The 55769-nt window shown below is 71.5% G+C and carries 53 protein-coding genes, 4 tRNA genes and 2 riboswitches (2 of these 59 only partly in view); of the genes, 35 read left to right on the top strand and 22 right to left on the bottom strand.

Annotation, left to right across the window (positions count from 1 at the left end; genetic code table 11):
- The 6 genes from SANBI_RS16695 to SANBI_RS16670 all read left to right on the top strand — a co-directional run.
- A protein-coding gene (locus tag SANBI_RS16695) for a LysR family transcriptional regulator (RefSeq protein ID WP_319157055.1) crosses the window boundary here: on the top strand, positions 1-828 show its 3' portion. The gene continues 99 nt to the left of window position 1, outside the view; the window shows 828 of its 927 coding nt (coding positions 100-927); its start codon lies off the left edge, out of view; the stop codon is at positions 826-828.
- A 217-nt stretch (positions 829-1045) separates the two neighbouring features.
- Positions 1046-1158, top strand: a riboswitch (SAM riboswitch).
- Positions 1159-1302: 144 nt separating this feature from the next.
- Positions 1303-2253, top strand: coding sequence for an ABC transporter permease (locus SANBI_RS16690; protein WP_319157053.1), 951 nt, complete (start codon positions 1303-1305; stop codon positions 2251-2253).
- A gap of 11 nt (positions 2254-2264) precedes the next feature.
- Positions 2265-3257 (top strand): ABC transporter permease, encoded by a 993-nt coding sequence (locus tag SANBI_RS16685; protein ID WP_319157050.1) that lies wholly within the window; start codon positions 2265-2267, stop codon positions 3255-3257.
- Positions 3254-5065, top strand: a complete 1812-nt coding sequence (locus tag SANBI_RS16680; RefSeq protein WP_319157048.1) for an ABC transporter ATP-binding protein — start codon at positions 3254-3256, stop codon at positions 5063-5065. The genes SANBI_RS16685 and SANBI_RS16680 overlap by 4 nt, the downstream gene beginning before the upstream one ends.
- Positions 5066-5113: 48 nt before the next feature.
- Positions 5114-5668, top strand: coding sequence for a rhodanese-like domain-containing protein (locus tag SANBI_RS16675; protein WP_319157046.1), 555 nt, complete (start codon positions 5114-5116; stop codon positions 5666-5668).
- A gap of 456 nt (positions 5669-6124) precedes the next feature.
- A complete protein-coding gene (locus tag SANBI_RS16670; protein ID WP_319161346.1) occupies positions 6125-7822 on the top strand; it encodes an HNH endonuclease signature motif containing protein in 1698 nt (565 codons plus the stop codon).
- 259 nt (positions 7823-8081) lie between these two features.
- On the opposite strand, the gene SANBI_RS16665 is transcribed toward SANBI_RS16670, so the two are convergent.
- Together SANBI_RS16665 and SANBI_RS16660 are read right to left on the bottom strand one after the other, a co-directional pair.
- Positions 8082-8606, bottom strand: a complete 525-nt coding sequence (locus SANBI_RS16665; protein ID WP_319157044.1) for a flavin reductase family protein — start codon at positions 8604-8606, stop codon at positions 8082-8084.
- 20 nt (positions 8607-8626) lie between these two features.
- Positions 8627-8738: riboswitch (SAM riboswitch) on the bottom strand.
- Positions 8739-8805: 67 nt separating this feature from the next.
- Complete coding sequence (locus tag SANBI_RS16660) at positions 8806-10134, bottom strand: hypothetical protein (protein ID WP_319157042.1); 1329 nt, start codon at positions 10132-10134, stop codon at positions 8806-8808.
- Positions 10135-10296: 162 nt separating this feature from the next.
- On the opposite strand from SANBI_RS16660, the gene SANBI_RS16655 reads away from it, so the two are divergent.
- Positions 10297-11148 (top strand): DUF1684 domain-containing protein, encoded by an 852-nt coding sequence (locus SANBI_RS16655; protein ID WP_319157039.1) that lies wholly within the window; start codon positions 10297-10299, stop codon positions 11146-11148.
- Positions 11145-11759: a GNAT family N-acetyltransferase gene (locus SANBI_RS16650; RefSeq protein WP_319157036.1), complete on the top strand. Its 615-nt coding sequence runs from the start codon at positions 11145-11147 to the stop codon at positions 11757-11759. The genes SANBI_RS16655 and SANBI_RS16650 overlap by 4 nt, the downstream gene beginning before the upstream one ends.
- A 151-nt stretch (positions 11760-11910) precedes the next feature.
- On the opposite strand, the gene SANBI_RS16645 is transcribed toward SANBI_RS16650, so the two are convergent.
- Positions 11911-12450 (bottom strand): GNAT family N-acetyltransferase, encoded by a 540-nt coding sequence (locus SANBI_RS16645; protein ID WP_056127565.1) that lies wholly within the window; start codon positions 12448-12450, stop codon positions 11911-11913.
- Between the two features lie 231 nt (positions 12451-12681).
- On the opposite strand from SANBI_RS16645, the gene gdhA reads away from it, so the two are divergent.
- The 7 genes from gdhA to purM all read left to right on the top strand — a co-directional run bounded on the left by gdhA (position 12682) and on the right by purM (position 20991).
- The gene (gene gdhA, locus SANBI_RS16640; protein ID WP_319157033.1) at positions 12682-14019 is read left to right on the top strand and encodes an NADP-specific glutamate dehydrogenase; all 1338 of its coding nucleotides are present in this window, start codon (positions 12682-12684) and stop codon (positions 14017-14019) included.
- A 140-nt stretch (positions 14020-14159) separates the two neighbouring features.
- On the top strand, positions 14160-15629 hold the full coding sequence (locus SANBI_RS16635; protein ID WP_319157030.1) for an RNB domain-containing ribonuclease: 1470 nt from the start codon (positions 14160-14162) through the stop codon (positions 15627-15629).
- A 3-nt stretch (positions 15630-15632) separates the two neighbouring features.
- Positions 15633-16007 carry a sterol carrier family protein gene (locus SANBI_RS16630; protein WP_319157028.1) on the top strand — a complete coding sequence of 125 codons (375 nt, stop codon included), beginning with the start codon at positions 15633-15635 and terminating at the stop codon, positions 16005-16007.
- Between the two features lie 172 nt (positions 16008-16179).
- Complete coding sequence (locus SANBI_RS16625) at positions 16180-17604, top strand: VWA domain-containing protein (RefSeq protein ID WP_319157026.1); 1425 nt, start codon at positions 16180-16182, stop codon at positions 17602-17604.
- A 27-nt stretch (positions 17605-17631) separates the two neighbouring features.
- Positions 17632-18054: a hypothetical protein gene (locus SANBI_RS16620; RefSeq protein ID WP_319157024.1), complete on the top strand. Its 423-nt coding sequence runs from the start codon at positions 17632-17634 to the stop codon at positions 18052-18054.
- An 89-nt stretch (positions 18055-18143) separates the two neighbouring features.
- Entirely contained in the window at positions 18144-19691 is a 1548-nt protein-coding gene (gene purF / locus SANBI_RS16615) for an amidophosphoribosyltransferase (protein WP_319157022.1), read from the top strand.
- 196 nt (positions 19692-19887) lie between these two features.
- Positions 19888-20991: a phosphoribosylformylglycinamidine cyclo-ligase gene (purM, locus tag SANBI_RS16610; RefSeq protein WP_319157020.1), complete on the top strand. Its 1104-nt coding sequence runs from the start codon at positions 19888-19890 to the stop codon at positions 20989-20991.
- A 251-nt stretch (positions 20992-21242) separates the two neighbouring features.
- Here the strand turns inward: purM and SANBI_RS16605 are convergent, their stop codons facing one another.
- The gene (locus SANBI_RS16605) at positions 21243-21449 is read right to left on the bottom strand and encodes a DUF3073 domain-containing protein (protein WP_056127585.1); all 207 of its coding nucleotides are present in this window, start codon (positions 21447-21449) and stop codon (positions 21243-21245) included.
- 334 nt (positions 21450-21783) lie between these two features.
- Between SANBI_RS16605 and SANBI_RS16600 the strand changes: the two genes are divergently transcribed.
- The gene (locus SANBI_RS16600) at positions 21784-21993 is read left to right on the top strand and encodes a BldC family transcriptional regulator (protein WP_056127588.1); all 210 of its coding nucleotides are present in this window, start codon (positions 21784-21786) and stop codon (positions 21991-21993) included.
- A gap of 84 nt (positions 21994-22077) precedes the next feature.
- Here SANBI_RS16600 and SANBI_RS16595 read toward each other — a convergent pair whose 3' ends face one another.
- From SANBI_RS16595 to SANBI_RS16575, 5 genes are all read right to left on the bottom strand, one after another.
- Positions 22078-22392, bottom strand: a complete 315-nt coding sequence (locus SANBI_RS16595; RefSeq protein WP_319157015.1) for a DUF3618 domain-containing protein — start codon at positions 22390-22392, stop codon at positions 22078-22080.
- Positions 22389-22811 carry a phage holin family protein gene (locus tag SANBI_RS16590; RefSeq protein WP_179914475.1) on the bottom strand — a complete coding sequence of 141 codons (423 nt, stop codon included), beginning with the start codon at positions 22809-22811 and terminating at the stop codon, positions 22389-22391. The genes SANBI_RS16595 and SANBI_RS16590 overlap by 4 nt, the downstream gene beginning before the upstream one ends.
- A 214-nt stretch (positions 22812-23025) precedes the next feature.
- Positions 23026-23101: transfer RNA gene (locus SANBI_RS16585), tRNA-Phe, on the bottom strand.
- Between the two features lie 51 nt (positions 23102-23152).
- Positions 23153-23226: transfer RNA gene (locus SANBI_RS16580), tRNA-Asp, on the bottom strand.
- Positions 23227-23348: 122 nt separating this feature from the next.
- A tRNA-Glu gene (locus tag SANBI_RS16575) sits at positions 23349-23421 on the bottom strand.
- 151 nt (positions 23422-23572) lie between these two features.
- Here SANBI_RS16575 and SANBI_RS16570 point away from each other — a divergent pair.
- From SANBI_RS16570 to SANBI_RS16560, 3 genes are read left to right on the top strand one after another with little or no spacing between them, the layout of a single operon-like run.
- A complete protein-coding gene (locus SANBI_RS16570; protein WP_408669716.1) occupies positions 23573-23935 on the top strand; it encodes a metallopeptidase family protein in 363 nt (120 codons plus the stop codon).
- A gap of 58 nt (positions 23936-23993) precedes the next feature.
- On the top strand, positions 23994-24977 hold the full coding sequence (gene galE / locus SANBI_RS16565; protein WP_319157009.1) for a UDP-glucose 4-epimerase GalE: 984 nt from the start codon (positions 23994-23996) through the stop codon (positions 24975-24977).
- 16 nt (positions 24978-24993) lie between these two features.
- Positions 24994-26325, top strand: a complete 1332-nt coding sequence (locus SANBI_RS16560; RefSeq protein ID WP_319157007.1) for a hypothetical protein — start codon at positions 24994-24996, stop codon at positions 26323-26325.
- A gap of 55 nt (positions 26326-26380) precedes the next feature.
- On the opposite strand, the gene SANBI_RS16555 is transcribed toward SANBI_RS16560, so the two are convergent.
- Positions 26381-26560 (bottom strand): hypothetical protein, encoded by a 180-nt coding sequence (locus tag SANBI_RS16555; protein ID WP_056127603.1) that lies wholly within the window; start codon positions 26558-26560, stop codon positions 26381-26383.
- Between the two features lie 186 nt (positions 26561-26746).
- Here SANBI_RS16555 and SANBI_RS16550 point away from each other — a divergent pair, with 186 nt between their 5' ends.
- The 3 genes from SANBI_RS16550 to SANBI_RS16540 all read left to right on the top strand — a co-directional run bounded on the left by SANBI_RS16550 (position 26747) and on the right by SANBI_RS16540 (position 29177).
- Positions 26747-27322: a TerD family protein gene (locus SANBI_RS16550; RefSeq protein WP_319157005.1), complete on the top strand. Its 576-nt coding sequence runs from the start codon at positions 26747-26749 to the stop codon at positions 27320-27322.
- Between the two features lie 76 nt (positions 27323-27398).
- Positions 27399-28550 carry a DUF475 domain-containing protein gene (locus tag SANBI_RS16545; protein ID WP_319157003.1) on the top strand — a complete coding sequence of 384 codons (1152 nt, stop codon included), beginning with the start codon at positions 27399-27401 and terminating at the stop codon, positions 28548-28550.
- Positions 28551-28601: 51 nt separating this feature from the next.
- On the top strand, positions 28602-29177 hold the full coding sequence (locus SANBI_RS16540; RefSeq protein ID WP_319157001.1) for a TerD family protein: 576 nt from the start codon (positions 28602-28604) through the stop codon (positions 29175-29177).
- Positions 29178-29312: 135 nt separating this feature from the next.
- Here SANBI_RS16540 and SANBI_RS16535 read toward each other — a convergent pair whose 3' ends face one another.
- Entirely contained in the window at positions 29313-31103 is a 1791-nt protein-coding gene (locus SANBI_RS16535) for a TerD family protein (RefSeq protein ID WP_319156998.1), read from the bottom strand.
- Positions 31104-31287: 184 nt separating this feature from the next.
- Here SANBI_RS16535 and SANBI_RS16530 point away from each other — a divergent pair, with 184 nt between their 5' ends.
- The 6 genes from SANBI_RS16530 (at position 31288) to SANBI_RS16505 (ending at position 39971) form a co-directional block, all read left to right on the top strand.
- Positions 31288-32445, top strand: coding sequence for an HpcH/HpaI aldolase/citrate lyase family protein (locus SANBI_RS16530; protein ID WP_319156995.1), 1158 nt, complete (start codon positions 31288-31290; stop codon positions 32443-32445).
- The gene (locus SANBI_RS16525; protein WP_319156991.1) at positions 32442-34001 is read left to right on the top strand and encodes a phosphoribosyltransferase family protein; all 1560 of its coding nucleotides are present in this window, start codon (positions 32442-32444) and stop codon (positions 33999-34001) included. The genes SANBI_RS16530 and SANBI_RS16525 overlap by 4 nt, the downstream gene beginning before the upstream one ends.
- Complete coding sequence (locus SANBI_RS16520; protein WP_319156989.1) at positions 33998-35170, top strand: cysteine protease StiP family protein; 1173 nt, start codon at positions 33998-34000, stop codon at positions 35168-35170. Before SANBI_RS16525 ends, SANBI_RS16520 begins: the two co-directional genes overlap by 4 nt.
- On the top strand, positions 35167-36156 hold the full coding sequence (locus tag SANBI_RS16515) for an HAD family hydrolase (RefSeq protein WP_319156987.1): 990 nt from the start codon (positions 35167-35169) through the stop codon (positions 36154-36156). The genes SANBI_RS16520 and SANBI_RS16515 overlap by 4 nt, the downstream gene beginning before the upstream one ends.
- Before the next feature lie 136 nt (positions 36157-36292).
- Positions 36293-38632 carry a mechanosensitive ion channel domain-containing protein gene (locus SANBI_RS16510; RefSeq protein WP_319156984.1) on the top strand — a complete coding sequence of 780 codons (2340 nt, stop codon included), beginning with the start codon at positions 36293-36295 and terminating at the stop codon, positions 38630-38632.
- Positions 38633-38783: 151 nt separating this feature from the next.
- Positions 38784-39971 carry a VanZ family protein gene (locus SANBI_RS16505; protein WP_319156982.1) on the top strand — a complete coding sequence of 396 codons (1188 nt, stop codon included), beginning with the start codon at positions 38784-38786 and terminating at the stop codon, positions 39969-39971.
- Positions 39972-40003: 32 nt separating this feature from the next.
- On the opposite strand, the gene SANBI_RS16500 is transcribed toward SANBI_RS16505, so the two are convergent.
- On the bottom strand, positions 40004-40690 hold the full coding sequence (locus SANBI_RS16500; protein ID WP_319156980.1) for a DUF4166 domain-containing protein: 687 nt from the start codon (positions 40688-40690) through the stop codon (positions 40004-40006).
- A complete protein-coding gene (locus SANBI_RS16495; RefSeq protein WP_319156978.1) occupies positions 40687-41490 on the bottom strand; it encodes a hypothetical protein in 804 nt (267 codons plus the stop codon). The genes SANBI_RS16500 and SANBI_RS16495 overlap by 4 nt, the downstream gene beginning before the upstream one ends.
- Before the next feature lie 116 nt (positions 41491-41606).
- Here SANBI_RS16495 and SANBI_RS16490 point away from each other — a divergent pair, with 116 nt between their 5' ends.
- The gene (locus tag SANBI_RS16490; RefSeq protein WP_319156976.1) at positions 41607-42971 is read left to right on the top strand and encodes an MFS transporter; all 1365 of its coding nucleotides are present in this window, start codon (positions 41607-41609) and stop codon (positions 42969-42971) included.
- A gap of 108 nt (positions 42972-43079) precedes the next feature.
- On the opposite strand, the gene SANBI_RS16485 is transcribed toward SANBI_RS16490, so the two are convergent.
- From SANBI_RS16485 to SANBI_RS16470, 5 genes are all read right to left on the bottom strand, one after another.
- Complete coding sequence (locus tag SANBI_RS16485) at positions 43080-43352, bottom strand: DUF7882 family protein (protein WP_056127638.1); 273 nt, start codon at positions 43350-43352, stop codon at positions 43080-43082.
- 130 nt (positions 43353-43482) lie between these two features.
- Positions 43483-43854 carry a hypothetical protein gene (locus tag SANBI_RS16480; protein WP_319156973.1) on the bottom strand — a complete coding sequence of 124 codons (372 nt, stop codon included), beginning with the start codon at positions 43852-43854 and terminating at the stop codon, positions 43483-43485.
- Positions 43851-44018 carry a type II toxin-antitoxin system HicA family toxin gene (locus tag SANBI_RS18830; RefSeq protein WP_408669766.1) on the bottom strand — a complete coding sequence of 56 codons (168 nt, stop codon included), beginning with the start codon at positions 44016-44018 and terminating at the stop codon, positions 43851-43853. Before SANBI_RS18830 ends, SANBI_RS16480 begins: the two co-directional genes overlap by 4 nt.
- A gap of 172 nt (positions 44019-44190) precedes the next feature.
- A complete protein-coding gene (locus SANBI_RS16475) occupies positions 44191-44901 on the bottom strand; it encodes an HAAS signaling domain-containing protein (protein WP_319156971.1) in 711 nt (236 codons plus the stop codon).
- Positions 44898-45275 carry a PadR family transcriptional regulator gene (locus tag SANBI_RS16470; RefSeq protein WP_319156969.1) on the bottom strand — a complete coding sequence of 126 codons (378 nt, stop codon included), beginning with the start codon at positions 45273-45275 and terminating at the stop codon, positions 44898-44900. The genes SANBI_RS16475 and SANBI_RS16470 overlap by 4 nt, the downstream gene beginning before the upstream one ends.
- 270 nt (positions 45276-45545) lie before the next feature.
- Between SANBI_RS16470 and SANBI_RS16465 the strand changes: the two genes are divergently transcribed.
- Complete coding sequence (locus SANBI_RS16465) at positions 45546-46322, top strand: Ltp family lipoprotein (RefSeq protein ID WP_319156966.1); 777 nt, start codon at positions 45546-45548, stop codon at positions 46320-46322.
- 89 nt (positions 46323-46411) lie between these two features.
- Here the strand turns inward: SANBI_RS16465 and SANBI_RS16460 are convergent.
- Positions 46412-46484, bottom strand: a tRNA-Lys gene (locus SANBI_RS16460).
- A 371-nt stretch (positions 46485-46855) separates the two neighbouring features.
- Between SANBI_RS16460 and SANBI_RS16455 the strand changes: the two genes are divergently transcribed.
- Entirely contained in the window at positions 46856-47140 is a 285-nt protein-coding gene (locus tag SANBI_RS16455; RefSeq protein ID WP_056127647.1) for a hypothetical protein, read from the top strand.
- A gap of 224 nt (positions 47141-47364) precedes the next feature.
- On the opposite strand, the gene SANBI_RS16450 is transcribed toward SANBI_RS16455, so the two are convergent.
- On the bottom strand, positions 47365-48096 hold the full coding sequence (locus tag SANBI_RS16450; RefSeq protein WP_056127650.1) for a M50 family metallopeptidase: 732 nt from the start codon (positions 48094-48096) through the stop codon (positions 47365-47367).
- Between the two features lie 334 nt (positions 48097-48430).
- Between SANBI_RS16450 and SANBI_RS16445 the strand changes: the two genes are divergently transcribed.
- The 3 genes from SANBI_RS16445 (at position 48431) to msrB (ending at position 52056) form a co-directional block, all read left to right on the top strand.
- Positions 48431-49924: a DEAD/DEAH box helicase gene (locus SANBI_RS16445; protein ID WP_319161345.1), complete on the top strand. Its 1494-nt coding sequence runs from the start codon at positions 48431-48433 to the stop codon at positions 49922-49924.
- Positions 49925-50253: 329 nt separating this feature from the next.
- Complete coding sequence (locus SANBI_RS16440; protein ID WP_319156962.1) at positions 50254-51528, top strand: hypothetical protein; 1275 nt, start codon at positions 50254-50256, stop codon at positions 51526-51528.
- 120 nt (positions 51529-51648) lie between these two features.
- Complete coding sequence (msrB, locus tag SANBI_RS16435; protein ID WP_179912526.1) at positions 51649-52056, top strand: peptide-methionine (R)-S-oxide reductase MsrB; 408 nt, start codon at positions 51649-51651, stop codon at positions 52054-52056.
- Between the two features lie 220 nt (positions 52057-52276).
- On the opposite strand, the gene SANBI_RS16430 is transcribed toward msrB, so the two are convergent.
- Positions 52277-54022: an MDR family MFS transporter gene (locus SANBI_RS16430; RefSeq protein ID WP_319156957.1), complete on the bottom strand. Its 1746-nt coding sequence runs from the start codon at positions 54020-54022 to the stop codon at positions 52277-52279.
- On the bottom strand, positions 54019-54516 hold the full coding sequence (locus SANBI_RS16425; RefSeq protein WP_319156955.1) for a MarR family winged helix-turn-helix transcriptional regulator: 498 nt from the start codon (positions 54514-54516) through the stop codon (positions 54019-54021). The genes SANBI_RS16430 and SANBI_RS16425 overlap by 4 nt, the downstream gene beginning before the upstream one ends.
- A gap of 332 nt (positions 54517-54848) precedes the next feature.
- Here SANBI_RS16425 and SANBI_RS16420 point away from each other — a divergent pair, with 332 nt between their 5' ends.
- A protein-coding gene (locus SANBI_RS16420; protein WP_319156953.1) for a hypothetical protein crosses the window boundary here: on the top strand, positions 54849-55769 show its 5' portion. The gene runs 360 nt beyond the window's last position; the window shows 921 of its 1281 coding nt (coding positions 1-921); the start codon lies at positions 54849-54851; the stop codon falls past the right edge of the window.

Raw genomic sequence — 55769 nt, 5'->3', positions numbered from 1 at the left:
TCCCAGCAGCTCAAGACCCTCGAGGACGAGGCCGGCGTCGACCTGCTCGTGCGGGACGGCAGACGCGTCCGTCTCACAGCCGCGGGAGACCTCCTCGTCGAGCACGCCGCCGAGGTGCTCGCCGCCCTCGAACGGGCCCGCGGGGCTGTCGCGGCGCTCCAGGACGAGGTCGCCGGTGAGGTCACGGTGGCCGCGTACCCCAGCATCCTCGCGCCTGTCGGCAGCCGCCTGGCCGTCGCTGTGCGCGAGCGGCACCCCGGCGTCACCGTCCGTCTCGCCGAGACCGACGCGACCCGCGCGATGCCTGCGGTGATCCGCCGCGAGATCGACGCGGCCCTCGTCCTGCGCTACCCGGACGACGGCGACGAGGTCGTCCCCGGGGCCCGCACCCGTCGCCTCTTCGACGAGCGCTTCGTCGCGGTCGTGCCCGAGGCTCTCGGCGGTGTCGTCCTGCACGGCGGGCTCGGCGTGCTCGGGCGCGACAGGTGGATCGTCGGGGCGCCGACGCTGCCCTGCACCCGGTCGATCGTGTCCGCATGCCGGACGGCCGGCTTCACCCCGGACGTCCAGCACGAGGGGATCGGCTACCTCGCGGCCATCCAGCTCGTCGGGGCCGGGCTCGGCGTGACGGTCGTCCCCGAGCTCTCTGCACAGGTGCTGCCCGAGGGCGTGGTCGCGGTCCCGTGCGCCGTCCCGCAGCGTCAGGTCGCCCTCGCCTACCGCGACGGCGCTCAGGGGCACCCGGTCACGCACGCGCTGCTCGACGTCGCCGCCGAGGTCGGCCGCACGCTCAAGACCCGCCCGCTCTTCGGGGCGCACACGGCGTGAGGCCCCGGCCCCGGCACCGCGGAGCCAGCGGGCTCGGGGCCGCAGGCTCGCCGGGCCACCGGGCCACCGAGGTTCCGAGGTTCCGGGGTTCCGAGTGATGGTGCTGCGGGGGTTCACAGGGGTTCACAGGGCGTAACACGCCGCGTCCGGAGAGTCGCCCCACCAGGGCTGGACACTGCTTGACCACCTCGTCGGAGCATGCCTAGGGTGTCGCCCAGGTCACGAGATCTCGCCCATGGCCCGGCAGGCGAGGCAGCAACCCCCAGATGGCAGCGGGGTGCTCCCGGGTATCGACCAGGCCGTCAGGACCCCTGACGGCAAGTGCCCCGACCACCCGACCGCGCGCAGCGCCGGTCGTGCACGCACCCGCATCTCCAACCCCTCACGCACCGCTGGTTCGGCCTCGCAGCCGACCGGCCAGGGTGGCGACAGGGCGTGGAGCCCTGCGCGGTGCGTCCGAGAGGAGTCCCCCTCGTGCGTGCCTATCTGCTGCGCCGCGCGCTCCAGGCCGTCTTCGTGCTCTGGGCCGCGTTCACCGCGACCTTCGCGATCTTGTACATGCTGCCGAGCAACCCCGTCGCGATCATGCTCGACGCCGGCGGCGAGGGGACGCAGGTCGAACCCGAGAAGGTCGCCGAGCTCACCGCGCGCTACGGCTTCGACAAGCCCGTGTGGGAGCAGTACCTCACGCGGCTGTGGGCGGCCGTCCGCGGTGACTTCGGCTCGTCGATCCAGACCGGCCAGCCCGTCACGGGCTCGATCCTCGACGCCCTGCCCGAGACCCTCAAGCTCGCCTCGATCGGCCTCGTGCTGGCCGTCGTCATCGGCGCCTCCCTCGCGCTCGTCGCCACCTGGACGCAGGCGCGCTGGCTCCGCCAGGCGCTCCTCGCGCTGCCGCCGCTCGGCGTCTCCGTCCCGACCTTCTGGGTCGGTCTCGTGCTGCTCCAGGTCGTCTCCTTCCAGTGGGCCCTGCTCCCGGCCATGGGCAACATCGGCTGGCAGACCCTCGTCCTGCCGAGCCTCACCCTCGCGATCCCGACCTCCGCTGTGATCGCGCAGGTCCTGGCCAAGAGCCTGTCGACGACGTGGGACCAGCCCTTCGTCGAGACGGCCCGCGCCAAGGGCACCCCCAGGCTGCACATCCACCTGCGGGACGTGCTGCGCAACGCGGCCATCCCCACGCTCACGCTCGTCGGCATCACCGTCGGCAACCTGCTCGCCGGGTCTGTGGTCGTCGAGACGGTGTTCTCGCGCAACGGCATCGGGCGCCTCACCCAGCAGGCCGTGACCTTCCAGGACATCCCTGTCGTGCAGGGCCTCGTGGTCCTCTCGGCCGTCATCTTCGTCGTGGTCAACCTCGTGGTCGACCTCGTCTACCCAGCCCTCGACCCCCGCATCAGCCAGCGCACCCGCGCGGCCGTCTGAGAGGACGCACCATGTCAGACCTGACGATCACCGTCCGGGGTGCCTCGACGGGCCCAGCCGCCGGCCCCACTGCAGGGCCCTCGTCCGCCGACGGGCTCGACCACGCGCTCGCCGAGGCCGCCGGTGGGCTCCACGACGCCGACGCCGACGCCTGGGCCGTGCCCTCGCGCACCGAGCGCCTGCGCCGACGTGCCCTGTGGCTCGTGCGGCGCCCGGGCCTCGTGCTCGCAGTCCTCGCCATCGCGCTCGCGCTCGCCTGGGCCTTCTGGCCGGCGGCCTTCGCGCCCTACAGCCCGACCGTGGGCGTCCCGGCCGACAAGCTGCAGGGCCCGAGCGCGCAGTACTGGTTCGGGACCGACTACCTCGGCCGTGACCTCTTCTCCCGCGTCGTGCACGGTTCGGCCCTGTCGCTCAAGGCGACCGCGATCGCTGTGGCCATCGCGCTCGTCGCGGGCTCGGGTATCGGGCTGGTGGCCGGGTTCGTCGGCGGGGTCGTCGACGACGTCCTCATGCGCGTGGTCGACGTCCTGCTGGCCGTCCCCGGTCTGCTGCTCTCCCTCGCCGTGGTCACGGTGCTCGGCTTCGGCACCACCAACGTCGCGATCGCTGTCGGCGTCGCCGCGGTCGCCTCGTTCGCGCGCGTCATGCGCGCCGAGGTGCTGCGGGTCCGCGAGTCGGTGTTCGTCGAGGCGGCCGCGGCCTCGGGCGTCGGACGCCTGACCATCTTGCGACGGCACGTGCTGCCCAACTCTTCAGGGCCCGTGCTCGTGCTGTCCGCTCTCGAGTTCGGCTCCGCGATCCTCGCGGTCTCGGCCCTGAGCTTCCTCGGCTTCGGTGCCGCGCCGCCGGCCCCTGAGTGGGGGTCCCTCGTCTCTGAGGGACGCAGCTACCTCGCCACCTCCTGGTGGCTCACCACGCTGCCCGGCCTCGTGGTCGTGGCCGTGGTGCTCTCGGCCAACCGTGTCAGCCGGGCCCTCGACGGAGAATGGAGCGACCTGCGATGACCAGCACGAAGACCACCAGCACGAAGACCACCAGCACGAACACCACCAGCACGACGTCTACCCGCACCGAGACCACCACGACGGTCGACGAGCCCGCGCGCTCGGGCCCGCTCCTCGTCGTCGAAGGTCTCGAGGTCGCGTACAGGACCCGCAGGGGGACCGTCCCGGCCGTGCGCGGCGTCGACCTGCACGTCGACGCGGGCGAGGTCGTAGCCGTCGTCGGCGAGTCCGGCTCGGGCAAGACGACCACGGCGCAGGCGATCATCGGGCTGCTGCCGCGCGGCGGCGTCCGCACCGCTGGGCGCATCGTGCTCGACGGCACCGACATCAGCGCCTGGAGCGACAAAGAGCTCGAGCGGGTCCGCGGTGCGCGCCTGGGCCTCGTGCCGCAAGACCCGACAGTCTCGCTCAACCCCGTCCGACGCATCGGCGACCAGGTGGCCGACGTGCTCGTCGTCCACTCCGGCCTCGCCCGCAGGGCGACCGGGCAGCGCGTGGTGGAGATCCTCGAGCAGGCCGGGCTGCGCGACCCCGAGGCCGTCGCCCGCCAGTACCCGCACCAGCTCTCGGGCGGCATGCGCCAGCGGGTGCTCATCGGCATCGCGCTCGCCTGCAGGCCTGCGCTCGTGATCGCCGACGAGCCGACCTCGGCCCTCGACGTCACAGTCCAGCGCGCTGTCCTCGACCACCTCGGGTCGCTCACCGCGGAGCTCGGGACGGCCGTCCTGCTCGTCACCCACGACCTCGGCGTCGCGGCCGAGCGCGCCCAGCGCGTCATCGTGATGAACCGCGGGCGGGTGGTGGAGGAGGGCAGTGCCCGGCAGATCCTCGAAGACCCGCAGGACCCGTACACGAAGGCTCTCGTCGCAGCGGCGCCCTCGCTCTCGCCGACCCGGCTGCGGCCGTCGGTGCGGGCCGCACCGCCGGCGAGGACGACGCAGGAGCCGGAGCCAGCCGTCGTCGAGGTGCGCGACCTCGTCAAGGAGTTCACCGTGCCCCAGCAGGGCGGCGGCAAGAAGACCCTCCGGGCCGTCGACGGTGTCTCCTTCTCGGTCCCGCGCGGCGAGACCTTCGCGATCGTGGGGGAGTCTGGGTCGGGGAAGTCGACCACGGCGCGCCTCGTCCTGCGGCTCGCTGACCCGACCTCAGGGTCTGTGCACGTCGACGGGCAGGACATCACCCGGCTGCGCGGGCGCCGCCTGCGCCGCCTGCGCGAGCACCTCCAGCTCGTCTACCAGAACCCCTACGCCTCCCTCGACCCACGCTTCACCATCGGGCAGGTGCTCACCGAGCCGCTCGAGGCCTTCCGCGTCGGGGACAGGGCGTCCAGGGCGCGCCGGGCCGCGGAGCTGCTCGACCAGGTCGCGCTGCCGACCTCCGCGCTGCACAGGCACCCTGCCGAGCTCTCCGGCGGTCAGCGCCAGCGGGTGGCGATCGCCCGGGCGCTCGCCCTGCACCCGCAGGTCGTCGTGCTCGACGAGCCCGTCTCCGCCCTCGACGTCTCCGTCCAGGCGCAGATCCTCCAGCTGCTCGTCGACCTCCAGGCCGAGCTCGGCCTGAGCTATCTGTTCATCTCGCACGACCTCGCGGTCGTGCGGCAGATCTCCGACAGGGTCGGCGTCATGTCCCGCGGCGAGCTCGTCGAGAGCGGGACGACCGAGCAGATCTTCGCCGACCCCCAGCACGACTACACGAGGGCGCTGCTCGCGGCGATCCCCGGTCGCGCCGAGCCTGTGGCTGGACGCGCCAAGGCTGTCGCCGGTGGCGCCGGGGCGACGTCTGGTCGCACGTCCGTGCAGGGAACCTGACGCCCTACGACCCACCTCAGCCAGCCATCACCATCGAGAGGACTCATCATGACCAGCACGACAGGCTCGTCCAGCACGATTACCGACCCGGCGGGTATCGCACAGACCGCGGCTGACCAGGGTGCACCTACCCAGACGGCGCCCACTCAGTCGCCTCTCGTCCAGACGGCTCCCGCCGCTGCCGCGCCGGCAGGCTCCGACGAGGAGGCGCTCGCCGCAGCGCGTTCCCTGGCGCCGCTCGTGAGCCCGGAGGACGCCGCCGCTCACCTGGCCGCGGGTGGGTTGCTGCTCGACGTCCGCAGCGCCGCCGGGCGCGCGACCACCGGCGCGATCGACGGAGCCCGGGTCACCGACCGTGCCGACCTGGGTCCTGAGCTCGACCCGACCGCCGACCCGAGCGTCCTCGCCGCAGCGGGCGCTGCGGCAGGTGACGGCGCGCGCCTCCCGGTCTCGCTCGACACCCCGATCGTCGTGGTGTGCGGGTCCGAACGAGGGTCTGGTCCGGTGGCGGCGGAGCTCATCGCCCGCGGCTACACCGATGTCCGTCAGGTCGACGGTGGGGCGCCGGGCTGGGCTGCGGCAGGGCTGCCGCTGACGCGATGAGACGTCGGGCGAGTCTGGCGCGTCGGGTGCACCGAGGGGGCGCGCAGCGCCGCGGGCGGTGAGGGGACGCTCGGCGTCGTGCGCAGCAGCGGGTGTCAGAGGGGGCGCTCAGCGCCACGGGCGGTGAGGGGACGCTCGGCGTCGTGCGCAGCGGTCGACGTCAGTGGCAATCCGTAGAATTGCGACATGTCGACGGAATCCCGGGAACCTCGCGAAGAGCATGGCGACGCCTGTGCGACGCCGTCCCCTTCTGATGGGTCGGGTCCTGTGGTTCCGGGCTCGGATCTCGCTGTGCCATCGGATGCGGCTGTGCCGTTGGATGCCCCTGTGCCATCAGCTGCCGCTGTGCCATCGGGTGATGCGTCGTCCCCCGGGCCGTCTCCGTCTCCGTCTGTGCTCTCGCGCGTCGTGCTGCCGCCGTCGTCCTGGTCGGCGTGGCCCGACCAGCTCGACTCGATGTCGGTCGCGCAGATGAACGACCGTCAGGGTGAGCTGGTCGACGCGGTCGCGGCGGAGTTCGCCGAGGTCGCAGCCGCGCAGGCGCGGTGCGCGCAGCGCGTGGACGACCTGCGCCGATGGTCTGAGGCCGCTACCGACGCCGTGGCACGTCACCAGGGCAAGGAGAAGGCGTCGGTCGCCGATCACCGGCTGGCCGAGCGATGGTTGGCCTCCGAGATCGCGTGCGCGCTGCGGTTGCCCGAGGGGTCGGCGTCGGCGCTGCTCGTGGAGTCGCAGTCCTTGGTCCACGAGCACCCCGCCACGCTGAGCGCGCTGCGCCAGGGCGAGGTGTCCTACCGTCACGCGGTGACGGTCGTGGACGCCACGGTCGGCCTCGACGACACGTCTCGCCTCGAGCTGGACGTGCTGCTGTCCGAGAGGGCGCGCACCACGACTGTCGCCGCGCTCAAGCGGGTGGCGCGCCGCGAGCGGGAACGCCGTGATCGGCGCCCTCTGGTAGATCGTCACCAGCTCGCTGCCGTCGACCGCCGGGTCGAGCTGCAACCCTGTCAGGACGGGATGGCGTGGCTGCACCAGTACCTGCCCGCGGTCCAGGCCACCGCGATCTTCCACAGGCTCACCGACATCGCCGTCGCAGTCCGAGGCCCCGACGAACCCCGCACCCTGGCCCAGCTGCGCGCGGACGCCAGCGTGGACCTGCTCCTCGACGACGACGCCCGCGAGGTCGTGGCGACCGCCACCTCCGCCAGCGCCACCGACACCGGCACCACCTCCGCCATCGGTACCGATACCGCCGCTGGCACCGACACCGCCGCCGGCCCGGCTGCCGCCACGACTGCGAGCATGGACACGCGCTCGGCCGGGACCACCGGTTCGGGCACCGGCACAGTCACCGGTGCAGCCACGGGCAGCAGCACCGACCGACGCGCACTGACAGCCGGCGCCGACACGCACGTCACCACCGCCAACCCCAGCCGATCCGTCGCCGGCGTCGCCGACCGGATCTCCTTGGGCGACATCAAGCCCCAGGTCGCGGTCACGGTCCCGGTCATGACGCTCCTGGGTCTCTCGGACGAGCCCGGTGACCTCGCCGGCCACGGTCCCATCGATGCCCGCACCGCCCGACGCCTGGCAGCACAAGCCCCGAGCTTCCTGCGGATCCTCACCCACCCCGAGACCGGGGCGGTCCTGTCCGTCGGGCGCGACCGCTACGCGGTGCCCGCAGACCTCAGGTCCTGGCTGCGCCTGCGCGACGAGACCTGCCGTTTCCCCGGATGCTCACGTCGCGCACAACGGTGCGACATCGACCACGTGAAGGACTGGGCCCACGGCGGCACCACCGACCACGACAACCTCATCCACCTGTGCCGCAAGCACCATCGTCTGAAGCACACCACGGCCTGGACTGTCAGCACCGGGCCGCCCGGAAGGTCGTCGAGCGGTCCGTCGACGAGGCAGGCGTCCAGCCAACCCGACGTGCCCCCATCGCGACAGGAGTCACTGCGCCGCGCCCCCGCGCGCGACCGCGGGGTCTTCGCTGCCGACGTCGTGCACTGGACCACGCCCTCGGGACGCAGCTTTGTCGACCACGCCGCACGACGACTGGGTAGTGGTCATGGCTGGGAGCTGAGTCTGGTCGCCACGGCTCCTGGCGATGGAGACCTGACTCGGCTCCCCGACGAGCCGCCGTTCTGACATGCTCCCGCGGCTGTGCGGCTGTGCGGCTGTGCGGCTGTGCGGCTGTGCGGCTGTGCGGCTGTGCGGCTGTGCGGCTGTGCGGCTGTGCGGCCATCGGGTCTCGGCCTCGAGCGAGGATGCCGGGCGGGAGGCCCGAGCGGTGCTCCGTGCCCCGGCGAGGATGCCGGAGCAAGAACGGGAGACCCGAGCGGCTCTCCCGGACCCCGGTGCGAGATCTGGTGCTTGAGCGAGCCACCCGAGCGGCCCTCCCGCGCCCTCAGATCGCCGTCTGGTCCCCGATGCGGTGGTACGTCCTGTCGTGGAACACCAGCGGGGTGGCGTCGGTGCGGGTCTGGGACTCGATGGCCCGGACGGAGACGAGGAAGCTCTCGCCGACGGGAGTGCGCTCGAGGATCCGCCCGCGCAGCCAGGTGACGGCCCCGTCGATCACGGCCTCGCCGCTCGGGAGCTCGGTCCAGCCGCCTGCGGCGAAGCGGTCGATGCCGCTCGTCGCGAAGCGTGCCGACACGTCGTCCTGGTCCTGGGAGAGGAAGCTGACGGCCAGGGTGTCGGCCTCGGCGAGCGCGGCCCACGACGACGACGTCCCGGCGATCGAGAAGGCGAGCAGCGGCGGTGCCGCGGACACGGAGATGACCGAGGTCGCTGTGAACCCCACGTGCCCGTGGGGTCCACGCAGGGTCACGACGGCGACGCCAGCGGGGTGCTGGCGGAAGACGGTCTTGAACTCGTCGGGGGACAGGTGGGTGTCGAGGTCGGAGAGACGCTCGTCCTGGATGGTCATGTGCAGTCCTTCGGTGGTCCGTCGTCGGCTTGCCGGTCCCGGGGGACCAGCCAGGTCATCTCCCGGAGCACCCCGCCATGACGTGGGGGTTGCTGTCCGACCAGCCGGGGCTTCGCGTCGGTTCTCGTGACCTTGGGGGACCGGTATAGCAACGGCTCGCGTCCTGTCATCGCCTTTCCCAGAACGTCTCACCATCTGGTCAGGAGGTGGTGCTCGGGGTGGACGCCGGGGTGTCGACCGGTCGCTCGGGCTGTGCCTCGGCCGGAGCTCCACCTGGTACCTCCCCAGGAGCAGTCTCGAGCGTCCCCTCCGGTGCGCCTCCGGCCTCGGCGACGCTCACCGTCCACGTGCGGCTCGGACCGAAGCCGGTGACGGCTGTGCCACCCTCACCCACGTCGACGTACCGCAGGCTCAGCGTGTGCGACCCGGCAGACGGGCTGCGCCAGACGAGGTCCTCCCCGCCCGCCACCCTGTGGAGCTCGCCCGTCGGCGTCCCGTCGACGCTCAGCTGCACGAGCTCACCGGCGGTCCCCTCGACCCGCAGGGGGACGTCGCCCCCGGCCGGGGCCTCGATCACCTCGCCGTCGGTCGGCGCTGCCAGGACGGGACGGTCGAAGGTCCACGAGAGCGCCGTGGACGCCTCGGACTCGGAGCCCGTCGTCTCGTCGCGGGCGTGCGCGGCGACGGTCAGGGCGTCGGTCGAGGCGAGGCACGCGGGCGGGGCTCCGGTCGGCTCCCCGCACACCTGCGCAGACCAGGCGCCCGAGGTGTCTGCGACGGCTGTCGCGAGCGAGTCGCCCGAGGTGCTCGTCACGACGACAGTTGCGCCCGGCTCGGCCGCCCCTGAGACCGTGGGGAAGGTGATCAGCACAGTGCCTGCCGCCGGTCCGGTGAGTGTCGGCACCCTGGGCCCGGCGGGCTCAGAGGGGCCTGAGGGCGGTGTACCCGGCGCGACGACGTCAGGCACAGGTGCCAGGGGCGGGAGGGTGGGCAGGGGAGGCAAGGTCGCGACGGGCTCGGGTGCCGGGTCAGGCTGAGCCGGCTCGGGCAGGTCGTCCCACTCGATCACCGGTGGCTCTGCGGACGGGGGCAGGTCGACCGTCGGTGCGTCCTCGGGGTCACCCACGGGCGAGTCACCGTCGGGTGCGTCCGCCGGCGCCGTCGTCGACGCGACGCCCGGGAGCGCGGACGTCGGTGCGGCAGTCACGCCCCCCGCAGGGCTCCCTGCCGTGGGGGGAGGTGAACCCGCCCCGATCGCGATCCCCGTCGAGACCACGGCGAGCCCGGCGACCGCTGCGACGACGAGGCCGACAGGGCGGGCGACGACGCCCGTCCTCGGTGCCCCGGCACCCCAGAGCCCGCGTCGGGCGGTGCGCGGGCTCGCGTCGTCGACCGACGTGCCGTTGCGCAGTGCCTGCGCGGATCTCTCCGCCGGTCCCGGCGTCGACTCGGGCGTCGGTCTCTGTGCCGCTGTGTGCGTCGAGCTGTCCGTCGATCTGTGCGTCGAACCCTGAGGGTCGGTGCTCACGTCGTCTCTTCTCTGCGTCTGATGCCGCCTCTTGCCTACCACAGGGCGGGTGAGAGGCACAGGGCCTCGCCTGTGAACAGGGCGTGGAGGAGCCCTCCTGCTGTGCTGAGTCCCACACTCTGGACGCCCTCGCGGCGCGGTCCGGAGCGGCAGAATGGTGGGATGACGACGAGCACCAGCCCCGCGCCGGGCGACGCGGGCAGCACCGCGACGCCGAGCCCCCGCGATCTCTGGGTCGCGTGGCGCGCCGAGCGCGACGCAGGCCTGGCCGAGCACCACGGCTGGCTGACGCTCACCGCGCTCCACCAGCTCACCGACGTCCCGACGTCCTACGACCAGCTCCCGGGTCGCTGGTGGGCCGACCGCCACGGCATCCACGTCGAGGTCACCGTCGCCGACGGTCTGCGCGCGGGCGACACGAGCGCCGGGCGCGCTGTCGAGGACGAGCCCTTCGAGGGTGTCCACTCCGTCGACGTGTCCACGGCCGGCTCGACCATCGCCGCGATCGTCCCCGGTGACGTCGCCGTCGAGGCGGGCATCCGCAGCGGTCGACCGATCCTGCGGGTCCGCGACCCCCGTGCTCCCATGGCCACAGGCTTCACAGGCGTGCCGACCTTCGACTACGACCCGTCCTGGGTGCTCGAGGCCCCGGTCCGCTGGTACGCGCAGCCCGAGCCCGCCGTCGTCGGCGCGGCCCAGCCCGGCTTCAGCCACGAGGTCACCGTCACCGGCGAGGTCGACCTCGTCCGCGACGGCCAGAGCGTCACCCTGCGCCTCGTCGGCGACGCACCCGGCAGCGCCTCGCTGCTGTTCACCGACACGTCGGAGGAGACCCCCGCCTGGCGCTCGCTGACCGTCGACACCGCGGGCGAGACCGAGGGCACCGTCGTGCTCGACCTCAACCGTGCCTACGACATGCCGTGCGCCTTCAGCGACTTCGGTACCTGCCCGCAGCCCGTCGAGGGCAACGACGTGCCCTTCGCCGTCAACGCAGGGGAGTGTCGCGTCCGATGAGCACCGACAGCGTGATTGCCGGCGGCCGCCTGGACGGCCCGCGCCACGGGTTCGAGGTCCGCTCGGTCCACATGAGCGACGCCCTGGTCCAGCCCCTCCTCGACGACCTCGAGCGCACCTATCTGCGCCTCTACGCGTCGCTCCTCGGCGAAGAGGTCCTGCGCGAGGAGATGGCCCACTACAGCCCCGAAGAGTTCGTGGCCCCCGACGGCGACTTCGTCCTGGTCCTCGACGAGGGTGTCCCCGTCGCGGGCGGTGCGTTCCGCCTCTCGGTCGAGCCCGAGCTCGGTGACCCGGGGTTCTCCCGGTACCCGGAGGCCGAGCGTGGCACCGACGGGCGCACTGTCGCACCGACGGCCGAGCTCAAGCGCATCTGGACCCACGACGAGCACCGTCGCCGCGGCCTGGCCCGCATCGTGCTCACCGAGCTCGAGGACCGTGCCGCCGCCGCGGGGTACAGCCGCATCTACCTCACGACAGGGTCACGCCAGCCCGAGGCCGTCGGGCTCTACCTGCGGACCGGGTACACCGCGCTCTTCGACACCGACGTGGTGCGCACAGACGCAGACGGCCCGCTCGCCTTCGAGAAGTGGATGCTCCCACCGGTCTGACCCGGCTCGGCGCAGGTCGTGGACCGAGACGCCCGCGGACGAGGCGTGTGCCGACCGGCTCCGGCCCCCACGGGCTGCCTGCCTGCTCCAAGGGCCGTCGGTCTGCCCGCGGAGCACCGGTCCCGACACGGGCGCGCCCGTGCGGTGGATCTCAGCCGACGGTCTTGCGGAGGATCTCCATGCGCAGGTCGTCGCGCTGCGGCAGCCCGAAGCGCTCGTCGCCGTAGGGGAAGGCCTTGTGCTCGCCGGTGCGGGTGTAGCCGCGGCGCTCGTAGAAGGCGAGCAGCTCCGTACGCGCGTCGAGCACAGTCATCTCGACCGTCGTGACTCCCCACTCGGCGGCCATGAACCTCTCCGCCTCCGCGATGATCTCCTTGCCGAGGCCCTGACCCTGGCCACTCGGGCGCACGCAGAACATCCCGAGGTACCCGGTCGTCGGACCGGTGCGGCGCACGTGCACGCACCCGTCGACAGCGTGGTCCGAGCCGTCGAGGTGAGCTGCCAGCACGACGCTGTCGGGCGCGCGCAGGTCGGCGAGCAGCAGCACGGCGTCGATCCGCTGCCCCTCGAGGAGGTCGGCCTCGGTCGTCCAGCCCTGTCGGCTCGAGTCGCCTCGGTAGGCGGAGGTGACGAGGTCTACGAGGTCCGCGACGTCGTCTTCGGTCGCGCGGCGGAAGGTCAGCGTGGGCACCCGACCGACCTTACCCGCGGGGTCGGGCGGTGGGCAGACGCGTCGGCAGATGCGTGGCCGGCGCGTGGGCAGGGCCGTCCGTCCGTGCTCCAGCGGGCCTCTCCGGGGTGTCTGTCCACCGGCCGAAAGGCCCCCCTGAGCACTCCCGCGCCGGGGGTACTCTGGCGACGCCAACTGGCACCCGCGTCCCAGATCCGCCGTCCGCGGCGCTCGACGAAGGAGAACCACCTGATGGAAGGCCAGCTCGCGCCCGTGTTCGGCGAGGTCCTGCGACGCAACCCCGGCGAGGTCGAGTTCCACCAGGCGGTCCGTGAGGTCTTCGACTCTCTCGCCCCGGTCCTCGCGAAGAACCCGCAGTACGCCGACGCCGCCGTGCTCGAGCGGATCTGCGAGCCCGAGCGCCAGATCATCTTCCGGGTGCCGTGGGTCGACGACTCGAACCGTGTGCAGATCAACCGCGGCTTCCGCGTCGAGTTCAACTCGGCCCTCGGCCCGTTCAAGGGCGGTCTGCGCTTCCACCCGTCGGTCTACCTGGGCATCGTGAAGTTCCTCGGCTTCGAGCAGGTGTTCAAGAACTCCCTCACCGGCATGCCGATCGGCGGCGGCAAGGGCGGTTCCGACTTCGACCCGCGCGGGCGTTCCGACGGTGAGGTCATGAGGTTCTGCCAGTCCTTCATGACCGAGCTGTACAGGCACATCGGGGAGTACACCGACGTGCCGGCCGGTGACATCGGTGTCGGCGGTCGCGAGATCGGCTACCTCTTCGGCCAGTACAAGCGGATCACCAACCGCTACGAGTCCGGTGTCCTCACCGGCAAGGGCATCAGCTGGGGCGGGTCGCTCGTGCGCACCGAGGCCACGGGCTACGGCACCGTGATGTTCGCCCGCGAGATGCTCAAGACCAGGGGCCTCGAGCTCGAGGGCCAGCGCGTCGTCGTCTCGGGCTCGGGCAACGTCGCGATCTACGCGATCCAGAAGGCCCAGCAGCTCGGGGCCAAGGTCGTCGCCTTCTCGGACTCGACCGGCTACGTGCTCGACGAGGCCGGGGTCGACCTCGACCTGCTCCGCCAGATCAAGGAGGTCGAGCGCGGACGCGTCGACCTCTACGTCGAGCGCCGCGGCTCCGCGAAGCTCGTGACCGGCGGCAGCATCTGGGACGTCCCGGCGACCGTCGCCCTCCCGTGCGCCACGCAGAACGAGCTCGACGGCGACGCCGCGCGCACCCTGCTGGCCAACGGTGTCCTCGCCGTGGCCGAGGGCGCCAACATGCCCACGACCCCTGACGCGGTCGCGGCCTTCCAGGAGGCAGGCGTGCTCTTCGCGCCCGGCAAGGCCGCCAACGCCGGCGGCGTGGCGACCTCGGCCCTCGAGATGCAGCAGAACGCCAGCCGTGACTCCTGGACCTTCGAGCACACGGAAGACCGCCTCGAGGCCATCATGACCGGCATCCACGACCGCTGCGCCGCGACGGCCGACACCTACGACCGTCCGGGCAACTACGTCGCCGGCGCGAACATCGCCGGCTTCACCAAGGTCGCCGACGCGATGATCGCCCTCGGCGTGGTCTGAGCGGTCGCGGACGCAGCACCGCGGTGCCGGGCCTGGCGGCCTGACCTCGGTGCTGCCCGCGCGGCCTGCCGGAGACGGGTGCGTGACGTGCCGAGGCCGTCTCCGGGTGCAGCTTCTGCAGGTCGTCGTACAGTCGGTGGGTGCCGTCACGTCATCTCCGGCTGGACCTCCCGGCGTCGACCGTCCCCGAGCGGGTGCGGGTCGCCTTCGCGCGGCTGCGCTCTGAGCTCTCGATCCCCGAGGGCTTCCCGCCCGAGGTGCTCGACGAGGCGCGGGCCAGCGCCCTCCGCGACGACTACGCGGCCGAGCGCCTCGACCTGCGGGACCTCCCCTTCGTGACGATCGACCCGCCAGGCTCCAAGGACCTCGACCAGGCCGTGCACCTGAGCCGCTCCGGAGCGGGCGGGTACGTGGTCGACTACGCGATCGCCGACGTCGGCCGCATCGTCCAGGCCGGAGGGGCGGTCGACACCGAGGCCCAGCTGCGGGGCGTCACCTTCTACGCCCCCGACGGGCGCACCCCGCTGCACCCGCCCGTCCTCTCCGAAGACTCCGCGAGCCTGCTGCCCGGCGTCGACAGGGCAGCCGCGGCCTGGAGGATCGAGCTCGACGAGCGCGGAGAGATCCTCGACGTCACCGTCCGGCGGGCGCTGGTCCGGTCCCGCGCACAGCTGACCTACACCGAGGTGCAGGACGCCCTCGACGCCGGGACCGCCGATGAGGTACTCGTCCTGCTGCGCGAGGTCGGCGCGCTCCGTGAGGCTCGCGAGCGTGACCGCGGCGGTGTGTCGATCGACGTGCCCGAGCAGAACGTGACGCTCCACGACGACGGCTCCTACAGCATCGAGCTGCGCTCGGTCCTGCCCGCGGAAGGCTGGAACGCCCAGATCTCGCTCCTCACCGGGATCGCGGCGGCCTCGCTCATGCGCACGGGTGAGATCGGCATCTTGCGCACCCTCCCGGCGAGCGACCCGCGCGACGTCGAGAGGCTGCGCCGCACGGCTCTGGCGATCGGCATCGACTGGCCCGCCGAGGTCCCCTACGCGGAGCTCCTCGGCACCCTCGACTCCCGCATCCCGCAGGACGCGGCCTTCCTCAACGAGGCGACGTCGCTGTTCCGGGGCGCCGGCTATCTCGCCTTCCAGGGCCCGGTCCCCGAAGGCTCCGAGCACGCCGCGATCGCGGCCGAGTACAGTCACGTCACGGCCCCGCTGCGCCGGCTCGTCGACAGGTACACGACCGAGATCTGCCTCGCGCTGTCCTCGGGCGGCGGGGCGGCTGCAGTGCCGTCGTGGGTCGTCGACGCCTTCGTCGACCTCCCCAAGACCATGTCCCGCTCGGGCCAGCGCGCCTCGTCCTTCGAGCGGGCGAGCATCGACATCGTCGAGGCCGCGCTGCTGACGGGGGCGGTGGGACAGACCTTCCGCGGGGTCGTGGTCGACGTCGACGCGAAGGACCCGCGCAAGGGGCTCGTCGTCGTCGACGACCCGGCGGTCCGGGGTACTGTCACGAGCGGCTCGCGCGACCTCCCCCTCGGGGAGTCTGTCGAGGTCGAGCTGACCGAGGTCTCGATCGAGGACCGCAAGATCAGGTTCTCCTACGAAGGGTGACGCATGGCTGTCCGACGCCGCACCGACCCCGCGGTGGGCCGCACCGCCGTGGTGTCGTGGCGATCTGGTGACGCAGCACGAGCGACGGTGACCACCGCTGTGAGGTTCACCCTCGAGGAGATCGCTGACGTGGCCCCCGGGCACGCCGTCGAGGTGCGGGTGCCGCCGTGGGGCGCCGTCCAGTGCGTCGAAGGGCCGCGCCATACCCGCGGCACACCGCCGAACGTCGTCGAGACCGATCCTGAGACGTGGCTCGGCCTCGCGTGCGGTCTCGTCTCGTGGCACGACGCCGTGACCGACGGCCGCGTGAGCGCATCCGGCGACCGCGCCGACATCTCGCACCTGCTCCCGCTCCAGGCCGTGCGCGACAGGTCGTAGTCCCCAGCTGCCCGGGGTAGCGAGGACGTCGACGCGACGAACGTCTGCAGCGAGCAGGTCCGTCCCGGATCACCGCTGCCGTGCCCGGCTCCCAGGTGCTCCGTCCCACAGCGTGCGGCTCGAGCGGCGGTCAGGGCATCATGGCCTGGTCACCACACCGGACGGGGAGAACATGAGACTGGCACGCGGCGCGAACACCACCCTGGGCTCGACAGACCTCAGCATCGCGGTCTCGGGTGCCCAGACCGGGACCGTCGACCTCATGGCCTTCCAGCTGACCGACGCCGGGCGGGTCCGCGGCGACCACGACCTCGTGTTCTTCAACCAGCCTGCCTCGGTCGAGGGTGCCCTGCGTCTGGTCGCGGGGGACCGGCTGACCCTGTCGCTCGCAGGTGTCCCGCAGGACGTCGCGACGGTCGCCGTCGCCGTGGCGCTCGACGAGGGGACCTCAGGGTCGCTCGCCGCGATCGTCGGCCTCGGTGTCAGCGTCCGGGCCGGCTCCGAGACACTCGAGTGCCCGGTCGAGGGGCTGACGACCGAGCGCGCCGTCGTGCTGCTCGAGGTCTACAGGCGCCAGGGTGCGTGGAAGCTGCGCAACGTGAGTGCCGGGTGGGACGGCGGGCTGGCCGACCTCGTCCGTGAGCACGGGGTGAGCGTGGACGACGAGGTGCCGGAGGCTGTCGCCCCGCAGGTGCCGCTGGCTGCCGCCCCGCAGGCACCCGCGACGTCGAGCGCCGCCGCAGCCACAGCGCCCTCGCAGCCCGTCGCACCGCCACCCGCCCAGGTCCACCCGCCCGTGACGGCGGCACCCGCGACGCCCCCGCCCGCACCACCCACGCCTGCAGCGCCCGCGACGCCCGACGGCGTCCGCAGCGTGCCGGGGGAGCAGCGCCTCTCCTTCGAGAAGCGTCAGCGCCTCGACCTGCGCAAGCGCGAGGTGGCCAAGGTCTTGCTCACCAAGGGTGCCCCGACAGCCCGCGCCAGGGTCGTGATGGTCATCGACAAGACCGGCTCGATGCGTCGGCAGTACTCGACCCGTGTGGTGCACCGCGTGGTCGAGCGCATGATCCCGGTAGCCATCCAGCTCGACGACGACGGCAGCCTCGAGGCCTACCTCTACGGCAGCTCCTTCGCCAGGCTCCCCGACGTCACCGTCGAGCAGGCCGACGAGTGGTCCGACACCTTCCTGCACCTCGACGGCACCCACGGCGGCATCAGCTACCGCCGTATCGGCGGGTACAACGACGAGATCCCGATCATGTCCGAGGTGCTCTCGACCCTCCGGCAGCGCGACCCGATGCCGACCCTCGTGCTCTTCTTCACCGACGGCGGGTTCTCCCAGCGCGGTCCCATCACCGAGCTCGTCCGGCAGGCGTCGGGCCTGCCGGCCTTCTGGCAGTTCGTCGGGATCGGCCGGGCCAACTACGGGCTGCTCACGGCGCTCGACGAGCTCGAGGGCCGGGTGGTCGACAACGTCGGCTTCTTCGAGCTCGACGACATCGACGCCGTGGCGGACTCCGAGCTCTACTCCCGCCTGCTGGGCGAGTTCCCCGACTGGCTGCGCGCAGCCCGCGCGGCCGGGATCGTCGGTGGCTGAGCACGGCCGACGACGTACCCTGGGACTGTGAGCTCCACTCCCTCCCAGCCCGAGCCGTCCACCCCCGACGAGGTCTCTGCGACGCCGCAGGGCGCAGCGCCCCCGGCCGACGCCCCGCTCGACGCCCCCGTGGCGATCCCGGCCGAGGGACCGCTCACCGACGAGCAGATCGCCGCGATCGCGGCGACGGCCCAGCCGGCGACCATCCGACGTGCGCCGCGCTACCGGGCCTTCTTCTGGACGGGTGCGCTGCTCGGCATCGTGCTGGGGGTCGCGCTCGGTCTCTGGGTGTCCTCGGAGAACCTCGTGAACCGGTGGATCTACGTCCTCGTCACGACCCTGGGCACCACGCTGGTCACCGTCCTGCTCGCCGGTGCCTGCGCGGTCTGGGTCGACCGCCGCGGGGCTGCGAAGGTCGCGAAGCAGCGCAGGGGATCTGCCGGAGCCTGACGTGCTGCGTCACCTGCGCGGTCGCCCAGCCGTCTCATCCGTCGGCGACCGACCTGTGTCGACCCCCGTCTCTGTGGGACACTAGAGCCGTGGCCCCCCGCGGAGATGGACTTCTGAACCACGACCTCATGCCTGGCGAGAAAGGCCCCCAGGACGCTTGCGGCGTCTTCGGTGTCTGGGCTCCCGGCGAAGAGGTCGCCAAGCTTGCCTACTTCGGTCTGTACTCGTTGCAGCACCGAGGGCAAGAATCGGCCGGCATCGCGACCAGCAACGGTCAGCAGATCCTGGTCTACAAGGACATGGGACTCGTCTCCCAGGTGTTCGACGAGACTGCGCTCAACGCGCTGACCGGTCACATCGCGGTCGGGCACTGCCGGTACTCGACCACCGGCGGCGTGACGTGGGAGAACGCCCAGCCCACTCTCGGTGCGACGGCCGCCGGAACTGTCGCCCTCGGGCACAACGGCAACCTCGTCAACAGCGCCGAGCTCGTCGACCTCGTGGCCGAGCGCTACGGCGCGCAGCGCCGCGGCGAGCTCGCCCGCGGCAACACGACCGACACCGCCCTGGTCACAGCGCTCCTGGCCGGCGACGCCGACCACACGCTCGAGCAGACGGCGATGGAGGTCCTCCCGCGGCTGCGCGGTGCCTTCAGCCTCGTGTTCATGGACGAGAAGACCCTCTACGCGGCGCGCGACCCCCAGGGTGTCCGCCCGCTCGTCCTCGGCCGCCTCGACCGCGGCTGGGTCGTCGCGAGCGAGACCCCCGCCCTCGACATCGTCGGGGCGAGCTTCGTCCGTGAGGTCGAGCCCGGCGAGCTCATCGCGATCGACGCCGACGGCCTCCGCTCGCAGAAGTTCGCCACGCCCGAGCGTGCCGGCTGCGTCTTCGAGTACGTGTACCTGGCTCGCCCGGACACGAGCATCAAGGGACGCTCCGTGCACGCAGCGCGGGTCGAGATGGGCCGTGAGCTCGCCCGCGAGCACCCCGTCGAGGCCGACCTCGTCATCCCCGTACCGGAGTCTGGCACCCCGGCCGCGGTCGGGTACGCGCAGGAGTCCGGCATCCCCTTCGGCCAGGGCCTCATGAAGAACGCCTACGTCGGGCGCACCTTCATCCAGCCTTCCGACACGCTGCGCCAGCTGGGCATCCGGCTCAAGCTCAACCCGCTGCGCGACGTCATCAAGGGCAAGCGCCTCGTGGTCGTCGACGACTCGATCGTCCGCGGCAACACCCAGCGTGCGCTCATCCGGATGCTCCGCGAGGCCGGGGCAGCCGAGATCCACGTGCGCATCAGCTCCCCGCCCGTGAAGTGGCCGTGCTTCTACGGCATCGACTTCGCCTCGCGTGCCGAGCTCATCGCGAACGGCCTGAGCCCGGCCGAGGTCGGTCAGTCCCTCGGGGCGGACACCCTCGGCTACATCTCGGAAGAGGGCATGATCGCCGCGACCGAGCAGCCGAAGTCCCAGCTGTGCACAGCCTGCTTCTCGGGGACCTACCCGATCGAGCTCCCCGACGCCGCGCGTCTGGGCAAGAACCTCCTCGAGCAGGCCGAGCTGCCGCTCGGCGCGCCTGAGGACGGGCTGTCGAACCTCACGGTGTCGGCTGGAGGCGCCGGGGCGCTCCAGCACCCCTGACGCTGCAGCACTCCTGACCGGGGCTCCCGCAAGCAGCAGCTCGTGGGACCACGCAACCCGCACGCACGACGCACCATCCCGTACCAGCACCGCCAGACCCCCGCACCACGTAGCCGCCTGCTCGACCAGCACCAGGTCCGCCCAGCACCGCAGGGACCGTCAGCAGCGACCCGCGCCAACCACAGGAGTCATCGAAGTGTCTGAAGGCATCACCTACGCAGCCGCCGGCGTCGACACGGCGGCAGGTGACCGTGCCGTCGAGCTGATGAAGTCGGCCGTGGCCCGCACGCACGGCCCGCAGGTCCTCGGCGGGGTCGGCGGCTTCGCCGGGCTCTTCGACGTCTCGATGCTCAAGGCCTACGACCGCCCGCTGCTCGCCTCCTCGACCGACGGCGTCGGCACCAAGGTCGCGATCGCCCAGGCCCTCGACATCCACGACACCATCGGCTTCGACCTCGTCGGCATGGTCGTCGACGACATCGTCGTCTGCGGCGCCGAGCCGCTCGTCATGACCGACTACATCGCGACGGGCAAGGTCGTCCCCGAGCGGATCGCGGACATCGTGCGCGGCATCGCCGCAGCCTGCGAGGTCGCGGGGACCGCGCTCGTCGGCGGTGAGACCGCCGAGCACCCCGGGCTCCTCGGGCCGCACGAGTACGACGTCGCCGGCGCAGCCGTCGGTGTCGTCGAGGCTGCCGACCTGCTCGGCCCGGAGAAGGTGCAGACCGGTGACGTCGTCATCGCGCTGGCCTCGTCAGGCCTGCACTCCAACGGCTACTCCCTCGTGCGGGCCGTCATCAACCACGCGGGCTGGACGCTCGACCGCCACGTCGAAGAGTTCGGCCGCACCCTCGGTGAAGAGCTCCTCGAGCCGACCCGCGTCTACGCGAGCGACTGCCTCGCCCTGGCCCGCGACGCCGGCGCGCAGGTGCACGCGTACTCCCACGTCACCGGCGGTGGCCTCGCTGCGAACCTGGCGCGTGTCCTCCCGAAGGGCCTGTCCGCCTCGGTCGACCGTGCCAGCTGGACCGTCCCGGCGGTCTTCGACGTCGTGCGCGGCCTCGGTCAGGTGCCGTGGGGCGACCTCGAGAACACGCTCAACCTCGGTGTCGGCATGGTCGCCGTCGTCGGGGCCGACGGTGCCGACGCCGCACTGGCCCGCCTCTCAGCGCTCGGCGTCCCGGCGTGGACGCTCGGCGTCGTGACGGAGGACGACGGCGCGACGGGCGAGGGCATCGTCCGCGGTGCCAAGGGCGTCGACGGGGGAGCGGTCAGGCTCCACGGCGAGTACAGGGCCTGAGCAGGACGTCGCAACGCTCGAAGAGCTCAGAGCGCCGCACGACCACCGTCGTGCGGCGCTCTCTGCGTGAGTGCCTCTGCGTGAGTGCCTCTGCACCGGGACAGACGACGAGCAGCGCACCCCGGTGCTGGACCAGGCTGCGCTGCTCGGGAGACGACGAGAGACGGCACCGACGAGACGACGCTCAGAGAGCGTCGAGCTGTACGCGGCGTCTGCTCAGACGAGGGGTGAGGCGACAGATGACGCCGAGGTCACCTGTCGTCGGACCAGTCCGCGTACGGTTCACGGTCCTCGAGATCGTCGGACCTGCTCGCGCTGTGGCGAGAGTCCGTAGCGAGATCGGTTCCGCCATGACCAGTGAGCTCTTGTTCGAGAGCCTTGTAGTTCGTGTCGGGAGAGTAGTACTTCAGCTCCCGAGCGACCTTGGTCTGCTTTGCCTTCTGACGGCCGCGGCCCATGGCTCCGACCCCCTCAACGTAGAAGCGGGGCGGCTGGCGTCAGAAGACGTGCGGCCCCGGGGTGTGTTTCGTCTGTTCGTGGGTTAACGGTACATGCTCGCGGGGCGGTTGGACCACTCAGGGCGCGGGCGGGCGCCGCCACGACGGGCATCTGTGGCTACCGTCACCCTCTGTGCAGACGGGCCCAGTCTGAGCAACTCGGTCATCCGCTCCTTTTTCACCCCGGCTGGCGGCTGGCACGAATCGCCCGTAGGGTGATAATAGATGAAACGGCTAGGGCTGATCGATGAGTTCCCTCCCCCCGGGACCAGCCTTCGCCACAGAGAGGTGCATCATGTTGAGCAACCGTGGAGAGCAGGAAGTCCTCCTCACGCCGGCTGAGGTCGCGAGCCTGTTCCGTGTGGACCCCAAGACGGTCACCCGTTGGGCCAAGGCCGGAAAGCTCTCGTCGATCCGGACCCTCGGCGGTCACCGCCGCTACCGTGAGGCCGAGGTCAAGGGCCTGCTTGCGGACTCCGGCGTCAACATCGGCGAAGAGTCCTGACGCCCCGGCGAGCCGCCTGACACCAGATGTGCCGAGAGGCCCCGTCCGATCATCGGACGGGGCCTCTCGTGCGTCGTGGACGGGTCAGCGGCGGGCGCGCCGGACCACGGCCAGGGCGACCAGCGCGACGACCCCTGCGGCGACGCCCAGGGCGATCTTCGCGTTGCGGGCGCGGGACCCCGGCTGCGCAGGCAGGCCGGCCCCGGTGACGAAGGCGCCGGCGTCGGTCGCGGCCAGCCTTGCCGTCGTGGCGGCGTCGGCGGCGAGGTTCTTCGGGCTGAGCCGGGTCGACAGCTCGTCGACAGTCGCGGCCAGCTCGGCGCGGGCCCGCAGCACCTCGGCGCTGAGCTCGGCGGCCGACATGCTTGAGGTGTCGGGGGTGCTCGGCTGCTCGCTCATGACTTCAGACCTTCCTTCACGGCGGCGACGTCGTCCTTGATGCTCTTGACGGTGATCTCGGGGGACGGCGGGCTGCCCTTCTTGAGCAGCTTGAGCCCGACGAGCGCGAGGAGGGCCGTGAGGAGGAGCAGCACGACACCGACGATCAGCGCGGCGAGCCACACCGGGACGACGTTCGACAGCCCGGCGACACCCGCGTAGAGCAGGAAGCCGAGGGCGTAGAGCGCGAGGACTGCTCCGACCACCACGAGCGCGATCCCGATCCCGAGGCTCTTGGCCTTGGCCGACAGCTCGGCCTTGGCCGACGCGATCTCGGCCCGGACCAGTCGGCTGAGCTGTTCGCTCAACCGTCCGACGAGGGTCCCGATCGACGTCTGCTCGCTCGAGCTGCCTGGCAGCCCGGAGTCTTTCTGGCTCATCGCCGTCACACCTTCCTGTTGGTCCGCGCGTCGCCTGCCGCGCGTCGCCGCTGCTGCGCCCCCGTGACCAGGGGCCCTGCGCGGCTGATCTCCACCGATCGTACGGCGTGAGCACGTGCGCCGCAGGGCAACAGGCCCTGTCCGCTGGTGCGCGAGGAGGTGGGGGGACGACAGAAGAACGCCGCAGACGATGTCTGCGGCGTTCTCGGTGTACTGGTGGCTCCGACCGGCGTCGATCCGGTGACCTTTCGATTTTCAGTCGAACGCTCTACCAACTGAGCTACAGAGCCTTGACACGGAAGCCCGGCCATATCTCTATGACCGGGCGACCATCATCAAAGCGACCCCGACGGGACTTGAACCCGCGACCTCCGCCGTGACAGGGCGGCGCGCTAACCAACTGCGCTACGGGGCCTTGGATCACGCTGTGACACAAGGTCCTTGCTGCTTCACTACAGTTCGTTGTCCGAACCGTTGAGAATCCTACAGTACTTCTGAGCCCTTCGTGACCACCTCTCGGTGACCCTGTCCTGCTCGTACCCCCAACGGGATTCGAACCCGTGCTACCGCCGTGAAAGGGCAGCGTCCTAGGCCGCTAGACGATGGGGGCCTAGTCGTTGACGCTGCTGATGGCAGAACCACAGACGAACCGTCTAGGACCGTACGAAGCATAGATCGAGATCGGGCCCGGATGCAAAACACGAGGTCGAGAGGCGGATCTCCGCGGTTGTCTGGGCTTCTCGACGGGTGGGTGGGGGAGGATGGTCCGCATGGTCGACATGTCGCGAGAAGAGTTCGAAGAGGCCGTCTCGGACGCCCTCGACCAGGTGCCGCCCGAGCTCACGGCCCAGATGGACAACGTGGTGATCTTCGTCGAGGACGACGCCCCGCCCGACCAGCCCGACCTGCTCGGGGTCTACGACGGGGTCCCGCTGACCGAGCGCGACCTCGGGTGGGCCGCCGGGGCGCTGCCGGACCGCATCACGATCTTCCGCAACCCGACCCTGGCGATCTGCGACACGGTCGAGGAGGTCGTCGAGGAGGTCACCGTCACGGTGGTCCACGAGATCGCCCACCACTTCGGGATCGACGACGAGCGTCTGCACGAGCTCGGCTGGGCCTAGCCGGGGAGAGCGCCGGACGTCCCTGCCGCGCGCAGCCCCGGAACGGTAGCCTGCGGGTATGACGATTCTGGTGACTGGCGGGGCTGGGTACATCGGCGCACACGTGGTGCGTCTTCTGCAGGAGCGCGGGGACGAGGTCGTCGTCGTCGACGACCTGAGCACCGGAGCCCGCAGCCGTGTCGGTGACGCCACGGTCATCGAGCTCGACGTCGCCTCGGCCGGCGCGCAGGAGGTCCTCGTGGCCGCGCTGCGCGAGCACGAGGTCGACGCGGTCATCCACTTCGCGGCGCGCAAGCAGGTCGGCGAGTCTGTCGCCCGCCCGACGTACTACTACCAGCAGAACGTGGGCGGCCTCACGAACGTCCTCGCGGCGATGGAGGAGGCCGGCGTGCACAAGCTCGTCTTCTCGTCCTCTGCGGCGACCTACGGCATGCCCTCGGTCTCGGTCGTCGAGGAGAAGCTCCATGCCGAGCCCATCAACCCCTACGGCGAGACGAAGCTCGTGGGCGAGTGGATGGGGCGCGCGGCCTCGCGTGCCTGGGGTCTGAAGTTCGTCGCGCTGCGCTACTTCAACGTCGCCGGCTCCGGGTGGGACGACCTGGGTGACCCCGCAGTCCTCAACCTCGTGCCGATGGTCCTCGACCGCATCGAGCGTGGCGAGCAGCCGCGCCTCTTCGGCGACGACTACCCGACGCCCGACGGCACGTGCATCCGTGACTACATCCACGTCCTCGACCTCGCGAAGGCGCACATCGCCGCGCTCCAGTACCTCACGCACGACTCCCAGCCCTTCGACGTGTTCAACGTCGGCACGGGCACAGGGGCGTCCGTGCGCGAGGTCATCGACGGTCTCGCGGCCGTGTCCGGGCTGACCATCGACCCGATCGTCGAGGCACGCCGCGCGGGCGACCCGCCCCAGCTGGTCGGCTCGCCCGAGCGCATCAACGAGGTCTTGGGCTGGCACGCCGAGGCCGGCCTCGAAGAGATCCTCTCGTCGGCGTGGAAGGCCTGGCAGGCCGGACCGCATCCGATCGACGTGTGACCGACCGGCACGCCCTGTGACCGAGACCGGCACCTGGGACGGTGCAGCGGCCGGCGGACCGAGGGTCTCGTCCGCGGGTGTCAGCCTGCTGCCGCCCGCCGGCTGGGTGGTCGTCGACGACGTCTCGGGGAGCGGGGCGAGGGCTCCCGTGGCCTCGCTCGCCGACGCCTCGGGCCGCCACGTCGCCGCACAGCTGAGCGTGCGCAGGCTCGCACCGCTCGTCTCGGGTGCGCTGAGCGCGTGGGGCGGGGGGCCGTCGGGGCTCCAGGAGCCGCTCGTGTCTCTCGGGACGCCTGGCGAGCCCGGGTCCACCGGGGCTGGTGGTACGCCGTCGCCGGCCGAGGTCGCACTGGCCACGGCCGCGCAGTCGCGCGTGACCGCGGCCTTCACCGACGACCCGTCAGCCGTGCTGCTCGACGCCAGCGGGCTGACCGTCCGCACAGTCCTCGGCCGGGACGTCCGGGCGGTGCGCCTCGACGTGGTCGAGCACGACATGTCGACCCCGGTCGTGCGCACCTCGGTCCTGGTCGCCTGCACCGACCTGGGCGGCGCCTCGCGCTCGGGGCACCTCGGCGTGGTCGAGGTCTCGGCGACAGTCCCCGTCGCCCATCACCGTGCCCTCGTCCATGCGGTCGAGGCCGCGCTCGCGACCCTCCGGGTGCAGGACGAGGTGGTCCCTGCAGACGGCACGTCCCTGCACGGTGCGTCCGCGTACCCCGGAGGGCGCTCGCCCGACGCCTTCACCCATAGCGAGGGCGTCAGCGCCGCGTGGACGCGCGAGCTCGACCGCGGCCGCTGGTACGTGCCGCCCGAGGCCTGGCTCGGGGCCGACGAGCTCGACATCTTCGTGCGGGGCTCGCGCCGCCTGGCCCCCGCGCACAGACCTGGCCCGGCGCGGGCGGGGCTGGTCGACGACCGTGGGGTGAGCACCCCGACCGGTGAGCTGGTCCGCAGGGCTGTGCACAGGCCTGACGTCCGCCTGCACGTGCGCGCGGCCGACGTGGTCGACGCCTCGCTCGACGGCAGCGCGTCGATGATCGTCGACAGGGTCGGACCGTGGGCCGTCGTCCGCGCGACGCCACCACCTGTCGCGACCCGCCGCGGCGAGGCTGTCGCCCCGCACCGCTACCTCGAGGTGGTCGACCTCGCAGCGGCCCCTGCCCGGGTCGTGTCGTGGATGGGCACAGGGCCGGGTCGGTCGTCGAGGGTCCCGGACGGGCTGGTCCTGGCGCTCGTCGTCCACAGGTCGGGACAGCCGTGGGGGAGCCCCGCCGGGGAGTCTGTGCTCGTCGAGCGGGGAGCGTCACCGCGCGCGACGTGGCAGCGGGTCCTCGCGGCCCTCGTCTGAGGACTGGCACCTGGTCTGCCACCCGCCGCGCAGCGCAGCGGCGCGGGCGCTCGACCTACTTGACGAACTTGTTGACGGCCCAGCAGAGCACGACGCCCACGGCGAAGCCGATGCCGACGAACAGGGTGTCGGCCCGCGCCATCGTGATGGCGATGCCGATGCCCGTGCAGATCACCAGCAGCGCACCGCCCAAGAACCAGTTGGCCTGACGGTGGCGGATCTCTTCCTCGTTCACCCCACCAGGGTGCGCCCCCGGTGGGGCCCGGGTCAAAGCGGGCCGGGAGAGTTCTCCCCATCTGTCTCACCCGTCTTCCCCGGGAGATCCGGGGTCTGCGGGGATATAGTCGGGCCGTCGCCTCATGGTGACGCAGCACACCGATCGGCGGGGGTGAGTCCCTCGCCCTGAGCGTCTGGAGCACTCGTGGGAGTCAGTCTTAGCAAGGGCGGAAACGTCTCGCTCACCAAAGAGGCACCTGGTCTGACCGCCGTCACCGTCGGCCTCGGCTGGGACGCACGGTCGACCACCGGGACGGACTTCGACCTCGACGCCAGCGCCATCATGGCCGGCGCGAGCGGCAAGGTCCTCTCGGACGGCCACTTCGTCTTCTTCAACAACCTCAAGAGCGTCGACGGCTCCGTCGAGCACACCGGTGACAACCTCACCGGTGAGGGCGACGGCGACGACGAGCAGATCACGGTCAACCTCGCGGCCGTCCCGCCGGAGGTCGACAAGATCGTCTTCCCCGTCTCGATCTACGACGCCGCAGCGCGCTCGCAGAGCTTCGGCCAGGTCCGTAACGCGTTCATCCGCGTGATCAACCAGGCCGGCGGCACCGAGATCGCCCGCTACGACCTCAGCGAAGACGCCTCGACCGAGACCGCGATGGTCTTCGGGGAGCTGTACCGCAACGGTGCCGAGTGGAAGTTCCGCGCTGTGGGCCAGGGCTACGCCGAGGGTCTCGTGGGCATCGCCCGCGACTTCGGCGTCGGCGTCTGACGCACCACCTCGCACAAGGCGGCCCGGGACTCTCCCGGGCCGCCTTTTCTCAGCAGTTCTCAGACAGGACACGAGCATGATCCTCCGCACCTTCGGGTGGTCTTTTGTCGTCACGGCCCTCGCGCTCGTGACCGCCCTCTTCTACGGAGGGCCTGAGGCCCTCTTCCTCTGCCTCATCCTCGCGGTCCTCGAGGTCTCGCTGAGCTTCGACAACGCCGTGGTGAACGCCAAGGTCCTCGAGCGCATGAGCGAGGCCTGGCAGAAGATCTTCCTCACCGTCGGCGTGCTCATCGCCGTGTTCGGCATGCGCCTGGTGTTCCCGCTGCTCGTCGTGAGCGTCACCGCGGGCCTCGGCCCGATCGAGGCCGTGCGGCTCGCCATGGAGAAGGGCGACGTGCACGAGCCGGGCAGCTACGGCTACATCCTGGCCGAGGCGCACCCGCAGATCGCCGCCTTCGGTGGCCTGTTCCTGCTGATGCTCTTCCTCGACTTCGTGCTCTCCGACCGTGAGATCACGTGGCTGTCCTGGATCGAGCGCCCGCTCGCGCGGGCCGGCAAGCTGGCCAACCTCTCGGTGGTCATCGCCGCGATCGCTCTCGTGCTCGCCTCCGAGCTGCTCGCCGAGGACTCGCACATCGTGCTGCTCTCCGGTGTCCTGGGCATGATCACCTATCTGGCGGTCAACGGCCTCGGCAGCCTCTTCGAGGACAGCGACATGCTCGACGACGACGTGAGCGACGAGGACGTCGGCGACGGCAGCGCCCCGCTCACCGGACGGCCGAACGGTCCGACCACGCTCGCCAAGGCGACGGGCAAGGCCGGGTTCTTCCTCTTCCTGTACCTCGAGGTCCTCGACGCGTCGTTCTCCTTCGACGGGGTCATCGGCGCCTTCGCGATCACCGCAGACCCGATCATCATCGCCCTCGGGCTCGGGTTCATCGGCGCGATGTTCGTCCGCTCGATCACGATCTTCCTCGTCCGCAAGGGCACGCTCGCCGAGTACGTGTACCTCGAGCACGGTGCCCACTGGGCCATCGGCGCGCTCGCGACGATCTTGCTGCTGTCCATCAAGTGGCACATCAACGAGGTCGTCACAGGGCTCATCGGCGTGGTGTTCATCGGGGCTGCGTTCTGGTCCTCGTTGCGGCACCGCCGCAGGCACGGGGTCGACGGCCCGGAGAGCACGGGAACCATCACGTCCAGCAACGATCACCCCACCGCAGTCTGACCCGCCGGGCCGTCCGGCCTGGTCGACGCACCACCGAAGGGACTCCACCGCATGTCTGTGAACCTGTCCAAGGGCCAGAAGCTCTCGCTCACCAAGAGCTCGGGAGGCACGCTCACCCGTGTCCGCATGGGGCTCGGCTGGGACGCTGCCAAGAAGAAGGGCTTCTTCGGCAAGCGTGACCAGGAGATCGACCTCGACGCCTCGGGTCTGCTCTTCGACGGCTCCGGCCAGCTGGTCGACGTCGTGTGGTTCAACCAGCTCGGCAGCAAGGACGGCTCGGTCGTGCACACCGGCGACAACCGCACGGGTGCGGGCGACGGAGACGACGAGTCGATCGTCGTCGAGCTCACCCAGGTGCCGGCGAACGTCTCGACGATCGTCTTCACGGTGAACTCCTTCACGGGGCAGGACTTCAGCCAGATCGAGAGCGCGTTCTGCCGCCTCGTCGACGAGACCGACGGCACGGAGATCGCCCGCTACGAGCTCACGGGCTCGGGCACGCACAACGCCCAGGTGATGGCCAAGGTCAGCCGCGACGGCGCCGGCTGGTCGATGACCGCGATCGGTGCACCGACCTCGGGACGCACCTTCGACCAGCTGCTCCCCGCGGTGGTCCCGTACCTCTGAGCCTCTGAGCCACGACGCAGCAGGCCCGGACCCCGGTCGAGAGACCAGGGTCCGGGCCTGCTGCTGTCTGCGGAGGCGGGTGGCCAGTGCGCGCGGGGCGCGGGTGTCAGGTCGCGTGCCCGGACCGAGCGGGTGTCAGCCCGCGTGCACGTACTGCGCGGCAGGCTTGCGCATCGCCTTGACCGACCGGCCGTCGTGGAAGTCGCCGAGCGCCTCCATCTCCCAGCCCTGCGCCGCGCGGCGCAAGACGCACATGAAGACCCCGGTGCTCGGCTTGGAGTCCGTGAGGTCGAAGCGCACGAGCTCAGACCGCGTGGTCGAGTCGAGCAGGCGGCAGTAGGCGTTCTTCACGTCGGTGAACAGGTGCTTGGAGAACGAGTTGATGGTGAACACCACGGCCGCGACCTCTGCGGGCAGCGCGTCGAGGTCGACCATGATCACCTCGTCGTCGCCGTCTCCCTGGCCCGTGAGGTTGTCGCCCTGGTGCGTCACGGCGCCCTTGCAGGCCTTCTTGGAGGCGAACCAGGCGGAGTCGATGTCCTTGCCGGAGGCGTCGAGCACGATGGCCGAGGCGTCGAGGTCGATCGACTTGCCCCCGAAGGCCGGGTCCCACCCGAGCCCGAGCTGGACCTTGCTCAGGCGGGGCGCGCCGGTCTTGACGAGCGAGACGCGCTGGTTCTTCGTCAGGCTGACGCGTCCCTTGTCGAGGTTCACGGTCGCGCCACCGGTCTGGGGCGTCGCAGGGTAGCCGCCGCTCGTCGCGTCCGGGCGTCCGTACGGGGACGGCGCCTGCGGTGCCGCTGGTGCCGGCTGGCCCCAGGGGGAGGGCGCCACGCCGTACCCGGTGGGCGCCCCGTAGCCGGGGGCTGCGGGTGCGGGCGGTGCCTGCGGAGCTGCCGGTGCCTGCGGAGCGGCGGGCGACCCGGGCGGTGCGTACTGGGGCGCCTGGGACAACGGTGTGCCGACGGGCGGCGGGGCGTACCCGGCGAGGGGACGGCCCGTGGGCGGCGGCATGCTCGGGAGCGCCGAGGTGGACTGGGTCGCAGGTGCGGCAGGTGCGGCAGGTGCCGCGGGCGCGGCAGGCTGGTTCGGCTGCGTGCGGCTCGGGCGGGTGTAGTCGATCGGTCCTCCAGCCGAGGCCGCCGGGGCGCTGTGCTGGGGTGCGGGCGGCGGGGTGTACGCGGGCTGCACGGGTGCCGCCGGAGCGCGGTCCGGGCGGGTCGTGTCGATGCGCGGTGCAGTCCGACCGGCGTCCGTCGTGCCCGGTGCTGCGGGCTGCGACGCCGACGGGCCTGCGAGCGAGGTGCGTGCGGGACGCGTCGGTGCGGCCTGGGCGGCCGGGGCGGGTGGGGTGATCGGGGCTGCTGGCGCCGCAGCGACGGGAGGCGCGGCGGGCTCGTCGTCCACGGTGATGCCGAAGTCTGTCGCGAGACCTGCCAGGCCCGAGGCGTAGCCCTGGCCCACGGCACGGAACTTCCAGACACCACCCCGGCGGTAGACCTCACCCGACACGTACGCCGTCTCGGTGCTCGCATCCGTCATGTCGAAGCGCGCGACCTCCACGCCTGTCGCCCCGTCGGTCAGCACGAGGTGCAGCCCCCGGACCTGACCGAAGGTGCCGCCGTCGGCCGACGCCCCGAGGACGATCTTGTCGATCGCGGTCTCGACGCGGCCGAGGTCGACCTCGAGGCTGTCGCGGAGCTGGCCGGCGACAGGCACCTTGGCGAGCTTCTGCACGGCGCCCGAGGCGTGCTGCGGCTGGTTGAAGAACACGAAGTCGTCGTCCGAGCGCACCTTGCCGGACTCGGTCACGAGGAGGGCTGAGGCGTCGACGTCAGGGCCGCCACCCGTCGTGTCCCAGACGAGGTCTGCGCGCAGGCGCGTGGCGGTCAGGGGGATGTTCGAGCCCTTGGTCATCAGCGTCATAGGCACATCGTCGCAGAGCAGCCTGGGTGCGTCGCGGTGCGGGGGAGTTCTCCCCAGCGTGGTCGGTCGCTCTCGACCCGCGATTGTCATCCTGCTCGGCTATCTTGAACTGCGCTCGGCCTCGAGCGCGTGTCGGACCCCTGGTCACCCCCGGGGGTCCCGGTCTGTTCAGAGAGCCAGGGCCATGCGTCATTTTGAATACCTGAGCGACGCTGAGATCCAGCGCCTCTTCCACCGAGCACCGCAGCCGTTCACGGTCGACACCGACCCCGGCATGCTCGCCATGGGCCTCGGCGCGACCCTCTACAGCCCGGGTACCCGGCCGCGGCTCGCGGCGGACATCGCCAAGCGCGCGGCCTACGGCGTCGTGTCGCTCGTGGTGTGCCTCGAAGACTCGATCGCCGACGAAGAGGTTCCCTTCGCGGAGCAGAACACCGTCGCGCAGCTGCGCGAGTACGCCCAGACCGGGGCCTCAGGTCCGCTGATCTTCGTGCGGGTGCGCTCCGCCTACCAGATCCGGCTGATCGTCGACGGGCTGGGCGAGCACCTGCCGGTCCTCGCGGGCTTCGTGATCCCCAAGTTCCTCGGCTCGACAGGTGTCGAGTTCCTCGAGGAGATCGAGGCCGCGAGCGAGCGGACCGGCCGTCGCCTCTACGCCATGCCCGTGCTCGAGTCGCCCGAGCTCGCCTACACCGAGACGCGGCGCGACGAGCTCGAGGGTGTGCGCCAGCTCCTCATGAAGCACCGCAGCACGATCCTCGCCGTGCGCACCGGAGCCACCGACCTGTCCTCCGCCTACGGGCTGCGCCGCAACCGCGAGCTGACGATCTACCACGTGCACGTCATCGCCTCGGTGATCTCCGACATCGTCAACGTCCTCGGGCGGGCGGGCGGCGACGGCTTCGTCATTACTGGTCCTGTGTGGGAGTACTTCTCCTACCAGGAGCGCATCTTCAAGCCACAGCTGCGCGAGAGCCCCTTCAAGGAGCACGACGAGCGCCCGCTGCGCGCCAAGATGATCGACGCCGACCTCGACGGCCTGATCCGCGAGGTCGTCCTGGACCAGGCGAACGGGCTCACCGGCAAGACCGTGATCCACCCCTCGCACGTCGCCGCCGTGCACGCCCTGTCCGTGGTCTCGCACGAGGAGTACAGCGACGCGTGCGAGATCCTCGCCGCGACCACAGGCGGCGTGAAGGCCTCGCAGTACAAGAACAAGATGAACGAGAGCAAGCCGCACCGTGCCTGGGCCGAGCAGCTGCTGCGCCGCGCGACGATGTTCGGCGTGGTCAACGAAGACGTGAGCTACATCGACGTCATCTCCGCGAGCGACCAGCTGTGAACGGCTGGACCGGTGACTGGGTCTCCGCGCGCCTCGGCGTCGGCCTGACGACCGACAGGTCGGCGGTCGACCTGCCGCTCGACGCCCTCGTCGGCCTCGCCCTGCGGCGCAACCCGCGCCGTGCGCACCTGCTCGTCTCGACGGTGCTCGGCAAGCACGTCCCGACAGACCCGCGCATCGTCCAGGCCGCCGGCACGCTGCTCGGTCTGCTGGTCACCGATGTGCTCGCGGACGTCACGAGCGTCGCCGACGCTGCGCGCCGGGCTGGCGTCACGCAAGCCCTGACCGCCGCGCTCGTGGGCGAGCCCGGTGCGGCAGAGCACCTGCTGCTCGTCGTCGACGGCCTGCACGACGCCGTCACGGCTGCGCCCGAGGCCGAGGGGGCGACCGTGGTGGTCGGCTACGCCGAGACCGCGACGGCTCTCGGACACTGCGTCGGTGCCGCGCTCGGGGTGCCGTCCCTGCACTCGACCCGTCGGCCCGTCGCCGGGGTGACCCCCGCGGCCGGTTTCGCCGAAGAGCACTCGCACGCGACCGAGCACCTGCTGCTGCCCGCCGCCCCGAGGTTCCTCGCGGACGCCAGCACGCTCGTCCTCGTCGACGACGAGATCTCGACGGGCACGACCGTCCTCAACACCGTGCGCGCGCTGCACGCTGACAGCCCTCGGGGCCGGTACGTCGTCGCCGCACTCATCGACCTCAGGTCGGCCGCCGACCAAGAGCGCTTCGAGGCGCTCGGGCGCGAGATCGGGGCACGGGTCGACGTCGTCGCGCTCACGAGCGGGACCATCACGCTCCCGGAGGACGTGCTCGAGCGTGCTCCCGTCGTCGTGGCCGAGCAGAGCGCGCAGCAGGAGCTGCTGCGCGCGGACGGTACTGACGAGGTCGGTCGTGCTGACGGTGGCACGGCTGACGACGGTGCGCACGCCGCACCCGCGACGCGTGCGACCCCTCGTGCCGCGGTCACCCGTCGCGCCGCCTGGGAGGACGGTGTCCGCGAGGGTGGCCGGCACGGGTTCTCGGTCGAGGACGAGGCCGTGCTGCAGGCTCGTGCCGTGGCGCTCGCCGAGGACCTCGCCCGCGAGCTCGTGGGCCCTGACGTGCTGGTCCTCGGCTTCGAAGAGCTCATGTACGCGCCGCTGCTCGTCGGGGTCGCGCTCACCGCGGCAGTCTCCGACGACGTCAGGGTGCGGTACTCGACGACCACCCGGTCGCCCGTGCTGTCCCTCGACGACCCCGGCTACGCGATCCGCACGACCGTGACCTTCCCCGCGCACGACGACCCCGACGACGGCCCGGGTCCGCGGTTCGCGCACAACGTCGCCCCGGGAGTCGACGCGTCCCGCCGGTTCACGGATATCGTCGTGGTCGTCGACGCACCCGCCGACACCCCGGGGCTCGCAGCCCCGGGCGGTCTGGTCGACGTCGTCGCCCAGCACTGCGACCACGTGCACGTCGTGGTCGTCCCCAGCACCACGCCGGGCGTCAGCCCGGCGACCGCGGCGCGCAGCACCGCAGGTCCGCACGCCACCAGCACCGAGGAGCCCACCCCGTGACAGCCCCCACCCCGCCGGCGCCCCTGCACGGTCCCGCCTTCGGCTCGTACGACTCGCACGAGGTGGCCTGGCTGCTGAGCGACCTCTCGGGCGTCGAGCTCGAGGCGCCGACCGAAGAGCGTGAAGAGGCCATCCAGTCGGGCGGCGCGCACTACGCAGAGTCGCTGCCCGTCGAGTACCAGCCGACCCCGGAGTACACCGAGCTGTTCCACGACGCGCTGCGCTCGAGCGCAGCGCGCCTCGCCCACGCCGTCGGTGTGGTGACCGAGCTCGTGCTCGCCGAGCGCGGCGACAAGGCCGTCCTCGTCTCGCTCGCCCGGGCGGGCACGCCGATCGGCGTGCTCATGCGCCGGTGGGCGAGCTACGCGCACGGCCTCGTGCTGCCGCACTACGCGGTGAGCATCGTCCGCGGTCGTGGGATCGACCAGCTCGCGCTGCGCTACCTCGCCGAGCACCACAGGCCGCAGGACGTCATGTTCGTCGACGGGTGGACGGGCAAGGGAGCGATCTCCCGCGAGCTCGCCGTAGCCGTCGAGGAGGCCAACGAGGCGCTCGGGCTGGTCGAGGGCTTCAGGTCCGACCTCGCCGTGCTCGCCGACCCTGGGCACTGCGCCGAGCTCTTCGGCACCCGCGACGACTACCTCATCGCCTCGGCCTGCCTCAACTCGACGGTCTCCGGGCTCGTCTCGCGCACGGTCCTCAACGACACGCTCATCGGTCCGGGCATGTACCACGGGGCGAAGTTCTACTCCGAGCTCGCCGGCGTCGACGTCTCGGGTGAGTTCCTCGACCGCGTGAGCATGCAGTTCTCGTCCGTGGCCGAGGCGGTCCGTGCCACCGTCGCGCAGCGCCGGGCCGAGCCTGCGCCCGAGCTCAGCTGGGCAGGCTGGAAGGCCGTCGAGGCGATCTCGCAGGAGTACGGCCTCGGCGACGTGAACCTCGTCAAGCCCGGGGTCGGGGAGACCACCCGGGTGCTCCTGCGGCGTGTGCCGTGGAAGATCCTCGTGCGCGCCGACGCCCGCCAGGAGCTCGGTCACGTCCTGCTGCTCGCCGAGCAGCGCGGGGTCGAGGTCGTCGAGGTCGACGACCTGCCCTACAGCTGTGTGGGGCTGATCCACCCGAAGTTCACGCGTGGTGCGACAGGCGCGGACGGGACGGCGGCCCAGTGACGGCTGCGGACCAGACGAGCGCGGACCTTACGGGGGACACGCTCGACGACGCTGCCGCCGGGACCAGCGACGAGACGTCGGTTGACCCGTCGGAGAACCTGCCTGTCGCGGTCGACAGACCTGTCGTCTCGGCAGGGCTGCGCCGACCCGTCCTCGCGGCCAGCGACCTCGACAGGACGCTCATCTACTCCGGCAAGGCCGCGAAGCTCGGTCTGCCGCCGGGCACCAAGCTGCGCGAGAGCCCCCTCTACGAAGACCTCGTGTGCGTCGAGATGTACGACCACAAGCCGCTCTCGCACGTGACCCGGACGGCTCTCGCGTCGATCACCCGGCTGGCCGAGCTCGGGGTCCTCGTCCCGGCGACGACCCGGACGCGCGCGCAGTACCGCCGGATCTCGCTGCCCGGTCCGCCCGTGCCCTACGCGATCACCGCGAACGGCGGGTTCTTGCTCGTCGACGGTGAGACCGACGACGACTGGACCCGGCAGGTCGAGCGTGAGCTCGCCGCGACCTCGCACCCCTTCGCGGAGGTGCAGCAGTACATGGCCGACACCTTCAGGCCCGAGTTCACCTCGAAGCTCCGTAACGCCGAAGAGCTGTTCTGCTACGCGGTCGTCGACCGCGACGCCCTGCCCGACGGGTTCGTCGCGGAGGTCTCCGCGTGGGCTGCCGAGCACGGCTGGCGGGCCTCGCTCCAGGGGCGCAAGCTCTACGTCGTCCCGGTCGGGCTGCGCAAGGGTGGCGCCGTGGCTGAGGTCGCGCGCCGGGTCGGTGCGGAGACCGTCCTGGCGGCGGGCGACTCGCTGCTGGACGCCGAGATGCTCGAGTCCGCGACACGCGCCGTCCGGCCTGCTCACGGGGAGCTCCACGAGGTCGGCTGGCAGACCGAGGGGCTGGTCGTCACGGCCACCGCGGGGGCGACCGGTGGGCAGGAGGTCGCGCAGTGGCTGCTCGACGAGGCTGTCGCTGTGCTCGGCAAGAGCTGAGACCGTGCTCGCGGCGACGCCGCGCTGTGAGTCCCCGCACAGTCTGACCGTCGTCGGCGAGTGTTCCCGCAGGTCGTCACAGGTCTGACACCTCTCTTCACAGGACAGTCCCGGGTGAGGTGCCTAGCCTGGGGTCGTGCCTACCGAAGAAGCCTCCAACATCGTGGTGACGCTCGTCGTCGCCGCAGCAGCGGTCGTCGTCGCCTACATCCTCGGGACGATCGTCTCGATCGTCGTGCGCAGGGCAGGTCGGCGGAGCGAGTTCGTCCGTGACGTCTCGCACCGCATGCGCCGTCCGCTGCGCGCCGTCCTCGTGGTCCTGGCGCTGCTGATCGCGCTGCGGTCCACGACCAACGACGCCGACCAGTGGACGGTCGGCACAGAGCACTGGCTGCTGATCATCGGGATCGGTGTGGGGGCGTGGTTCGTCGGCGCGCTCGCCTTCGTGGTCGAGGACAGCGTCCTCGCGCGGTTCCGAACCGACGTGGTCGACAACCGTCACGCACGGCGGGTGCGCACCCAGGTGGTCGTGGTCCGGCGGGTGACCGTCGCCCTCGTGGTCATCTGTGCGATCGCCGCGATGCTCTTCACCTTCCCGGCCGCACGGACCGCCGGGACCAGCCTGCTCGCCTCGGCCGGTCTCATCTCGATCGTCGCCGGTCTCGCCGCGCAGACCGCCCTCGGCAACGTGTTCGCCGGGATGCAGATCGCCTTCACCGACGCGATCCGCGTCGACGACGTCGTGGTCCTCGAGGGCGAGTGGGGCCGGATCGAGGAGATCACCATGACCTACGTGGTCGTGCACCTCTGGGACGACCGACGGCTCATCATGCCGTGCACGTACTTCACGACCACCCCGTTCCAGAACTGGACCCGACGCGCCGCCGAGCTGCTCGGGACCGTCGAGATCGACCTCGACTGGGACGTGCCGGTCCCGGCCATGCGCGCCGAGCTCAAGCGTCTGCTCGACGCGTCGCCGCTCTGGGACAAGCGCGTGGGCATCCTCCAGGTGACCGACGCGACCAACGGCTACGTGCGGATGCGTGCGCTCGCCAGCGCGGCCGACGCCGGGACGCTCTTCGACCTGCGCTGCTACGTCCGTGAGGGCCTCGTGGACTGGCTGCAGCGTGCCGCGCCGCAGGGCATGCCGCGGACCCGTCTCACGACGAGCGACGCGAAGGTCGGCGCCGCCCTCGAGTCCGTCGGCGGGGACTCTGCGGCGATCGACCTCGGCAAGACGCCCGTGCGCTCGGGTGTGCTCGACTCGCTCTTCGACGAGCAGCGCTACGGGGCCGAGCGGGACAAGCCCAAGGTCACGTCCGAGCCCGAGCTGCCTCGGCGCATCGCGCCCAGGTCCGCCCGGCCCGGTGTGCGGATGCACCTGTCCGAGCCCGCGCGCGGGTTCCACAACCTCCCTGAGCCGGTCCCGTCCGAGGAGAAGACCACGGTCCTGGGTGCCGTCCCTGCAGACGAGACCGGGCAGGGAGCTCCGGTCCCCGGCCAGTCCACCGACGAGAGCGCCGGGACCATGGCCTGGGCGACGAGCGAAGGTCTGTTCACCGGGAGCGAGGCCGCCGTCGAGCGGTCCAAGGCCTTCGCCGGCCCGGGCCAGGAGGTCATCGACGAGCGCGAGCGGACCGCGATGCTCGACGCGGTGACCGACGACGACCTCGAGGGTGCGCCGGGTGCCGAGGGCGTCGAGGGCGAGACCGTGCCCGAGCGTCGCCACGCCGGGCACGAGGCGGCGGGGAGCGCCGCGGCCCAGGAGGCGAGCGGGGCACCCCAGGTGGCGAGCACCGCGACCGAGGCTGGTGCGACGGGGATCGTCGAGACGACACCAGAGACCTCGGGGGAGTGGGCCGCGGCGACGGCCCAGGGTGTCCCAGCAGGGGCGCACGAGCATGACGCGGCGCCTCAGGGCGAGGACGACACGTCGCTCGACCGCAGCGCGCCCGTGCGGACCGCGGCAGAGGATTCAGCACAGGCTCCCGCCAACCCGTGGGTGGCGCAGCCGGCGACCGCGCCCGACGGCCTGCCTGCCGAAGGTGGTCCCGCCGAGGGTGGTCCTGTCGACGACGCACGGCCGGCGGCGATCCCACCCTCAGGTGCTCGCCGGGCTGCCGCTCCCGAGGACTCGCTGAGCGCGGGCCCGGTCCCGCCGCCACCTCCGGCGAGCGGTCGAGCCTACGACGAGGGGCGGCCCTCCGCCCCGCAGGCCCGACGCGCCGCCGAGCCTGTCGAGGCACCTGCACCAGCTGCTGAGCCCACGACGGCCGCCCAGCCCTCGGTGACCCGGACGGGTGTGCTGCGACGCTCGGTCCGGTCGGCTGACACCGCTGCTCCGGCGAGCACCGAGCAGACGGCCCGTCTGCCGCGCGTGACTGAGGAGACCACCCGTCTGCCCAGGTTCGACGGCGAGGACGGGGCTGCGGGCGGCACCGAGGGCACCGACGGCGAAGGCTCGGGCGGCCGCTGACCCCGGGGACCGCTGGCTTGCTGCGCGGCCGGCTGCGACCCTGGTCGGACCGTCCCACCTGCGAGGTCGCCCGGCAGGGGGACGCTGGCAGCGACGACGGGCGTGTTGACTAGGACAGCCCCCTGTCCCGTCTCACCTCCGGAGCCGTCTCGTGCCGCAGCAGTGGACCTGGCCTGCCTATGTCGGTGTCTTCGGCGGAGCTCTCCTCTTCGCCGTCTTCTTCCTCCCGATCGTCCTCGTCCAGAGCCGTCGCTACGGCCGGCTCTCGGGCCGGCGCCTGCTGGTCTCGGCCGGGCTCGCCGTGTACGGGGTGGCGCTCGTCGCGTACACGCTCCTGCCGCTGCCCTCCGGGGCCGCGGGATGGTGCGCCCAGCACGGGATCGACGCGGCCCAGCTGCGCCCCCTCGCCTTCGTCGACGACATCCGCCGGGAGACCGCCGGTCTCGGTCTGTCGCAGACCCTGCGGAGCCGGTCGGTGCTCCAGGTCGTCTTCAACGTGCTGCTCTTCGTGCCGTGGGGCGTCGCGGTCCGCAGGTTCTTCGACCGTGGGGTGCTCGTCACTGTCGTCAGCGGCTTCGCCGTGTCGGTCCTCGTCGAGGTGACCCAGTACACGGGTGTCTTCGGCCTGGTCGGCTGCTCGTACAGGATCGCCGACGTCGACGACGTGCTGACCAACACCCTCGGCGCAGCCGTCGGTGCTCTCGTCGCTCCGCTCGTGCTCGTCTGGCTCCCGAGGTCGGCCGACCTCGTCCGGGAGCGGGGACGTCCGCGCCGGGTGACGGTCTGGCGCCGGTGGACCGGCATGGCCGTCGACTGGTTCCTCTTCGCAGCCGTCCCGCTGGTCCTGGTGCTCACCTACCGCGCGGGTCTGCTGGCCTTCGGGCACCCGCTCCCGGACGGTGACGTGCTGAGCGACGTGATCCTCGGTACCGCGGTCCCGGGTCTGCTGGTCTTCGTCCTCCCGGCCTTCACGAGGTCGGGAGCCTCCTTCGGGCAACGAGCCCTGTGGTTGCGGCCCGCCTGGCCCGAGCGGGGGAGGTCGGCCCGCGCGTCCGGGCGCAGTCGGCTCGGCGACGGCACCTTGGCTCAGCGCCTCGGCCGAGCCTGCGTGACCGGGGGTGCCTACGCTGCGCTCTCGACTGTCGAGGTCGTCGACGCGCTGCCCGACGCCGCCCAGGACCTCGCTGGGACAGCGTCTCTGCTCGTGCTCCTCGTGGCCTTCTTCGGGGTGCCGGCGACCGAGGGCAGGCGTGGGGTGTCCTTCGCGCTCTCGGGTGCGACCCTCGTCGACTCTCGGGCCGTCGCGTCGGGGGAACGGGCTGACGTCAGGAAGGTCTGAGGGGCTCAAGGCCCCGGTGCTCGACAGGCCTGTCAGCCGCGCGCCTCTTCGCGCAGCGGCTTCGCGGATGCCGGGACGGATGCGGCGGGGATCGTCGAGAAGTTGCAGGTGAAGGAGCCCCGGTAGCCGAAGATCGGTCCCATGACAGGGTTCGAGACCGTGAGGTCGATCCGGAACCGCTCGGTCTGGTCGTCGTAGTGCTCGTGGAGCTCGGCGGTCCCCGAGGCGGCCATCGGGAAGGAGAAGCCGACAGGGCCCTCGTAGAAGCGCTGCGCACCGGAGCGCAGCAGCAGACCGCCGCGCTCGTCGACCTCGAGGTCGAGGTCGACCGCCAGGTGCTGGTGCGTGCCGAGGTAGTCGAGCACCCGGCCGGACGCAGGGTCGTAGACCATCGTCGCGTCGAAGCGGCTGCGTCGGTGCCTGGGGAACTCGAAGGTCCGCACGAAGGTCGTGGTGTCGCGTCCGAGGCCGTCGACGTAGCAGTAGTTCTCGATGGTGAAGGGGACGCCCTTCCCCGTGCGGGGGACGAGGATGTTGCGCCAGGCGCCGAACCACAAGAACGGGACGGTGACGAGAGGCCCGCGCCACACCGAGTCCATGACCCCGCGCCCGACGCACGCGTTCTCGCCGTCGGGGGTGAGCCCGAAGCGTCGGCGCATCTGGGGGTGGAGGCGTTCGACGTCGCTGCCGAGCGCCTGGGCGAAGACGGAGGTGGTCATGGGGTGTGCTCCTGGGGGACCGGCGGTGAGACTGGCGCGGGTGACTCAGAGGTGAGGTCCTGGGCCTGCCCGCGAGCCCGGTCCAGCGCGGCCTCGTCGACGTCGCGCGCGATCTTCGGCGTCGTGGGGCGCGTGCCGGCTGGCGGCCGACGGAGGCATCTCCTGGCCCTGGGCACGAGGACCGGGGACGGCGCGACGAGCGCCGCGAGTGCCAGGGCGGCCGCGACGACGGGGGACAGGCGAAGGAGCGGGACGGCGACGACGGCCGCTGCCGCCAGCGCGAGCCTGGCCGCCCACAGGGTGAGGGTGCGCCGCAGGGACGTCGCAGGTGAGATCCCGTGGTCGAGCCACAGCCGCAGCCTGTCGAAGCTCCAGGCGGTCATCCACCCGATCAGCGGACGCACCATCACACGGTCGAGCGTCGGGCCCTGCCAGCCGGGGACGTAGTCGTACCCTGTGAAGAACCTGATCTCGGCCCCGTCGGGGACATAGCGCCAGTAGCCGTCTCCGGACGCGATGGGTGAGAGGCGGGAGTCCGCCGAGAAGCGCAGCGCCGACGTGCACGAGCCGTCGGGCCTGTGCCGCTCTCCGCGCGAGATGCCGACCCCTGTCATGGGCGCGAAGGGCACCGTTCGGTTGTCGTAGCGGAAGCGTCGTGGTTCGCCCTCGGGGGTGGGCAGGTGGGTGATCGACGAGAAGCGCAGGTCCCACGAGGCGTGCGCGTCGGGGTCCTGGGTCGCGTGCCAGAGGCGGTCCATCGGTGCGGCGACACGCACCTCGACGTAGATCCCTCTGCCCATGCGCCGACCCTAGCCACCCCCGCTCCGGGCGGGAATGGGGAGAGTGCCCCTGTGGACGAGCGGGACCACCGGGTCTAAGTTTATCTTGACGTCAAGATACTTTGGAGGCTGGTGCAGTGAGCGGCACGACGCAGGGCTGGCTGCGCCCCATCGTCTGGCCCGTCCTCGTCCCGACAGCCCTGGTCTTCGGGGGCGAGGGTGCGGCGATGGTCGTCCTCGGGCTCAGCGCGATCGAGGGGGGAGCGTCGCTCTCGCTCGCGGCTCTGGTCGTCGCGACGGTCGGCCTCGGGCAGCTCACCGGGTCGATCCCCGCCGGGCAGCTCACGGTGCGCTTCGGCGAGCGGCGCGTGCTGGTCGTCGCGAGCCTCGTCTCGACAGTGGTCTGGGCGAGCGCGGTCGCGGCGAGCTCGCCTGCCGCGCTCGCGGTCGTCGGGTTCTCGGGTGGGGTCGCGTCTGCGGCCTTCGCCGTCGCGCGGCAGTCCTGGACGATGGACGTGGTCCCGGTCGCGGCCAGGGCGCGCGCCATGTCGCTCCTCGGCGGGGCGAGCCGTGTCGGGCTCGTCGTGGGGCCGTTGGCTGGCGCGGCGCTCCAGGCCTGGGCCGGGCTCGACGGAGGATTCATGGTCGCGAGCGCGGCCGCGCTGCTCGCAGCCGTGACGGTGCTCGTCGTGCGCGAGCCCGAGGTACGAGGCCTGGCACGCGGGTCGTCGGGTGAGTCTCCAGCAGGCGGTGCGGACCACGTGCCGGCCGGTCCGGCGACGGTGAGACCAGCCAGCGTCGACCGGCCCGCAGACCGCCCGACCGCGTCTCCCGCCGGCTCCACGGACCCTGCCTCCACGCGACCTGCCGCCGCGCGCCCCGCCTCCGCACGCTCCGTGATCCACGCCCACGCCTCGGTCCTGGCGACAGCCGGGATCGGTGTCGTGATCATCAACCTCGCACGGTCGCTGCGTCCTGTCCTCGTGCCTCTCGCGCTCTCCGAGGCCGGCGCCGACCCGCACACCACGTCCCTCGTCGTCGCGGCTGCCGCAGCCGCCGAGCTGCTGCTCTTCTACCCGGCCGGCGTCACCATGGACCGGTACGGCCGACGCGTCGTCGCCGTGTCCTGCTCGGGTGTCATGGGGGTCGGGCTGATCCTCATGGGCGCGCTCGGCGCCGTCGACGGGCTGGCTGGGATCGTCGGCGGGGCGGTGCTGCTCGGCATCGGCAGCGGCATCGGCTCAGGGGTGGTCAAGACCCTCGGCGCCGACGCGGCCCCCGTCGCCGACCGGGCGACCTTCCTCGGGGTGTGGAACGTCCTCGGGGAGACCGGCGGCGCCGCCGGGCCGCTCGCCCTCAGCGGGCTGACCGCCGTGCTGTCCCTCGCCGGGGCCGGTGTGGTGCTCGGGGTCGTGGCGCTCGCGGGCGCGCTCGGGCTCACCCGGTGGTTGGCTCCTGAGCGCGAGGGGCCGTGGCGACGGGGCGACCGGTCGTCGGCCTGAGGCGGCTGCGCCTGGGCTCGGCCGGCCTGTGGTTCGTGCGTGGGGCGCGGCCGGGCGAGCCCGACAGGGTGCGGGGCGAGCCGTGATCAGGCTCTGGGCGAGCCAAGGTCAGATCGGGATCTCGACGGTCCCGCCCTTGCCTGCCTGACGCACCCAGCCTGCGACGACGTCGGCGCCGCTGTGGATCGGGTCGGAGGTGTCGATCCTGAACGTGATCGGGACGCCGGGGCTGAAGGACAGCGTCACGGTGTTCTGCAGCCCTTGGAGCTCGACGAAGAATCCCTGCCGGTGCTGGAAGGCCTCGACCGTCGCGAGCTGGAGCCCGGCGAGGTCTTTGTCCGCGACAGCGTAGGAGTCGTCTCCGTACTTCAGGGTTCCCATCGATCGCACTCCAGTGTCGCCGCAGGGCGCGGCGGGGCCCCGTCGCGCTCACCCGTCCTATCGGCAGGACGGGCGGGCGAATGAGGAGGTCGGCGGGCGCGGTGACACGGCACGTGCCCGACGCGCAAGGTCACGACGTGAGGAGCTGGCTGACTCGTTGCGGGCTCACGTCCAAGATCGTCGCGATGTCTTTCCCGGTGAGCCCGATGCTCAGGAGCTCCCGTGCAGCGGCTCGTGACTGCGCAGCAGCGTCGGCCTGGAGCCTCGCCGCGCGGACGACAGACTCTCGGGCTGCCTCGACGTGCTCGAGGAGGTCCTTGCCGACCTGCGGGCGGATCGTGACCTCGACGGTCGAGGGGTCGACGTCTTGCATCGCCGACACCAGGCCCCGGACTGCGTCCGGAGCATCCTTCAGCGAACGGGACTGTGTCGCGCCCACGCCGTCCACGGTGAGGAGCCACCACCGCCCGTCGCGGACCGCGTCTGCCGTGTACGTGGTCATGCGCACGCCTCCATCTGCCGGAAGATCGATGTGACGACACCAGCCGAGATCTCCCGGTGGTTGGGGAGCGCGGTCGAGTGAGAGCCGCACGGACACCCCCAGATCTCGTGGCCTCCGCGGTTCCTCACCGTTGTCCACCCCGCCGCCAGCAGGGCCCGGACCATCTCTCTCCGGCGTCTAGGTATGCTCACGAATATGGGTCTAGCCCATCTAGATGTCAAGGTTCGCGCGGCATCGAAGGTCCTGTGCAGTGCGCGCTCCGTCCACAGGGTCCGTGCGGGCTAGCGTGCTGGAACTGAGCGGCTCGCCGTCACCGGAGCCAGATGGTCACCGGACCTAGGCGGCCGTCGCCCGTACCATCCCGCGCTGCCACAGGACGCCCGAGCCGACCACCCCGGCGATCGCGACGACGAAGACGACAGCCGTCATGACAGCCCCGCCCCCACCGCTCGACGAGCAGACGGTCTGGACGTCGACGCCCGTCGACTGCGTGGAGCACTCCTCGACCCCGGAGAAGCCGAGCACGAACCAGAGGGCGAGACCTGGGGCGAGGGTGGAGGCGCTCGCGAGAGCCTTCTCCTGGACTGTCCAGAGCGCCGAGCCCCAGAGCAGGACCGCGCCGGCGATGACGAGGACGACAGGCAGCACGAGCCCGACGAGCAGACCTCCGACCAGCAGCAGGCCGAGCGCGACGGACGGGACCCACGACTCGACCCACCGGCTGCCCGGCGCGACGACGTGGTCGTCCACCACCGGTGCCACGCCCTGCGCGCCTGACGGGTCGGCGTCGTCGGCCGCGGCCTCCGCGATCGCCTGCGGGTCGCCCATCCGGCGGAGCGCGTCGCGCAGGGCCGCGCCGTCTCCGGGCATCGCGCCGTGCGTCGCCTCACGGAGGTGCTCACGCATCCCCGCGACGATCTCGGCGCGGTCCTGGACGCCGCGGGCGAGCAGCGCCGCGTCTACCTCGGCGAGATAGCGCTCGGCGTGCGCCCCGAGCCAGGCGGCGGAGCCGTGCTGCGCCCCGGGGTCGTGCTGTCCCATGGTCATGACGGTTCCTCCGGCTGGTGGGGCATCGGGTAGTCAGGCGACGGGTGGTCGGACAGCGCCGCGTCTACGGCGTCGCGGAACGGGCCCCAGGCCGACTCGAAGGCCTGCAGGGCCTCTTCGCCGTCGGCGGTCAGGCTGTAGTAGCGGCGGGGAGGGCCCTCGGTCGACTCCTGCCACGACGACGCGACCAGCCCGTTCTTCCGCAGACGTGAGAGCAGGGGGTAGAGCGTCCCTGCGCTCGCGAGCAGGGTCCCCTCGAGCTCGCGGGCGATGTCGAAGCCGTATCTCTCGCCCGACCGCAGCGACGCGAGGATGCAGTGCTCGACGACCCCTCGTCGGAGGTTCGCGAGCGCTTGCGCCTGGCCGGGTACCATGCGACGCACTCTACCGGTCGAGAGCGGTTCAGGCAGGGTGAAGTTCGAGGCGGCAGATGGTCGTGGACGTCGAAGTTCGCCCCCTGGTCCCGGCCGCAGCGAGGTGCGACGGGTCTACGCTCCGGAGATCATCACCGGACGCAGGGGGACGGAACGATCATGAGCACACCCGACCAGCCAGTCCCGCCGCCGCCGCCCGGTGGCCAGACCCCGCCTCGTCCACAGGCTGCACCGGTGGTCTCAGGGGCACCGAGAACCCAGGCGATCCCTGTGGGCCCGAGCGGCCCCGGAACGCACTGGTCAGGTGCTCCAGGGCCTGGCGCACCCGGACCGGGCCTGCCCGGACCCGCAACCGCCGGACCTGGGGCACCTGGGCCGTGGGGCGGACCGGGCGCTCCAGCCCCGGGACCGGCGAAGAAGCGGCGTGCGTGGCTCGTCCCGACGATCGTCGGCGTCGTCGCGCTGCTCGTCGGCGTGGGGATCGGGAGTGGCGGGTCGTCGACGCCCGACTCGTCCGCCGAGCCGTCTGCCACCGCGACGGCGTCGGACGAGGTCGACGCGCTCAAGGCAGACCTCGAGAAGGCTGAGGCCCGTGTCAGCGAGCTCGAGACCGCAGCCGAGGAGGCCGCGGCCGAGCCCGTCGAGACACAGGCCCCGGCCGAGACCGAGGCGCCTGCGGCCGAAGAGCCCGTGGCGGAAGAGCCTGCCGCGCCCCCGGTGGCCGAGGCGCCTCCGGCTCCCGAGGCGCCCCCGGCAGCCTCGCTCTCTCAGCAGAACGCCATCGGCTCCGCCGAGAGCTATCTGGACTTCAGCGCGTTCTCGCGCACGGGGCTCATCGGGCAGCTCGAGTTCGAAGGCTTCTCGACCGAGGACGCGACCTTCGCCGTCGACTCGATCGCACCGGACTGGAACGCGCAGGCGGCCGAGAAGGCGCAGTCCTACCTCGACTTCAGCACCTTCTCGCGGCAGGGGCTCATCGACCAGCTCGTCTTCGAGGGGTTCAGCGTCGCCGAGGCGGAGCACGGCGCGACCGCGGTCGGGTACTGACGCGGGTCGCTGCTCGACACGAGAAGCGCCGGAGCCCCCGACCTCGACGAGGTCGGGGGCTCCGGTCGGAGGGCGCTGCGGGTGCACGGTGGGCCCCGTGGGGCTCGAACCCACGACCCGCGGATTAAAAGTCCGATGCTCTGCCAACTGAGCTAGAGGCCCTCGGCGTGCCTGGCTGTCGTGCCGTCCGGCACGCCTGGGCAGGTGGCTGCGGGCGGAGTGCAGGTCGGCGTCGACCGGAGCGACGCGCCAGCGACAGATTACGCGGTCGGGTGCTCTGGGGGCGAACCGGGTCCTGAGGGGTGGATCGGGTGCAGAAGTTTCACAACTCTGCGCCAGGCCCAGGATGCCGGGGCTGAGAGCTGCTCGGCAGAGCCTGGTGGGCCCGAGGCGGGGCCGCCCCAGGTTGCGTGCCGTCGCCAGGCTTGATTCGGTGGAGTGGTCCGAAAGACTCCACGAGGGGTCGTCGAACGGTGCGCCATCCCTGCGCCGCGACAACCCCGGAGTGCCCGGCAAGATCCTAGGAGACCAGCATGCTGACTCTGACTGACAACGCCCGACAGGCCGTCGTCGACCTCGCTACCCAGGCCGAGCTGCCCGCCGACGGAGGTCTTCGGATCGCCGCTGCGGACGGGACGCCCGGCGACTTCGACCTGGCCCTCGTGACCGAGGCCAAGACCGAGGACGAGGTCATCGACCTCGGGACCACCCACGTGTTCGTGGAGAAGGTCACCTCGACGGTCCTCGCAGACCTCAGCCTCGACGCCGAGCCCAACGGCGCGTCGACGGCCTTCAGCCTCACCCCGCAGCAGGCGTGATCCTGACCTGAGCCGCGTCGGCCGGTCTCGACCAGCCGACGCCAGGTGCCCCGGTCGTCGCCCACCCCCCTGGGACGGCGACCGGGGCGTCGTCGCGTCGGGGGAGCGACTTCAGGGAAGTGCGTCACCAGCGCGGGGTCGCATGGCTGCACGGCAATGGCTCACGGTTGCACCGCAAGCCTGGGCCGAGAACCCCGCGAAGGCCTCAGAACCCCGCCAGTGCCTCAGAACCGGGGCAGGTCCTCGATCGACCACAGCCCGATCCACCAGGACCCGAGCACGAGTGCCCCGACGGTGACGACCAGGAACACCCCGACCCAGAACAGCCCGGGGAACGGCGTGAGCCCGGCGAGCATGTCGGCGTCGGAGGTCCGGGCCTTGCCGCGTCGCCGCGAGGCCTGGAGCTCGATGACGGGCCTGGGCGCACCGATCAGCAAGAACCACGTGACCAGGTAGGCGACGGCGGTCTGCCACTCGGTGCTCGCGAACCACGAGACGGCGACGAGCACCACGGCGCTCACCAGGATCGACAGCAGCCCGAACCAGTTGCGGATCTGCAGCAGCATGAGGGCGAGCACCACGATGAGCAGCCACAGCAGCCCGACGCCGTAGCCCTGGCGGAGCATGAAGGCAGCACCGAGACCGACGAGCCCGGGGCCGATGTACCCGGCGAGTGCCGTGAGGATCATGCCGAAGCCGCGTGGCTTGCCGTAGGAGAGGGTCAGGCCCGAGGTGTCGGAGTGCAGCCGGATCCCGCTCAGGCGGCGTCCGGTGATCAGCGCGGCGACGGCGTGGGCGCCCTCGTGGGCGATGGTCACGACGTGGCGGGACACCCGCCAGGTCGGGCGGAAGCACACGACGACGAGCGCCACGGCGGCGGTGGCCCACACGACCCACTGGTCGGGAGCGGGCAGCTGCTCGGTCGCGCGGGACCAGATCTCGGAGAGGTATGACACCCGAGCATTGGACCACAGCGCACTGTGAGAGCGGCGAGTCGCTCGTCACATCACACGATCTCCAGACAGTCCACAGTCTCCCCGTGAGAGAATACGAGGAGGCAGCGCGACATCACGCGCACCGAGCGTCGAGGGAACAGCCCGACGGCGCCAAGAGATAAGGCAACCCTTGACGAACTCCCAGCGCTCCGGCGCGCCCGCATCCTCCCGCAACCGGAACCGGTCTGGCCAGTCTTCACGACCGGCCGGTGCACCGACCGCCGCGGCTCCCAGCACCCCCGCTGCCCCGGCAGCCCCCGCAGCGCGGCTCGCGACGTCCTTCGACGACTTCGCGCTGCCGACGCAGCTCATCAGCTACCTCGCCGACAACGGCATCGCGGCTCCCTTCCCGATCCAGTCGGCCACCCTGGGCGACACCCTCCAGGGACGCGACGTCCTCGGCCGTGGCCGCACGGGCTCGGGCAAGACCCTCGCCTTCTCGCTCCCGACCGTCACGCGCCTCGCTGCTGACGGCGGTCGTCGCAAGCCGGCCCGCCCGCGCGGTCTCGTGCTGTGCCCGACGCGTGAGCTGGCCAACCAGATCAACGCGACCATGGAGCCGCTCGCCAAGATGCTCGGCCTCAAGACGACCACCATCTTCGGTGGTGTCGCGCAGAGCCGTCAGGTGACAGCCCTCCAGGGCGGCGTCGACATCGTCATCGCGTGCCCCGGGCGCCTCGAGGACCTCCTCGGCCAGGGCCTGCTGTCCCTCGACGACGTCGAGATCACCGTGCTCGACGAGGCCGACCACATGGCCGACCTCGGGTTCCTCCCCGGCGTCAAGCGGATCATGGACCGCACACCGGCCAAGGGTCAGCGTCTGCTGTTCTCCGCGACGCTCGACAACGGCGTGGACCAGCTGGTCAAGCGCTACATGGACGCCCCCACGAGCCACTCGGTCGACAGCGCCGACTCGCACGTCTCGACCATGAGCCACCACATCTTCGAGGTGGCCGACGCCGCCGCGAAGCGTGACGTCATCCGCGAGCTCGCCTCGGGCGTCGACAAGCGCGTGCTCTTCACGCGCACCAAGCACCAGGCGAAGAAGCTCGCCAAGCAGCTCACGGCCGACGGCATCCCCGCGGTCGACCTGCACGGCAACCTCGGCCAGGGTGCGCGCGAGCGCAACCTCGAGGCGTTCTCGAGCGGCACCGTCAAGGTGCTCGTCGCGACCGACATCGCAGCACGTGGCATCCACGTCGACGAGGTCAGCCTGGTCGTGCACGTGGACCCGCCCGCAGAGCACAAGGCGTACACCCACCGCTCGGGCCGCACGGCCCGTGCCGGGTCGGGCGGCGACGTCGTGACGATCATGCTCCCCGAGCAGCGCGGCGACGTCCGCGACCTCACGCGCCAGGCGAAGATCAACGCCCAGCCGCGCAAGGTCGCCCCCGGCGACGCTGTCGTGACCGACCTGATCGGTGAGGTCGCCGACTACGTGACCCCCGCGCCCGTCGTCGTCCAGCAGCCGCAGCAGCGCCAGAGCGGCGGGGGCGGCCGCAGCCGTTCCGGTCGTGGCGGCGCAGCAGGTTCGGGTGCCTCGGCGTCCGGCGAGGGCCGCAGCAGCTCGCGTGGCGGGGCCGGTGGTGGCCGTGGTGCCTCGGGCGGCGCACGCAGCGGTGGTTCGCGCGGCGTCACGACGTACTCGACCAGCACGCCGGCCGCCGGTGGCGGTTCGCAGCGTCGCTCGTCGACAGGCGGGGGCGGCCAGTCCTCCTCGGCGGACTCGGCCGGTGGCGGTCGCGCCCGGACGGGTGCCTCTCGCGGGCGCCGTCGTGCGCAGGGCTGACGAGAGCTACTCAGCCTGAGCAGTACCCAGCATTGAGCAGTACCAGCACGAGGCCCGTCGGTGATACCGGCGGGCCTCGTGCTGTCTCTGGTTGCTCCACCCATACAGATCGCGTAGGTGGAGCGCTCACCTCTAAATACTGACCACTCATCGGCTACCTAGACCGCTTCCCTTGTGCCCGGATCGTCCGGAGAGCGTGGTCGGGGCGTGCGTAGCGTCGACGTCGACGGGCCCTCCGCACCAGCGGCCGGCCGTCAGACCCCGGCGCCCGCCTGCCACCACTGTGCGGAGGAGGAGATCCCTCGCGCGCTGGTTCACGGAGGAGAGCGATGATCGTCAGCACCACCCCACGGACCCGCCGAGCAGCCGCAGCGCTCGCTGCAGCCGCCGCCCTCGTGCTCGGGGCAGCGGCAGGGGCGTCCGCAGCTCCCGCGACTGATGCGACAGCTCAGATCTTGGCCGACGTGCGGACGTCGACGGACCCGTGGAGCCCGGACCCCGTGGTCGGTGAGCTCTTCGACATGACGAGCCAGGGCTGGTCGGGTGACGTCCCTGTCGGCACCTCGACCGTCGCCACCATGACCATCACCGCCAAGCAGGACCTCGTCCTGCGGCCGGGCAACTGGTACTCCGGCTCCGAGTACTTCGACTTCGCGCTCTCCGGCACGTGCCCGAGCAGCCTGTTCGGCAGCGCCCGCATGGCCCCGGGCGACACGTGCACGGTGACGTGGACCATCCACCCGGTCGAGCTGTCGAGCGTGTCCGCTGGCTGGAGCTTCTACGCGACCCCGGTCGACCCGGCTGGCCTGGCGACCGGGGAGAAGGTCCTCGGTCAGCACAACCTCAGCTTCATGACTCATGTGTTCCTCACCGAGGACGTCGACTTCGGCCCTGTCACGGTGGGGTCCAGCGCGACCCGACCCGTGACGTTCCGCAACGTCTCGGCGGTCGACGCGTTGCTCGCTGTCGATGCGCCGTACGCGCCCGTCGACCTCCCAGACCGTCCGGTGGAGCCGGTCCTCGTGCCCGCTGGTGAGTCGTTGACCCTCGACGCCGTGTACACCCCGACCTGGGCCTACGAGCTCTCCTCGAGCGCCTGGTTCCGCACGACGCTCCCCGGGTCTGACTCGCGCGCGACGGGCATCGTCCGCTTCTCGGGCTCGGGCGTCGACCCTGTCGTCGATCCGACGGACCCGCCTGTCCAGCCGACGGACCCGCCCGTCAACCCGACGGACCCGCCCGTCAACCCGACGGACCCGCCGGTCGAGCCGACGGACCCGCCCGTCGACCCGACCGTCCCGGTGGACCCGACAGACCCCACAGCGCCGATCGTCGACGTGGAGGTCCCCCTCGCCCAGGGTGTCGACCCGTCGGGCGCCGGTCGGACCGACGAGCCCTCGGCCGCTGCGGTCTCGGCCGAGCCGACTCTTGACGTCGTGACCGTGCCTGCGGGCGCCGAGGCGGGTGCCGGCGCGCTCGCGACCACGGGTGGAGGGTGGACCACGCTCGTGCTCGGTGCTCTGACCCTGCTCTGCAGCGGTCTGGTGCTGCGCACCTGGGCCCGCGCCAGGTCCGCCCGCGACGGCGCTCGCGCCGTCCTGTAGCGCAGACCCCACCGGGGCAGCCGAGGGGTCGACTGCTGGTCAGTAGTCGACCCCTCAGGTCGCGTGAGACCGGGGAATGACGGAGGGTGAGGAACAGTTGATCCCTGCGGAGGTGGACCCATGTCCTATGAAGTGACCAAGACCGACCAGCAGTGGCGTGACGAGCTCAGCCCCGAGGAGTACCAGGTGCTGCGCCAGGCCGGTACCGAGCGCCCGGGTACAGGCGAGCTGCTGCACGAGAACCGCGAGGGTGTGTTCCGCTGTCGCGCCTGCAGCGCCGAGCTGTTCCGCTCGGACAGCAAGTTCGACGCGCACTGCGGATGGCCGAGCTTCTTCGAGCCGAAGGAGTCCGACGCCGTGGAGCTCATCGAAGACCGCACCCTCGGGATGGTCCGCACCGAGGTGCGCTGCGCCCGTTGCGGCTCGCACCTGGGGCACGTCTTCGACGACGCGCCGCAGACTCCGACGGGGGAGCGGTTCTGCATGAACTCGATCTCGCTGACCTTCGAGGACTCGACCGCCAGCTGATCGAGCACGCCAGGTCTACGAGACCTGGCAGCATCACCCCGCGAGGCCCGGACCGTCACGGTCCGGGCCTCGCGGGCGTCGGGACCTCACGCGATGGGGCCTCGCTCGCGATAGGACCTTGCGCGCGACGCACGGGGCACGACGAAGGCCGGGCCACCCCTGAGGGGTGACCCGGCCTCTGTCGTGCGTGCGACCTGCTGGTGCTGCGGCTACCTGGCCGTCAGGCCCGGGGAGCCCGGCCTGTCGTGCCTGCGTCTGACAGCGACTCGGCCGAGCCGTCGTCCGCTGATGCGCTCTGACCCGCGCGGACCTCGGCCTCCTCGGCCGTGAGGTCGTCGTCGCTGCGGACCGCACCTGCGGTGTCGGCTGCGTCGTGCCCCAGCTCTTCGAGGCGCTGCTGGACACCGGACTTGGTGCCGAGCGGGATCTCCTTGAGCAGGACCACCGCGATGAGCGCGATGAGCGCGAGAGGGGCGGCGATGAGGAAGATCTCCGCGACACCGGCGCCGTAGGCCTTCTCGACCACGTCACGGACCGGGGCCGGCAGGGTGCTCACGTCGGGGATTGTCCCGCCGCTGAGCCCGCCGCCCTCGACGCCCAGGCTGCGCAGCCCAGCGGTCACGTCCGTCGTGATCCGCGAACCGAGGATCGCGCCGAGGACTGCGACACCCATCGCACCACCGAGGGTCCTGAAGAACGCGATGGTCGCTGTCCCAGTGCCCATCTCCTTGGGGGAGAGGGTGTTCTGTGCGGCGAGCACCAGGTTCTGCATGAGCATGCCCATGCCGACACCCACGACGAACAGGTAGACCCCGATGAGCGCCATGTTGGTGTGGTAGTCGATCGTGCCCATGAGGGCCAGTCCGACGGTCAGCGAGACGGCTCCGACCAGCATGAAGCGCTTGTAGCGCCCGGTGCGGGTGATGAGCGTACCGATCCCCGTCGAGGCGATGAACTGCCCGGCGATCATCGGGATGGTCAGCAGACCGGAGACCGTCGCCGACTTGCCACGGGCCACCTGCATGTACTGGCTGAGGAACACCGAGGTGCCGAAGAGCGCGATACCCACCGCGGCGCTGCCGATCACGGCCAGGACGACGGTGCGGTTGCGGAAGAGGCTGAGCGGGATGATCGGGGCCTCGACGCGGCTCTCGACCCAGACGGCGAGGACGAGCACGAGGACCGAGCCGGCGGCCATCGCGACCGACTGCCAGGAGCCCCACGCGAACTGGTCGCCCGCGAAGGTGACCCAGAGCAGCAGCCCGGAGATCCCGACGGAGAGCAGGAACGCGCCCCAGTAGTCCAGGCGGACGCGGACCTTGGGCATCGGCGGGAGCTTGAGCGTGCGCTGCAGCGTGATGATCGCGGCGATCGCGAAGGGGATGCCGACGAAGAAGTTCCAGCGCCACCCGACGCTGTCCGTGAGCGCACCGCCGAGGAGCGGTCCGCCGACCATGCCGACGGCCATGATGGCGCCCATGAGGCCCATGTACTTGCCGCGCTCGCGCGGGGAGATGATGTCCGCGATGAGCACGGTCGCGAGGGCTGTGAGGCCACCGGCCCCGATGCCCTGGAAGGCGCGGAAGAGGATCAGCGTGCCCGAGCTCTGCGACGCACCGGCGAGGGCGGCCGAGATCACGGTGATGACGAGGGCGATCTGGATCAGCGTCTTGCGGTTGACCAGGTCGGCCAGCTTGCCCCAGATCGGGGTGCTGATGGTGGTGGTGAGCAGCGTCGCGGTGACCACCCAGGTGAAGGCGGTCTGCGTGCCCTTGAGGTCCGCGAGGATCACGGGCAGCGACGACGACACCACGGAGGTGGCGAGGATCGACACGAACATGCCCAGGAGGATCCCGGAGAGGGCCTCGAGCACCTGGCGGTGGGTCATCTGCTGGGGTTCGCCGGGGACGTGCTCGTCCCCGGTCGTCACCGGCGCTGAGCCGGCTGTCTCGGTGGTCTTGCTCATACGGGTTCCTTTGCGTCAAACGTCTCTTTGACCTGCAGCGAGGCAGGTGGCTCGTTGTGGTGGTCGGCGATCGTGCGGGCGAGCGCCGCCATGTGGTCCGTCGCTGCGGACAGCTCGTGGGGTTCCCAGTCGGCGAACATGTCGGTCATGAGCACGGTGATGTGCTCCTTGAGCTCGTCGACGCGTGCGTGGCCGAGGTCGGTCAGCTCGATCGAGCGTGACCTGCGGTCACCGTCGTCGACCGTGCGGCGCACGAGCCCGGCATCGACGAGGGCGCTTACCTGGCGGCTCGCGACCGAGAGGTCCACCCGCAGGTGCTGCGCTGCGCAGCCGACCGAGACAGGCTCGGCGGTCGCGTACAGGTAGCGCAGGATGCCGATGCCTGCGCGCGGCAGGTCCATCGAGCGTGCGAGGCGGGCGCCGATCTCACGCTGGGCGCGGCCGAACTCGTCGAGTGCGCGGAGCATGTCCTGCACCGCATGGCTGTCGATCATGTCGTCTCCTTGGAACTCTTCCATCCTAAGTCGTTGCTTGCAGAATGCAAGTAGTTGCTGTGTGATCCGCCGCACCGACCGAGGGCCTTCCCGACAGGCGTCGTGTCGCGGCGAGCCGCCCTCTCGCCGCGCGTGGCGGCGAGGGCTGCGGTATCTTTCGCACAACCCGCTGACCTGCGAGGACGGGCGGGTGAAGGTGAGAGACCACCCGCCCTCCCGCCGCCTCGGACCTCATGCCGCCCGGTGCGCTGTCGATAGGTCGTCGATGCACACCACAGCCGCAGGAGCGCGCGGACGACGACCTCGGCCCGCGCGCAGCTCAGGAGAGACACATGGCACGGATCGAACGACGGACGGTGCTCCAGTTCGCAGCGCTCGCAGCAGCCACGCCCTGGGTCGTCAACGTGCTCAGGACTGAGTCGGCGGCCGCTGGCAACCCCGAGGTCGCCGCGCCCTCGCCGGGGGTCGACGCGGCCTTCGCCTTCCTCGACGGCCTCGTGCCGCTCGCCCCGCCCGTGCTCCCCGGCGCACCTGCACCCGTCGCCAGCCGTGCGCTGCCCCGCAGCTATTCGCGCGGCTACCTCGAGTCCATCGGCTTCGACGTCGCGTTCTCCTACGACTGCGCGCTCGTCGTCCTCGCCTACCTGGCCCGCGGGACGGCCGACGACGTCCAGCGCGCCACGACCATCGGCGACGTCCTCGTGACGCTCCAGGAGAGCGACCCCGAGCTCGCCGGGCGGTTCCGCAACTCCTACATCGCGAGCCTGTCGGTCGACGACGCGGGCCGGCCGCAGATCGCCTCGCACGCCGCCACGACCGGCAACCAGGCGTGGGTCGGCATCGCGCTGCTCGCCCTGCACGCGACTGTCGACGACGACAGGTTCTTGGTCGCCGCCCTGACGCTCGCCCGGGCCGTCGTGTCGACGTCCTTCGACGACCGCGGGCTGCCGGCCTTCTCGGGCGGGCGCGGCGAAGACGGACGGATGCTTCAGTGGCGCTCCACGGAGCACAACACCGACTGCTACGCCTTCTTCAGCGCTCTCGCCCGCGTCACCGCGGACCAGGAGTGGGCCGACCGCGCGGCCGACGCCCGAGCCTTCGTCGAGTCGCTCTGGCGTCCGGAGGAGGGCTACTTCCTCGTCGGGACCGTCGACGACGGGGTCACCCCGAACGTGCACCCGATCGCCGAGGATGCGCAGACCTGGACGTACCTCGCGCTGCGCGAGCCCGCCTATGCGAGCTCCCTCGACTGG

It is taken from the genome of Sanguibacter biliveldensis (assembly GCF_033798665.1).
Classification (GTDB): domain Bacteria; phylum Actinomycetota; class Actinomycetes; order Actinomycetales; family Cellulomonadaceae; genus Sanguibacter; species Sanguibacter inulinus.
Note: the sequence above shows the minus strand (reverse complement) of the source record. Positions and strands in the feature narration are given on the sequence as shown.

What these genes read in the sequence shown, in the direction of transcription:
- SANBI_RS16685 (WP_319157050.1), top strand. Translation starts at nt 2,265, where the DNA reads ATGTCAGACCTGACGATCACCGTCCGGGGTGCCTCGACGGGCCCAGCC.
- SANBI_RS16680 (WP_319157048.1), top strand. Translation starts at nt 3,254, where the DNA reads ATGACCAGCACGAAGACCACCAGCACGAAGACCACCAGCACGAACACC.
- SANBI_RS16675 (WP_319157046.1), top strand. Translation starts at nt 5,114, where the DNA reads ATGACCAGCACGACAGGCTCGTCCAGCACGATTACCGACCCGGCGGGT.
- SANBI_RS16670 (WP_319161346.1), top strand. Translation starts at nt 6,125, where the DNA reads ATGTCGGTCGCGCAGATGAACGACCGTCAGGGTGAGCTGGTCGACGCG.
- SANBI_RS16665 (WP_319157044.1), bottom strand. Translation starts at nt 8,606, where the DNA reads ATGACCATCCAGGACGAGCGTCTCTCCGACCTCGACACCCACCTGTCC.
- SANBI_RS16655 (WP_319157039.1), top strand. Translation starts at nt 10,297, where the DNA reads ATGACGACGAGCACCAGCCCCGCGCCGGGCGACGCGGGCAGCACCGCG.
- SANBI_RS16650 (WP_319157036.1), top strand. Translation starts at nt 11,145, where the DNA reads ATGAGCACCGACAGCGTGATTGCCGGCGGCCGCCTGGACGGCCCGCGC.
- gdhA (WP_319157033.1), top strand. Translation starts at nt 12,682, where the DNA reads ATGGAAGGCCAGCTCGCGCCCGTGTTCGGCGAGGTCCTGCGACGCAAC.
- SANBI_RS16630 (WP_319157028.1), top strand. Translation starts at nt 15,633, where the DNA reads ATGGCTGTCCGACGCCGCACCGACCCCGCGGTGGGCCGCACCGCCGTG.
- SANBI_RS16625 (WP_319157026.1), top strand. Translation starts at nt 16,180, where the DNA reads ATGAGACTGGCACGCGGCGCGAACACCACCCTGGGCTCGACAGACCTC.
- SANBI_RS16605 (WP_056127585.1), bottom strand. Translation starts at nt 21,449, where the DNA reads ATGGGCCGCGGCCGTCAGAAGGCAAAGCAGACCAAGGTCGCTCGGGAG.
- SANBI_RS16600 (WP_056127588.1), top strand. Translation starts at nt 21,784, where the DNA reads ATGTTGAGCAACCGTGGAGAGCAGGAAGTCCTCCTCACGCCGGCTGAG.
- SANBI_RS16595 (WP_319157015.1), bottom strand. Translation starts at nt 22,392, where the DNA reads ATGAGCGAGCAGCCGAGCACCCCCGACACCTCAAGCATGTCGGCCGCC.
- SANBI_RS16590 (WP_179914475.1), bottom strand. Translation starts at nt 22,811, where the DNA reads ATGAGCCAGAAAGACTCCGGGCTGCCAGGCAGCTCGAGCGAGCAGACG.
- SANBI_RS16570 (WP_408669716.1), top strand. Translation starts at nt 23,573, where the DNA reads ATGGTCCGCATGGTCGACATGTCGCGAGAAGAGTTCGAAGAGGCCGTC.
- galE (WP_319157009.1), top strand. Translation starts at nt 23,994, where the DNA reads ATGACGATTCTGGTGACTGGCGGGGCTGGGTACATCGGCGCACACGTG.
- SANBI_RS16545 (WP_319157003.1), top strand. Translation starts at nt 27,399, where the DNA reads ATGATCCTCCGCACCTTCGGGTGGTCTTTTGTCGTCACGGCCCTCGCG.
- SANBI_RS16540 (WP_319157001.1), top strand. Translation starts at nt 28,602, where the DNA reads ATGTCTGTGAACCTGTCCAAGGGCCAGAAGCTCTCGCTCACCAAGAGC.
- SANBI_RS16535 (WP_319156998.1), bottom strand. Translation starts at nt 31,103, where the DNA reads ATGACGCTGATGACCAAGGGCTCGAACATCCCCCTGACCGCCACGCGC.
- SANBI_RS16530 (WP_319156995.1), top strand. Translation starts at nt 31,288, where the DNA reads ATGCGTCATTTTGAATACCTGAGCGACGCTGAGATCCAGCGCCTCTTC.
- SANBI_RS16500 (WP_319156980.1), bottom strand. Translation starts at nt 40,690, where the DNA reads ATGACCACCTCCGTCTTCGCCCAGGCGCTCGGCAGCGACGTCGAACGC.
- SANBI_RS16495 (WP_319156978.1), bottom strand. Translation starts at nt 41,490, where the DNA reads ATGGGCAGAGGGATCTACGTCGAGGTGCGTGTCGCCGCACCGATGGAC.
- SANBI_RS16485 (WP_056127638.1), bottom strand. Translation starts at nt 43,352, where the DNA reads ATGGGAACCCTGAAGTACGGAGACGACTCCTACGCTGTCGCGGACAAA.
- SANBI_RS16480 (WP_319156973.1), bottom strand. Translation starts at nt 43,854, where the DNA reads ATGACCACGTACACGGCAGACGCGGTCCGCGACGGGCGGTGGTGGCTC.
- SANBI_RS18830 (WP_408669766.1), bottom strand. Translation starts at nt 44,018, where the DNA reads ATGGTCCGGGCCCTGCTGGCGGCGGGGTGGACAACGGTGAGGAACCGC.
- SANBI_RS16475 (WP_319156971.1), bottom strand. Translation starts at nt 44,901, where the DNA reads ATGACCATGGGACAGCACGACCCCGGGGCGCAGCACGGCTCCGCCGCC.
- SANBI_RS16470 (WP_319156969.1), bottom strand. Translation starts at nt 45,275, where the DNA reads ATGGTACCCGGCCAGGCGCAAGCGCTCGCGAACCTCCGACGAGGGGTC.
- SANBI_RS16455 (WP_056127647.1), top strand. Translation starts at nt 46,856, where the DNA reads ATGCTGACTCTGACTGACAACGCCCGACAGGCCGTCGTCGACCTCGCT.
- SANBI_RS16440 (WP_319156962.1), top strand. Translation starts at nt 50,254, where the DNA reads ATGATCGTCAGCACCACCCCACGGACCCGCCGAGCAGCCGCAGCGCTC.
- msrB (WP_179912526.1), top strand. Translation starts at nt 51,649, where the DNA reads ATGTCCTATGAAGTGACCAAGACCGACCAGCAGTGGCGTGACGAGCTC.
- SANBI_RS16430 (WP_319156957.1), bottom strand. Translation starts at nt 54,022, where the DNA reads ATGAGCAAGACCACCGAGACAGCCGGCTCAGCGCCGGTGACGACCGGG.
- SANBI_RS16425 (WP_319156955.1), bottom strand. Translation starts at nt 54,516, where the DNA reads ATGATCGACAGCCATGCGGTGCAGGACATGCTCCGCGCACTCGACGAG.